Source organism: Proteus sp. GOKU (assembly GCF_015475555.1).
Classification (GTDB): Bacteria; Pseudomonadota; Gammaproteobacteria; order Enterobacterales; family Enterobacteriaceae; genus Proteus; species Proteus mirabilis_B.
This window is the reverse complement of record NZ_CP034105.1, coordinates 2,191,516-2,249,186: the sequence shown is the minus strand read 5'-3', so window position 1 is coordinate 2,249,186 and position 57,671 is coordinate 2,191,516. Positions and strand designations below refer to the sequence as shown.

The following is a 57,671-nucleotide window of genomic DNA, read 5'->3' as shown; positions in this document are numbered from 1 at the left end:
TAGGCTTAAATGCACAACTGGAAAAAGAACTTAAAACCTTACAAGAACGCGTTGCTTGTGAATGGAAAGAAACAGTTGATTCTCCAAAAGCATTAAAACGTTTTGCCCACTTTATTAATAATCCAATGCCTGATCCGACAGTGCAAACGGTAAAAGAACGATTTCAACATCGTCCCGCACGTTTACATGAACGTATTGATATCAAATTGGTCACTGAGGAGGCGCAATCATGAGTCAATGGATAGCGGTTTGCCAACTAGATGATATTACCCCGGGAACAGGTGTTTGTGCGCTGGTGGAACAAGATCACGTTGCCATATTTCGCCCTTATTCTGATGCGCGTTTATATGCGTTAAGTAATATCGATCCCTTTGCACATTCTAGTGTTTTATCACGAGGATTAATTGCTGAACATGAAAATGAGCTGTATATCGTCAGTCCGCTAAAAAAACAGCATTTTCGTTTAACGGATGGTTTCTGCCTTGAAGATGAGAATTTCTCGATCATGCATTTTGATGTCAAGGTTGAAGGTAACACGGTTAGCGTGCGTAGCCGTAATACGTCATCACAATAAATAGGGGAACGAATATGGATTACTTTCCAATATTCTGTCAGCTTAAAGATAAACCTTGTTTATTAGTGGGAGGCGGTGAGATTGCTGAACGTAAAGCGAGATTGCTTATGGAAGCGGGAGCCATTATTTCTGTTATCGCGCCTTCGTTTACAGGGCAGTTTATGCAATGGCACACTGAGCAAAAATTAAACTGTATCACAGGAATATTTAATGAGGTTCATTTATCTGGGAAATGGCTTGTTATTGCTGCAACAGATAGCGAACAAGTGAATCAACAGGTTTTTCAATCGGCAACAGAGAAACAGATATTTTGTAATGTGGTGGATTCACCAGAGCAAGCCAGTTTTATTATGCCTTCTGTTATCGATCGCTCTCCTATTGTGGTGGCGATTTCATCGGGCGGAAAAGCACCTGTACTCGCTCGTATTTTGCGAGAAAAAATTGAGCAGTTACTCCCTAATTATCTAGGTGCGTTAGCACAACTTGCTGGAAAGTTACGTGAGCAAATAAAACAACGTTTTTCATCTATGAATGCCAGACGTTATTTTTGGGAGCAATTTTTTGCAGATAAAACATTACAAGCCGAAATAGAAGCGCAAAGAGACGACGGTATTGAGCGACGTATTAGCGCACTGTTATCTGAAAATCAGCAACCTCAAGGCAGTGTTGTTTTAGTTGGCGCAGGGCCGGGTGATGCAGGGTTAATGACCATTAAAGGTTTACAGCAGTGCCAGCAAGCTGATGTAGTGGTTTACGATAGATTAGTGTCCGATGATGTTATGGCATTAGTTCGTAGAGATGCACAACGTATTTATGTTGGTAAGCAAGCGGGTTTTCACTGTGTTCCTCAAGATGAGATCAATCAAATCTTAATCAAAGAAGCTACCGCAGGAAAACGAGTAGTGAGATTAAAAGGGGGCGATCCCTTTATTTTTGGTCGAGGTAGTGAAGAGCTAGAAGCCTTGATTGAACATCACATTCCATTTTCTGTGATCCCCGGTATTACGGCAGCATCAGGTTGTACGACTTATGCTGGCATTCCTTTAACGCATCGAGATTATGCACAAAGTGTTCGCTTTATTACGGGGCATGGCAAAGGATTAAATGAAGCGCAGTGGCAATGTATTGCACAAAAAAATCAAACCTTGGTGTTTTATATGGGATTAAGTAAAGCTCCCTATATTCAGCAAATGCTACTTAGCCAAAACATGTGCGCGACGATGCCTGTCGCTATTATCGAAAAAGGGACGTTAACAACACAAAAAGTGATTGTTGGTCAATTACGTCAACTGGCAGAGATGGCAGAAACAATGGAAAGCCCGGCACTGATTATAGTGGGAGAGGTCGTTTCATTGAATGAAAAGCTACAATGGTTTCAATCAAAGTCGGCTTAATAGCTGAAAAAACTGAAGCTATCATTTAAAAATTAAAAACCTCTTTAATATTCGAGATGTATATTAAAGAGGTTTTTTATCTAACTCATAGAAATATAAATGAAATTTTTTTTATTTTTATTTCAATTAAACATCTAGATTAAATTTTAAAAATAAACAATAAAAATGAATATTTAATAATCTATAAATATTTTTAAATTAGAATTATTATTCAGTCTAAAGATGAATTTATTGTTATTTATAATTAATTTCAAAGAGAAACTCTTTACAAACGAAGCATCATAAAGTTCTGCAAGTTGGTTAAAACCCATCCTAATTATATTAATTTTGTGAGCTAAGTAGGTTTTCTATCTATAAAACTTGCATGATGTTAATTTAATGTTTATTTGTTGTTTTGCCTTTCTCGATATGTATTTTTTATTTTCTCAAGATAGAACGCTAGAGGGCTCAATAAAGTTAAGTGATAAGAATACCGCATTAATTGACAAAATTTACGATAAGTGTAAAAAAGAAAGGTGTTGTTATCATTTTTTATCTCGTTAATATCAGCAAATATCTAAGAGCCACAAATATTACAATCAAAATTTAACAACGATACCTAACGTTAATTGAGCGACCCCGCTATAAATTATTGTTTATTAGGAGAGGTACCCATGAAAAATAAAGTTACGTTAAAAACAGTGTTTCCACTCAGTATTATGTCACTTGTCTTAACCTCCTTTTTTTCTCATGCCGTCACTCTTCCAGAAGGTACTATTCTGGCAAAACAACAGAATATTGTAATTAATAACGGAACTGAGGTTTCATCTCTTGATCCGCATAAAGTAGAAGGCGCACCAGAAACTAATATTATTTTAAATTTATTAGAAGGGCTGACTTATGTTGGGCCGAATGGTGAAAGTATGCCGGGCGTTGCACAACGCTGGGAAACAGATGATAACAAGGTGTGGACATTCTATTTGCGAGAAGATGCAAAATGGAGTGATGGCTCTCCAGTTACTGCTGAAGATTTTGTTTATAGTTGGCGCCGAGTAGTAGATCCTAAAACGGGTTCACCTTATGCCAGTTATCTCGAATATGCTTATGTTGAAAATATTGCAGATATTCTTAGTGGTAAAAAATCCCCTGAAACATTAGGTGTGAAAGCAATAGATCCTCACACTTTGCAAGTCAATTTAACCAAACCAATTCCTTATTTAATCGATATGGTCAGTCACACACCGTTGAAGCCCGTTAAAAAAGAGATTGTTGAAAAATACGGTGTGAATTGGACTCGTCCTGAAAACTTTGTTGGCAATGGGGCTTATGTTATTGAAAATTGGGTTGTGAATGAAAAAGTGACTTTAAAGCGTAATCCACTTTATTGGGATAATAAAAATACCATTATTGAACAAGCCATATTTTTACCAATAAGCTCTGAAACCAGTGATGTTAATCGCTATCGCAGTGGTGAAATCGATATCACTAATAGCGCAATTCCTCCTGCTCTTTATAAAAAAATGAAGCAGGAACAACCAAAGAATTTACATGTCACACCGTATTTATGTACTTTCTATTATGAATTAAATAATAAAAAAGCCCCTTTTGATGATCCGCGAGTTCGAGAAGCAGTAAAACTGACTCTTGATAGACAAGTCATTGCTGAAAAAATAATGGGGCAAGGACAAATACCTGCTTATTCTTTTACACCTTCTTTTATTGGCAACGGTAATTTTAAAGCCCCTAAATGGGCTTATTGGACACAACAACAACGTAATGAAAGGGCGCGTGAATTATTAAAAGAAGCGGGATTCGATGGGCAAAATCCTCTGACTTTTACTTTGCTCTACAATACTTCAGAACAAAATAAACAGCAGGCAATTGCGGCAGCGTCAATGTGGAAAAAAAGTATTGGTGCAAATGTGACTTTGCAAAACCAAGAATGGAAAACTGCATTAGAAAATCGTAATCAAGGTAATTACCAAGTCGCAAGAGCAACGTGGTGCGCAGATTACAATGAACCTACCTCATTTTTAAATTCATTTCTTTCCACTAGCAGTCTAAATACCGTCTTTTATCAAAATAATGATTACGATGATGCATTAAATAATGCCTTAATCGCAGTAGATAAAGGGGCTCGTCACCAACTCTATCAACGCGCTGAAGCCTTGCTAGACAAGGACTCGGCGATAGTGCCTGTCTATTATCGTGTCAGTGTTAGATTAGTTAGTCCAAAAGTGGGCGGATTTACAGGTAAAGACCCCTTTGATTATACGGACTTAAAGCGCTATTTTATAAAGGCAGATAACTAAAACTGGTAAATTACCGATATTCTATAGTTATGTGCGATTTGAATCATTAAAAGTAACTTAAAAAGTAGTAAAACAATAAAAAGCTACACAAAAAGGCTAGCGGCATAAAAAATTATAATGCTATCAGGCAATTAAGCACTGATAGCAAATAAGCAAGATTGATTTATTTTTTGTAAAAACAATAAGTTGTGTAAACCGTTCTAAAACACAACTGAACATCACAGAATGGTTGTCTAACAACCAGCTCACTAACTGGGAGTATTTTATAAGATGAGTAATTTAACTAAAAAGAGTGCGTTGGCGATTGCAATAAGCGCAATCTTTGGATTATCAGCATTAACGGCTAATGCTGCTGTTGTTCCAGACGGGGTGAAATTAGCCGAAAAACAAGTGCTTGTACGTAATAACGGCTCTGAACCACAATCGCTTGATCCTCATAAAATCGAAGGCGTTCCTGAATCTGCATTAGCACGTGATCTTTTCGAAGGCGTGACAATTGTTGGCCCAGATGGTGAAATTTTACCGGGCTCTGCAACTAGCTGGGAAAATAAAGATTTCACCGTTTGGACATTCAAAATTCGTGAAGGTGCTAAATGGTCAAATGGTGAACCTGTTACGGCACAAGACTTCGTTTATAGCTGGCAACGTTTAGCTGATCCTAATACGGCATCTCCTTATGAAAGCTATCTGCAATATGCACATATCGTAAATATCGACGATATTATTGCGGGTAAGAAAAAAGCCACAGAGTTAGGTGTTAAGGCACTAGATAACAACACATTAGAAGTCACTTTATCTGAAGCTGTGCCTTATTTACCAAAATTATTAGCTCACTCCTCCATGTCGCCAGTTAACCAAAAAGTCATTGAAAAATTTGGCGAGAAATGGACACAACCTGCTAACTTCGTCGGCAACGGCGCTTATAATTTAAAAGACTGGACAGTTAACGAACGTATTGTCTTAGAGCGTAGCCCAACTTATTGGGATAACAAAAGTACCGTTATTGATAAAGTCACGTTCCTACCTATCTCATCAGAAGTCACCGACGTAAACCGCTATCGTGCGGGTGAAATCGACATGACATATAGCAATTTACCGATCGAACTTTTCCAAAAACTGAAAAAAGAGATCCCAGATGAATTGCGCATAAGCCCATATTTATGTACTTATTATTATGAAATTAATAATGAGAAAGCACCGTTTAATGATCCGCGTGTTCGTGAAGCACTTAAGCTTTCAATGGATAGAGATATCATCACTTATAAAGTGAAAAACCAAGGTGATATCCCAGCTTACGGCTTTACCCCTCCATTCACTGATGGCATTAAAGAGAGTAAACCAGAGTGGTTTGCGACTTGGACTCAAGAACAACGTAATGAAAAGGCACGCCAATTGTTAGAAGAGGCGGGCTATAACAAAGCCAATCCACTGAAATTTAAACTGCTGTACAACACTTCTGATCTTCACAAAAAAGTGGCCATTGCTGCCTCTTCAATTTGGAAGAAAAACTTAGGTGCAGATGTCTCTCTTGAAAACCAAGAGTGGAAAACGTTCTTAGATACACGTCACCAAGGAACTTATGATGTTGCACGTGCAGGTTGGTGTGCGGATTATAACGAACCTTCTTCATTCCTAAACATGATGTTGTCTTACAGCAGTAACAACACCGTTCACTATAAAAACACAGAATTTGACGCATTGATCAAAGAGTCTTTACGTGTGAAATCTGATGACGAACGTGCCGCTATTTATCAAAAAGCTGAAGGTGTGTTAGATAAAGATTCGGCGATTGTTCCACTTTACTACTATGTAAACACCCGTTTAGTTAAACCTTATGTGGGTGGTTATTCAGGTAAAGATCCATTAGATAATTTACATACTAAAGACTTGTACATTATTGCTAAGTAATCGGGCGAGACCTTGTCTTTTTTAAGGCAAGGTCTTTTTATCGTCACGCCTGAATAGGTTTGTGTTATAGGAACGGGCAATGCTCAAATTTATTTTTCGTCGCTTTTTAGAAGCGATACCGACTCTATTTATTCTAATAACGATTTCGTTTTTTATGATGCGTTTAGCACCCGGTAGCCCTTTTACAGGGGAAAGGAAACTTCCACCGGAGGTTATGGCAAATATTGAAGCGAAATATCACTTAAACGATCCCATTTATAAGCAATACTTCGATTATTTAATTCAATTGTCGAAAGGGGATTTAGGGCCTTCTTTTAAATATAAAGACTACAGTGTAAACACCTTAGTCGGTAAAGCATTCCCTGTTTCAGCTAAATTAGGGCTGTCGGCATTTATTTTTGCTGTCATTTTAGGTGTGGGGGCAGGCGTGATAGCCGCACTGAATCAAAACACCAAATGGGATTATACCGTCATGACTTTTGCCATGACGGGGGTTGTAATACCGAGTTTCGTTGTCGCACCACTGCTGGTTCTTATTTTCGCTATCTCACTCAGGTGGCTACCGGCGGGTGGTTGGAATGGCGGTGCGGTGCAATATATGTTGCTACCGATGATTGCGCTGTCACTTTCTTATATCGCCAGTATTTCGCGTATTACCCGTAGTTCAATGATTGAAGTTTTACACTCAAACTTTATCAGAACGGCAAAAGCGAAAGGCTTGCCGATGAAAAGAATTGTACTGCGTCATGCTTTAAAACCTGCGTTGCTACCTGTTATCTCTTATATGGGACCTGCATTCGTCGGTATTATTACGGGCTCAATGGTTATTGAAACCATCTTTGGATTGCCGGGTATCGGACAATTATTCGTTAATGGTGCTTTAAACCGTGATTACTCATTGGTATTAAGCTTAACCATTATCGTAGGTGCATTAACGATTTTCTTTAATGCGATTGTCGATATTTTATATGCTGTTATTGATCCGAAAATTCGTTATTAATAGACACTGGAGCGCGTTATGTTATCACTGAAGGAAAACAGCGAAGCTCTGGGGAATTTCTCGGAGCAGCTAGATATTGAAGGCCGTAGTTTATGGCAAGACGCTCGTCGTCGTTTTATGCACAATAAAGCGGCTATTACGAGCCTCGTATTACTTTTCTTTATTTTATTATTTGTTATTTTTGCCCCAATGTTATCGCCTTTTGTTTATGACGATACAGATTGGGAAATGATGTCAATGGCACCTGATTTTGCCTCTTCTCACTATTTTGGTACAGACTCATCTGGGCGCGATTTACTCGTCCGTGTTGCGATTGGTGGGCGTATTTCATTAATGGTCGGTATTGCTGCTGCCTTTGTTGCTGTTATTGTGGGTACGCTGTATGGCGCAATGGCAGGTTATATTGGTGGACGTGTTGACTCTGTGATGATGCGTTTGCTGGAAATCTTAAACTCATTCCCATTTATGTTCTTTGTTATCTTATTGGTGACATTTTTTGGTCAAAATATCTTACTGATTTTCGTTGCGATCGGAATGGTATCTTGGCTCGATATGGCGCGTATTGTAAGAGGACAAACCTTAAGTCTAAAACGTAAAGAGTTTATTGAAGCGGCATTAGTCTGTGGTGTGTCATCACGTAATATCGTACTAAGACATATCGTACCTAACGTATTAGGTGTGGTGGTGGTTTATGCCTCTTTATTAGTACCTAGTATGATTTTATTTGAATCCTTCTTAAGTTTCTTAGGTTTAGGAACACAAGAGCCATTAAGTAGTTGGGGCGCACTATTAAGTGATGGTGCAAACTCAATGGAAGTTTCTCCTTGGTTGTTACTTTTCCCGGCTTCGTTCTTAGTTGTCACACTGTTTTGCTTTAACTTTATCGGTGACGGCTTACGTGACGCATTAGACCCGAAAGATCGTTAAGGAGAACAAAATGACAAATTCAACAAGCAAGTCGTTATTAAGTGTTAAAGATCTCAGCGTGACTTTCGGTACCGCAGATGGTGATGTTACTGCCGTTAATAAACTCAACTTTGAATTATCAGCAGGTGAAACCTTAGGGATTGTTGGTGAATCGGGTTCAGGTAAATCACAAACCGCATTCGCGTTAATGGGATTATTGGCTAAAAATGGTCGTACAGCGGGTAGTGCTAATTTTAATGGTCGTGAGATCTTAAATCTTCGCCAAAGTGAATTTAATAAAATGCGCGCTGAAGAAATATCCATGATATTTCAAGATCCAATGACCTCATTAAACCCTTATATGAAAGTGGGTGCGCAGCTTATTGAAGTATTAATGCTTCATAAAGGCATGAGCAAAAATGATGCTTATGCGGAATCAGTGCGTATGTTAGATGCCGTAAAAATGCCTGAAGCCCATAAACGTATGAGCATGTATCCTCATGAGTTTTCCGGTGGTATGCGTCAACGCGTGATGATTGCAATGGCATTACTTTGCAAGCCAAAACTTTTAATTGCAGATGAACCCACAACGGCACTCGATGTGACGGTTCAAGCACAAATCATGACCTTACTCAATGAGCTTAAAAATGATTTAAACACCGCGATTATTATGATCACCCATGACTTGGGAGTGGTTGCGGGTATTTGTGATAAAGTATTGGTGATGTATGCAGGGCGTACTATGGAGTACGGTAAAGCGCGTGATATCTTCTATCAACCCTCACATCCATACTCCATCGGCTTGTTACAGGCTGTGCCTCGCTTAGATGGTGAAGATGAGCGACTCGCTACCATTCCGGGTAATCCGCCTAATTTATTACGTTTGCCAAAAGGCTGCCCATTCCAACCTCGTTGCCAATATGCAACAGAGCAATGCTTAACGAGTGAACCTCAATTAGAGCAATTTGCACAAGGGCGATTACGTGCCTGTTTTAAAGCGGTGGAGGAATTGGTATGACTCAAGCCATATTGCAAGATAGAAAAGTTATTCTTGAAGTGAATGACTTAAAAGTTTATTTCGATGTTCAAGATAATAAACAGTGGTTTTGGCAACCTAAAAAAAGCCTCAAAGCCGTTGATGGTGTCACACTACGTTTATATGAAGGTGAAACACTCGGTGTTGTTGGTGAATCTGGATGTGGTAAATCGACATTTGCACGAGCCATTATTGGATTAGTCAAAGCCTCTGGCGGTACAGTCACTTGGTTAGGTAATGATTTACTGGGAATGGGGAATAAGCAATGGCGCGATATTCGCCAAGATATCCAGATGATTTTCCAAGATCCGCTGGCTTCCTTAAACCCAAGAATGACGATTGGCGATATCATTGCCGAACCGCTTAAAACCTATCATCCTAAAATGAAACAGGCGCAAGTGGTTGAAAAAGTGAAAGCAATGATGATGCGAGTCGGATTATTGCCAAACTTAATTAACCGTTACCCACACGAATTCTCAGGTGGACAATGCCAACGTATCGGTATTGCTCGCGCGTTAATTCTAGAGCCTAAATTAGTGATTTGTGATGAACCTGTTTCAGCATTAGACGTATCAATTCAGGCTCAAGTAGTTAACTTGCTGAAAGATATTCAAAAAGAGATGGGATTATCTTTGATCTTTATTGCGCATGATCTGGCAGTGGTAAAACATATTTCAGATCGTGTATTGGTGATGTATTTAGGACACGCGGTGGAATTAGGGACTTATGATGAAGTTTATCATCATCCATTACACCCTTATACCAAAGCGCTGATGTCAGCAGTGCCTATTCCTGATCCCGATAAAGAGCGTAACAAGCATATTGATTTATTAGAGGGGGAATTACCTTCTCCGATTAATCCGCCATCAGGCTGTATATTCCGTACACGTTGTCCGATGGCTGATGAAGAATGTGCAAAAACACGTCCTTTATTAGAAGGAAGCTTCCGCCACGCAGTCTCTTGTTTAAAAGTGGATCCGCTTTAATGTAATCAATAAGTATTGATAAGAGAAGAAGTCCGTTTGAATAAATTCAAGCGGACTTCTTATTTTTAAGATTTAGAATATTGGGCATTTATTGTTATTTTTTCTTTAACGGGTTTTCGATGATATCTGGCATTTCTGGTAAATCTAATTCACCTTTTTCCATATAGATATCTGAGCCACTTAGCCAATCCGCATATTTTCTTAACTCATCCATCTTTTCTGGGCTTCTGCCGATTTCACAATAACCTATAGGTAAGTCATAAGTGACTACGCGACGAAGAAACAGTGAATTTCTTGGTAATGTACCATGGTCAGTAGGACGTTGGTTGTATTCGCGAATACGTTTTCTCATCTCTTCTAAGGTTTCATACTTTGTGGTTGCATTTTGATCTTGAGGATCTAATAGTCGATTATTCTTGAGTACTTTTCTCTCTTCGGGAGTGAGTTCTACCCAAATACGATGTTGATAAGAATAGAGATCTTTATAGAAGTAATATTCGGCATCTTTGGGCTCATAGCTCCTACTTTTGGGGTTATATATTAATTGTCCATAACCTTGACCTAAAGGTATCTCTTTTTTCTGTTTATCAGCATCTATATCAATTTCAGGGGCTGATTTCTCCTCTTTTTTTTCTATTACAGCAAAATCTTCATCAAAGGTTGCTAATTCGGCTGCTGTAATAGGGTGAGGTACTTCTGGAGCATTAATATTTAGTGAAATATTAGCTGAAGGCTCAGGCCATGCGAAGCCTTCTAATGTTTTGGTATTGCTGTCCCAAAAAATATTACCATCACTGAATCGTCTATTTGCATCAGTAAATATAGTTTTTGGATTAGGTTTTCCACCACAAGGCGTATTACGTGCTAACATTCTGATATAGGGTGGATGCTCAAGGGCAAATAATGGATGATGCTGTATTTGTCCTCTTTCTTTAATATTAGGAAGTGGGCACCAACCAATACTTTCTAACGGTGATGATCCCATTACACGATCGTGTGGATTACAATAAATATAGAACTGTCCGTGATTATCTCTTTCTTTAATAAATTCACCTTTAGTGAATTTTTCTTTATTAATTTCGATATTCTCTTTATTTTCTTTATTCTCGCTATCTCTAATACCAAGCTTATTCCCTTTATATATTATTACATCAGGAGTCCAACTTTTTTGATCTTCACTTTCCCCGACAACTAGACTTGAATATCCACAAGGCGATCCCTTTAATCGATTTTTATTCTTTGCGATTTTATCAATAATTTCTTTTAGGGTTGCTTCTCGATGTGCTTCATTAATGTTTTCATTGTAAACATAAGAGTAACTATTTAAGAAATTATCTTTTGTGGCATAAGGAGAGTTTAAAACAAAGAGGCTATCAGGGGCTTCAATCGCTGCGGCGGCTAACGCTATCATCGTGCCTTGGCTGTGTGAAATAACAGTAACAGTATCATAGGGGTTGTTTTCACGTATTTTCTTGACTAAATTGGCTAGCCGTTTTACAGCATGAGCATAATAGTGACGAGGAGGAGACTTTGTTAATAACCGATCTGATTCAGGGTTAAAGGCTTGTATATTAAAAGGGATAGGGGTAGGGATCACTGTCCATAACATGGCGAGATTACTAAAACCGTGTTTGCTCCATAAACTGACTAAATTATTACAGCCATTTTGAAATGGCCCTCCACCCCAGAAAAAAGGGCCTTTATGTTTAATATTTTCATGAATAAAAGCGCTTTTTTCACGAGAAGGTAGAGCATTATATTTTTCTATAAAATCTAATTTATCTATATCTTCTAATGTCGGGATCCCATCCTCTTCATCGCTATATTCAGGATTGAGCATTTCATTAACTAAGCGGTGATAGCTTTCTCCTTCTTTATTTTTTAGTGGAATACAGTATTGGCCTAAATCATCATCGGTTGCTCGATATCCCCAATAAAAACGGATCACGGGGGAATTACCTAACTTTTTTAATGTTCGAATAGGCTCTTCATAAATATAATGGCTATTATCATAATTTTTTTCATCTAAAATAAATTTGGGTTCATAATATTCATTTTGTTTTAATTGATAATCTGTATTAGTTAAATTTAACCGTTCATTAAGACCAGCACAAAGTTCTCGTTCTGCGTCGTTATACCACTCTCCTTCTGAATTTACCCCGTGAACAAAAATAATAATTCCTGGTAAATGGGGTTTAACATGGATTTCTCCACCAATATTGGCAGCGTGAGTGATAGAACGCCATTCTTGACTACCATCAATGCACTCTTTAGGCTTTAGCCAACGAGTTGGTTTATTGTTGCTCATCATTTTTCCGCCTGTGAAATAGGGTAAATAGAAGGGGCACTGCAATCAAAACGGGTTTGTCTTGATGGAGTTTTTAAGTTTTCAGGTGGTTTTTTTTCTTCTCCCCAACTACTATGGACATAATTAGAATCGGTAGGATCAAAATAAATGATACGCCACCAAGGCTCGGCTAATTCATCGTTAGTTTTCCGCCGACTGACCGTTGTTTTTCCTAAATAAAATCCCTCATCTGTGACAATGATATCGAAAAAAGAAGAGTAGTAACCGGGGTGATCAGTATGAATACCAAAACCCGCATTTGTGGGCCTAACGTTTTTTCCACCATCAAGAGTGACTAGGATCGCGTTAACACAACCCCATTTAGTGCCTGCGCATTGATCTGTTCTTCGACTCAGTACCGCAGGGAAAACTAAAGCATCATCGCGTTCAGTTGCCCAAATTAGGCGTCCTTGGTATAAACAAGCTGATCCGTATAATATTTCTTGATGGATATTGTTTTTTGTATTGTTGTAATAGGTGATCCCTTCTCGCCTTTCATTATATTTCTCCAAGGTAAAAAAGCGGTGGTCATCAATGCGGTAAATCACGGTGGGTGGGCCATAACTTTTAATTTCTTCATCAATTAAACGCTGTTGCTCGGCTCTATCCCGTTCCGCTTTAATCGCGGCTTTTTCTTTTAAGGACAAACAGCCGGTTAATAGGGTGGCACTCAAAATAAACAGTAAGGGAAATTTCAGTTGATGTAATAACATGGGTTATCCTTTTTGTGATACCGTTTTATTGAAAACAACAAAGTGAATAATTAAATAAAGCGATTAAACGTTAGCTGTTATCGTGAATGGCTTTATTGACTTTATTGGCTTTTTGCCTTCTTCTTTCTTAGAACGTTTGGTGGTGCTAATTAATGGGTTTGGTTTCGATTGCTCATCATTTTTCCGCCTGTGAAATAGGGTAAATAGAAGGGGCACTGCAATCAAAGCGGGTTTGTCCTGAGGGCGTTTTAAGTGCTGAAGAGGGAGATTCTTTATCCCCGACACTACTATGAACATAATTAGAATCTGTGGGATCAAAATAAAATTTTCTCCACCAAGGTTTAGCTAATTCATCATTAGCTTTTCGGCGACTGACAGCAGTTTCTCCTAAATAAAATCCCTCATCTGTGACAATGATATCGAAAAAAGAAGAGTAGTAACCGGGGTGATCAGTATTGCCACCAAATCCACCATTTGTGGGTCTAAAGTTTTTTCCACCATCAAGGGTAACAAGAATAACGTTAACGCAACCTGTTTTTGTTCCTGCGCAACGACTGGTCACACGACTCAATACCCCCGGAAAAGCAAAAGCATCATCGCGTTCGGTTGCCCAAATTAAGCGACCTTGATAACGGCAAGCCGAGGAGCGAATAATTTCTTGGTGTATTCCTTTTTGAGTATTGTTGTAATAAGTTGAACCACTGCGCCTTTCATTATATTTCTCCAAGGTAAAAAAGCGGTGGTCATCAATACGATAAATCACGGCGGGAGGGCCATAACTTTTAATTTCTTCGTCAATTAAACGCTGTTGCTCAGCTCTATCCTGTTCCGCTTTAATCGCGGCTTTTTCTTTTAAGGACAAACAGCCGGTTAATAGGGTGGCACTCAAAATAAACAGTAAGGGAAATTTCAGTTGATGTAATAACATGGGTTATCCTTTTTGTGATGCTGATTTAATAATATTGCTGTCCTTGTCTGTTGTAACCCTATTTCAGAAAGTGATAAAAAAGATATTACTTATTCATTTTTAAAGATAATAAAATTTATTTGTTGTCTTTAAACTGAAAGTTATATTTTTATTCAATAATTTTAGTTATAGCAAGCAAGATGCTAATTATCAATGTATTGATTTTATTCTTAAGGCGAAATTCACAAAAAATAAATTTTTATTCAAGTAATAATACGTAATCAAAATTAATATTATTAGTCTTTAATATATTGAACTAAAATACTAGAGATAGTAAATGTCATTGTTTTCATTTTAAATAATAAATTAAAGATGGTATTAATTATTTATAACGTAATGGAATATTATTTGGAAATTAAAAATAAATAAAACCGGTACTATTTTATAGTGATATTATTATCAGACTAAACCTACCCCTTAGCGCTAAGGGCTTTTAATGTCGCAATATCAGGTTGATTTTTTTCATCTCGAAATAACTTTGTGGATTGTATCACTGCGTCATATTTTCAGTGTGATAGTTTATTGTTGACCATCCATTAGCATTCTGTTTATTTTTCGGGGAAATTATGAAAAAAAGTGCAATATCTATCCTAGTCAGCACTGGTGTATTACTGTCATCAATGGCAGTAGCAAACACCACAGGCTCAGAAATCCTTGCTGTACAATCAGGCGGTACACCCAATAAGGTGTATCAAAATAATAAACCGACACTGAAAGTAGCTACCTATAATATTGGTAAAAATGAAGTTTCAGCGGATGTTACCAATTTTGATAAGCTTAACCAAGCCATCAAAAATATTGATGCCGATGTTATTGTTGTCACTGAAGTTGATAATAAAACAGCACGTAGTAAAAATATTAACCAGCTTGAAGAATTAGCTAAAGCCAATAATATGCAGTTTGCTTTTGGTAAAGCGCTCGATTTTGATGGTGGGCAATATGGTGTTGGTATTTTATCAAAATACAAAATTGATAAATCACAGGTCGTTAATCTGCCTTCAGGTAATGCAGAACAACGTATTGTTTTATTATCACAAATTACTAAACCGGGGTTTGATTCACCAATTATTATTATGGGAACACACCTTGATTGGCAAAAAGATCCCACTATTCGTATCGGTCAAGTAAGACATATTCTAGATGCTGCAATTGGTGATACAGAAACAGGCTTTGATAATATTTCAACATCAATAAAAATATTGGCGGGTGATTTTAACTCCACTGCCAATGAACAACCAATCCAAGAAATTAACTATTTTTGGAACCCTGTTGAAAAACTAAATAGTGATAAACGGACATGGCCAGCAATTAATCCAGCCATCGATATCGACCATATCTTTACGTTTAAAGGACAGGTTTGGGATATCAAAAATATGACCATCCCACAAGATTCAGCAACATTTAAATGGTCGGATGCAAGTGATCATCTTCCTGTTATTGCTGAGTTAGAATTACAAGAACAGTAATAAATAACGATAAATAAAAACGCCCTTGATATTATTTTCAAGGGCGTTTTTAATCAATCAATAAAATAAGCAACCAATAAAATAAGCGTTAAATCAGATTAAATCCAACCTTTAGCTCTAAAGGCTTTTAATGTAATGACGAAAGCGCTCATCTCTTCTGGTGTGCCTAAAGTTAAACGGCTCCAACCAAAAGCAGGCGGGAATTCACGACCCACCATAATATTCGCCTCTTTCATTCTATTTTGATAGGTTTTTACATCGCCTTTAACTTTATGAAAAATAAAGTTTGCATGAGATGGTGCATATTCAATATTGAGCTCTTTTAATGCATCCACCACTATTTGGCGTGAAACATCAATCGACTTACGGCTATATTCTACATAAGGTGCATCTTTTAGCGAAGCAAGTGCGGCGACGGCACCAGCAGTATTGGTGTTATCAATAGAAACAAAAGTATCAATTTGTGCAATCACTTCGGGTACGGCAACGCCATAACCCACACGTAGTCCTGCTAAAGCATAAATTTTAGAGAAAGTACGAGTTACAATCAGGTTTTTATAACCCTCAGCTACTAACGTAATAGCACTGACAAATTTAGGGGTAGAAACAAACTCGGCATAAGCTTCATCAATAATAAAAAAGACATTCTCTTTTGCTGATTTCACCCAATTTGATAAATCGGCACTAGGGGTTAACATTGCGGTTGGGTTATTCGGATTGCACAAATACACCATGCTAATACCATCAAACTCTTGAGCTTTTTTCTGCATAGTTGCTAAATCGAAAGCGAGAGTATTATCAACAGGCACTTTAACGATTTTTACACCTAAAGGTTCTGCATAAAGTTCGGCATAGTTAAATGTCGGATCAGGAACAATAAGTTGAACTACTTTACCTTCTTTTTGTGCTTTATTTGCCACAAATTGCACGGCTGCTTGAATTGTTTCAGATGAGCCGTTGCCCAAGGTGATATGTTTATCTGAAAGTTTAAATTCTTTCCCTAATTCGCTAATTAATTCGCTACGCGCATCATCTGGATATCTAAATGCATTGGGTAAAGCATCGATAATCGCTTTTTTAGCGTTAGGCGACATACCTAATGAGTTTTCATTGAAATTAAGCAGTAACGGATTTTCTGCATTAAATACCAATTTATTTTTTAATACTTCATTGGCATAAGCAGAACTTACAAAAGAACTTAATGATAATCCGCCAATAACAAGGCTTGATGATGTTAAAAATGACCGACGATTCATGTTATGTTTCCCAAGTAAAATTATTCTATGTTTTATTAGTTCTCATAGATTACTAAAAAAAAGATAGAAGTAAATAAATATGATAAAAAAATAATTATTTATTCATCTTGTTTTTATGGGAGCAAACAGATAACCGAGTATTTTTGAGATAAAAATAGGATTATTCCCGTGATCTTTCAGTCTCTATTGCGCATTTTTCCGCTTCAGCAATGATCCAGTTTTTAAACTTATCCTGTTTTGAGTCGGGCATGATCTCACTTGGAGAAAGCAAGTAGTAGCTTGAGTTATCTTTAACAAAACCATGTGTGGCGATAAGTTGTTGATCTTTTAATTCATCTTGTACCATAAGAAAAGAGGCAATGGTCGTACCTAATCCCGCAAGAGTAGCCTGAATAGCAAGATAAAAATGCTCATATTGACTGGTATGAGTATAAGTAGATTGTATACCTGAATATTGATACCAATCTTGCCAAGCTTGGGGGCGAGAGAGCGTTGTTAATTGCTTATTTGAATGATGAATATTATTCGGCTTTACAACAGCACCAATTCGCTCATCACATATTTTTGTTGCATAAATATTCTTATGCCATAAAAAATCATCTCGTCGAAATGCTAAATCGACACCTTCTTTATTGAAATCAATAGCGCCACCAGCGGCAACTAAATGCAACGTTATTTCAGGATATAAAGTATAAAAGTGAGATAAGCGTGGAATAAGCCATTTCATCGCAATAGTGGGCTCACAGGAAACCACTAACACCGGATTATTTAAAGGGGAACGTAGATGCGAGACGGTTTCTTCTAATTGTTCAAAAATTGAAGACGTTGTTTTATATAAATATCGACCCGCCTCATTTAAATAAACCGCGCGATTACGTCGTTCAAATAAAGGAATACCTAATTCATCTTCTAATAACCGTATTTGTCGACTAACGGCACTGTGGGTGACATGGAGTTGTTCTGCTGCACTCACAAAACTACCTGTTTGAGCGGCACTATTAAAAAAGCGCAATGATGTTAAAGAAGGTGTTTTCATAAAGATAAGCGATAAAGTTGAGTTGTAAAAATAGATGATGAAAAGTCACAGATATACTGCAAGATAAATCGCTTTTTATTTTTAGTCAAGACAGCAAAATAGGGTTATTGGCGGTGAGTTAAATAGGTTTTCATTAAAAGAAGAACATATTTTATGTCACTTTTTATTACTTATTATTGATTCAAAAGTGAGAGTGAGAAGAACAATGAGTGAACTAATTGCTGTGGCGATGATTACAATATTGGCAGTTATTAGCCCAGGACCGGATTTTGCTATGGTGACAAAAAATAGTTATTCCTACGGTGTAAGAGTAGGGTTAATGACAGCAATTGGTATTGCGATTGGAGTACAAGTACATGTTTTTTACACTGTATTTGGTATCTCTTTTATTATTATGGGATCACCAACGCTCTTTTTTATTATGAAATTATTAGGTGTTGGATATTTAATTTATCTAGGGGTTAAATCGTTAACGAATAAAACACAACTGACCATTGAGAATGCGGTCAATTCAGCACCCAATATGTTCCAAGCATTAAGGGTTGGTTTTTTTACTAATGCTTTAAATCCTAAAACGATGTTGTTTGTTATTGCACTTTATACGCAAGTTGCCAACTTAAGTAACCCACTTTGGATAAACCTTTCTTATGGAATGTTTATCTCAATCGCCCATTGGATATGGTTTAGTTGTGTTGCACTTTTTTTCTCCACTCCGCTTTTACGAGCTAAAATACTTTCTCATCAGCAAGTCGCCGATAAGATTATTGGAGTGTTATTAATTCTTTTAGGTGTGGGATTGCTGTTTATTTCAGTAAAATAGAAAATTAATCGCATAAAAAGGAGATCAAATAATGATCTCCTTTTTTATTTTAAGTGAGGATTTAATTTGACTCAGGGAACGTTAATGTTGCCCCAGGTGCTTCACGACTAAGATGAATAAAATTTAGATGCTTTTCATATTGATCTAAAATATCTGTAATTACTTGCTCTTTGGTGTAATCCATTAAGTCATTTCCTTGGGAGCCTTCCCATAAATAAGTCTCTAAACGGTAATAATCTGATTTACCTCGACGAGCACGATAGGTAAATGCAGGCACTGAATATTTCTGTGGCCAAATTTGATAAACAAAGTTCTGCTCTTGGTCAAGATCGACCACAAGCTCTAAATGATGTAAGCGTTCATTATCTTCAATTGGGTAATAATTAAATTCGACTTTAGCTCCACGCAGTAAAAGCTCTTTAGCAACATCTTGCATTGCTGGCATACAGGTTAAATCTAACATGCGTTGTGTATAGGTCGTTCCCGGGAAATTCATAACCCGCCCTAAACGCTGTTTCCAATTCATCGTAGTATTACCATAAAGTGGTGCTGGCGCATTGGTATTTAGCGAACTAACACGTCTAAAATCTTCGACTTTTAATGATTTATAAAGCCCTGCCATAATAAAGAAAATAACAAAGCTAAAGGGTAATCCCATTATTATAGTTGTGTTTTGTAAGGCAGAAATACCATCCGCCATTAACATACCTAACGTTAATAAACCAATAGCAATAGACCAGAAAATGCGAAGCCAATTGGGTGCGTCGTTATTAACATGGCTTAATTGAGAGGTGAAATTGCCTAATACTAATGAGCCAGAGTCGGCAGAAGTAACATAAAATAGTAATCCCGTAATTGTGGCGACAGAAGCCGTTAAACCAAAACCTGGATAGAGTTCTAATAATGAATAAAATCCTTTTTCGGGCGCTTCCAATACTGTTTGTGCGAGTTCTTTATTGCCATGGATCACTTCATATAAAGCACTATTACCAAAAATAGATAACCATAGCAGCGTAAAAACAAAAGGAATAATTAAGGTGCCTATGACAAATTGTCGGATTGTTCGTCCTCTTGAAATACGTGCTAAAAAGAGTCCAACAAAAGGCGACCATGCAACCCACCAAGCCCAGAAAAAGAGCGTCCAGCTATTCATCCAATCTGTTGGTTTATCAAATGCAAAGCTATTTAAAGTCATACCTAAAAAGCGATTAGTATAATCACCGACATTTAATACCAGTGCATTTAATAAAAACTCAGTATCACCTGCAAATAAGATAAATAAAATAAGCCCCAATGCGAGAAGTACGTTGAGTTCAGATAAGATCCTGATCCCTTTATTAACACCTGATGTTGCCGAAATAACGGCCATAATTACAGATAATAGAATTAACCCACCTTGAACACCCAATCCTTGGGGCAAATCAAAAAGAACTTTTAAACCATAATTAAGTTGGACAACACCAATACCTAATGTTGTTGCAATACCAAAAATAGTTCCCAATACGGCAGCAATATCAACTGTATGACCAATTGGACCATAAATACGATTTCCAAAGATGGGATAAAGTGCAGAGCGTATGGTTAAGGGTAAATTATAACGATAGCTAAAATAGCCCAGAGCAATACCAATAAGTGCATACATAGACCAGCCCGTCAGGCCATAGTGGAATAAAGTCCACACCATCGACTGACGGGCTGCTTCTATTGTTTCACCTTCACCTGTTGGCGGTAACATATATTGAGTAATGGGCTCCGCCACGGAGAAAAACATCAAATCAATACCAATACCGGCTGCAAATAACATTGCAGACCAGCTTAAAACACTAAATTCGGGTTTTGATTGCTCAGGTCCTAATTTGATATTTCCAAAACGAGATGTAGCAACAAAAATAACAAAAACAATGTATAACGTTGCCGCTAATAGATAGTACCAACCAAAGGTTTTTGATACCCATCCCAGTGTTGCCACAATCCATTTATTTGCTGTTTCTGTCATCAAAATAGTGAAAAAAGAGAACGCCAAAATTAGCGTTGCTGAAGCGAAAAAAACAACAGAGTTTAGCTTGTCTTTCTGCGGTTTTTTTGTGCTGTTAAGAGTTGTCATCAGAAATTCCAAAAATTTATTTATCTAAAAGTTAAAAGTTGCATTCTTTGTTAACTAATTGAATTAGTTGCAAAGATTCAAATTTTCACAACGTCCTCCCATATCGATATGTAAATTAATTGTGATAAACAATAGTTAATATTGATTGAATGTTCAATTAAAAAAACGTTTAATAAAAGCGTCCAATGTATTTTTTAGGTCTTTAAATCATGCCGAAGATAGGAATGCAGTCGATACGTAAACAGCAATTAATCCAAGCGACATTAGCAGTTATTAATGAGGTTGGAATGCAAGAGGCGAGCATCGCATTGATAGCTCGAAAAGCGGGTGTATCTAACGGCATTATTAGTCACTACTTTCGTGATAAAAATGGATTATTGGAAGCCGCTATGCGTCATATCCAGTATCAATTGGGTTTTGCGGTGGCGATACGGCTAAGAATGTTAAGTGATGCAACACCTAAACAACGCATCCAAGCCATTGTTGAAGGTAACTTTGATACCTCTCAAACAAGTGAAGCGGCAATGAAAACATGGCTAGCTTTTTGGGCAAGTAGTATGCATCAGCCTAATTTAAATCGTTTACAAAAGGTTAATGATAGAAGGCTTTATTCCAATTTAAGTTACGAGTTTGGGCGCGTTCTTACTAAAGATCAAGCACGTATGGCAGCAAAAGGTTTAGCCGCATTAATTGATGGTTTATGGCTACGAAGTGCATTAAGTAATGCTCCATTTTCTCTTGAAGAGGCCAAAATCATTACTAATGAATATATCGATATGCAACTGACAAATCGGAGTCAAATAAAGACTTAATAAACTAATAATAAAGGAGAAACTATGCCAAACCCACCGTTACATAAACTCTATATTCATGGTGGATATGTTGATTGCGCACAACCTGAGTGTGAACAATTTGAAGCGATTAATCCAGCTAATGGTGAAGTGATCGCACATTTACAGTCTGCAAGTGAAGAAGATATCAATTGGGCTGTAGAGAGCGCAAAACAAGGGCAAAAAATTTGGCGTGCGATGACGGCGATGGAACGCTCTCGAATTTTGCGACGTGCTGTTGATATTTTGCGTGAACGCAATGATGAATTGGCTCATTTAGAAACCTTAGATACAGGCAAACCGCTATCTGAAACACGTTATGTCGATATTGTAACGGGTGCTGATGTTTTAGAGTATTACGCTGGCCTTATTCCAGCACTTGAAGGAGAGCAAATTCCGCTTAGAGAAACCGCTTTTGCTTACACTCGCCGTGAGCCATTGGGAGTTGTTGCTGGTATCGGCGCTTGGAATTACCCCATTCAAATAGCGTTGTGGAAATCTGCACCTGCACTTGCTGCAGGTAATGCCATGATCTTTAAACCAAGTGAGATGACTTCATTAACAGCATTAAAACTTGCTGAAATATACACAGAGGCAGGATTGCCAAAGGGTGTTTTTAACGTTGTTACAGGAAAAGCGAATGTGGGGCAATGGTTAACACAGCATCCTGATATCGCGAAGGTTTCTTTTACTGGTGGAATTGAAACGGGTAAAAAGGTGATGGCAAATGCTTCTGCTTCAAGTTTAAAAGAAGTAACCATGGAGCTTGGTGGAAAATCACCTTTAATTATTTTTGATGATGCAGATTTAGATACTGCTGCTGATATTGCGATGATGGCAAATTTTTATAGTTCAGGGCAGGTGTGTACCAATGGTACTCGTGTCTTTATTCCTGAAAGATTAAAACCTGCATTTGAAGCAAAAATTACAGAGCGCGTATCACGCATTAGGATCGGTTCTCCTCTTGAAATGGACACCAATTTTGGCCCACTGGTCAGTTTTCCCCATCTTGAAAAAGTCTTGAATTATATTGAGTTGGGCAAAGCGCAAGGGGCAAAATTACTTTGTGGTGGCTATCGCTTAGACGACGATAATTTTGCTCAAGGCGCTTATGTTGCACCTACCGTTTTCACTGATTGCACCGATGATATGAATATCACACAAGATGAAATATTTGGCCCTGTGATGAGTATTCTTAGTTATCAAACTGAAGATGAAGTGATTTTACGCGCAAATAATAGCGTTTATGGTTTGGCTGCAGGTCTTGTCACCAAAGATCTCACAACAGCTCACCGTGTAATTCACCAATTAGAAGCAGGAATTTGTTGGATTAATACATGGGGTGAATCTCCAGCAGAAATGCCAGTTGGCGGCTATAAACATTCTGGTGTAGGGCGTGAAAATGGGCTTGTGACATTACAAAATTACACTCAAATAAAATCCATTCAAATTGAACTTGGGGAGTTTTCATCCGTTTTTTAATCCATTCTTTTTTTGATGACTGAAACAGAGGAGATAACAATGGTCTATGACTACATTATTATCGGTGCTGGTTCAGCCGGTAACGTTCTTGCTACCCGCTTGACAGAAGATCCTGAAGTTACTGTGCTGCTCCTTGAAGCTGGAGGTCCGGACTACAGGTTCGATTTTCGAACACAAATGCCAGCGGCATTAGCTTATCCGTTACAAGGTAGGCGATATAATTGGGCTTATGAAACAGAGCCTGAACCCTATATGAATAACCGACGCATGGAATGTGGTCGAGGAAAAGGACTTGGTGGTTCATCGCTAATTAATGGCATGTGTTATATCCGTGGTAATGCGATGGACTTTGATGGCTGGGCTAAATTGCCGGGGCTTGAAGAGTGGGATTATTTAAGCTGCCTACCATATTTTCGTAAAGCAGAAACGCGCGATATTGGTGCTGATGATTATCATGGTGATAAAGGTCCCGTGAGTGTGACAACACCGAAAAAAGGCAATAATATTTTATTTCAAGCAATGATTGAGGCAGGTGTTCAAGCAGGATACCCAAGAACGATTGATCTTAACGGCTATCAACAAGAAGGCTTTGGCCCAATGGATAGAACTGTGACACCCAAAGGCCGCCGTGCAAGTACAGCAAGAGGCTATCTTGATCAAGCTAAAGCGCGAAAAAACTTAACGATTGAGACACATGCAACGACGGATATCATTGAGTTTGATGGTAAAAAAGCAATTGGTGTTCGCTATTTTTCAGGGGAAAACACCACGCCTCATCATGCCAAAGTCAATCGAGAAGTGTTGTTGTGTGCTGGTGCAATTGCTTCACCTCAAATTTTACAACGTTCTGGTATTGGTCCTGAAAAGGTATTAGACGAATTTAATATTCTACCGGTGCATGTATTACCAGGTGTTGGGGAAAACCTGCAAGATCATTTAGAAATGTATTTACAGTATGAATGTAAAAAGCCAGTTTCACTCTATCCTGCTTTAAAGTGGTATAACCAACCTAAGATTGGTGCGCAATGGCTATTCCAAGGAACAGGAATAGGTGCAAGTAATCAATTTGAAGCTGGTGGATTTATTCGTTCAAGCGAAAAATATGCGTGGCCAAACATTCAATTCCACTTTTTGCCAGTCGCTATTAACTATAACGGAAGCAATGCCGTAGAAATTCATGGCTTTCAAGCACACGTAGGCTCTATGCGTTCGCCGAGCCGAGGACGTGTAAAACTAACATCTACAGATCCTCATCAACATCCAAGTATCTTGTTTAATTACATGTCCACAGAACAAGATTGGGAAGAGTTTCGCTCAGCTATCCGTATTACACGAGAAATAATGGCACAACCAGCATTAGATGATTATCGTGGTGAAGAAATTAGTCCAGGTAAACATATTCAAAGTGATGAAGAGCTTGATGCTTTTGTTAGAGAACGTGCTGAAACAGCATTTCATCCTTGTGGCACGTGTAAAATGGGAACGGATGAAATGGCAGTTGTCGATGGAGAAGGTCGAGTACACGGCATAGAAAACTTAAGAGTTATTGATGCATCTATCATGCCGCTAATAATCACTGGGAATTTGAATGCGACTACAATTATGATTGCAGAAAAATTAGCTGATAAGGTGAGAGGAATTAAATCTTTACCTAAAAGTCATGCTAAATATTATGTTGCAGGTGATCGGCCTGTAAGAAAAACGAATCTAAGCATATAAATTATGATAGGCAAAAGAGGAGTGTAAATTCCTTTTTTGTCTTTTTATCATTATTTCCTCTTCGTTGATATTAAAATTATATAAAATAATTTAACAATTTCTTGTGTAAAATAAGGAAAAATACGGATATTTAAATTTTCATAAATATTTCTAAATGAAATTCCTTTATAAAACTCACGCAAAATAATTAGCTAAATTCAAGTAATACAACGATTTCTCTCCTATTTATGTGATGAATATCAATTCTTAAAAAATGAAGTGTTCCATTAATTATCGTAAACAGACAACGAAAACGTTTGCATAATATTTTTATGTAGATAGAATTCGTCAGATTTTTTTGGCCTGGTGAAATTAATAGGGGGTTAAAGTGTCTCAGGACAACAATTATAGTCAGGGCCCAGTGCCCATATCCGCAAGAAAGGGTGGATTGGCGTTAACCTTTGTGATGTTGGGATTAACGTTTTTTTCAGCCAGTATGTGGACTGGCGGCGCTCTTGGTACTGGTCTTTCCTTTAATGATTTCTTCCTCGCAGTTCTAATTGGTAATCTTCTTCTTGGTATCTACACCGCATTTCTTGGTTTTATTGGTTCAAAAACAGGTCTTACTACTCATCTCCTCGCGCGTTACTCTTTCGGTATTAAAGGTTCTTGGCTTCCCTCATTTTTACTCGGTGGTACTCAGGTTGGTTGGTTTGGTGTGGGTGTGGCAATGTTTGCCATCCCGGTAGGAAAAGCCACTGGTATTGATATTAATCTCCTCATCGCCGTTTCCGGCATTTTAATGACCATCACTGTATTCTTCGGCATTTCCGCTCTTACTGTTCTCTCTATCATTGCTGTTCCTGCTATCGCAATCCTTGGAAGTTACTCTGTTTATCTTGCTATACATGATATGGGCGGGCTTTCAACGCTAATGGATGTTAAACCGACTCAGCCATTAGATTTTAATTTAGCGCTGGCGATGGTTGTCGGATCGTTTATTAGTGCGGGAACACTTACGGCTGATTTCGTACGCTTCGGACGAAATCCTAAAGTAGCGGTGGTGGTTGCCATTATCGCCTTCTTCTTAGGCAATACACTGATGTTTGTCTTTGGTGCAGCGGGGGCCGCTTCACTGGGAATGGCAGATATTTCTGATGTGATGATTGCGCAAGGATTATTACTTCCAGCGATTGTCGTATTAGGCTTAAATATTTGGACAACTAATGATAATGCGTTATATGCCTCTGGATTAGGTTTTGCCAATATTACGGGCTTATCAAGTAAAAAGCTTTCAGTGATAAATGGCATTGTCGGTACACTGTGTGCATTATGGCTCTATAATAACTTTGTAGGTTGGTTAACCTTTTTATCTGCTGCAATTCCACCTATTGGTGGCGTTATTATTGCAGATTATCTGATGAATAAAGCGCGTTATAACACTTTCAATGTTGAAAAAATGCAATCAGTTAACTGGGTTGCGTTACTGGCAGTTGCAATTGGTATTATGGCAGGACACTGGTTACCGGGTATTGTACCTGTCAATGCAGTATTAGGTGGTGCAATTAGCTACGCCGTGTTAAATCCAATATTAAATCGTCGTACAGCTCGACAAGCGGAGATAAGTCATGCTGGGTAAGAATATCGAACAAATTAATCATGCTCGTCTAGTTGGAAAAGAAGGTTTGTGGCGCATTACGCTTAAAAACAACAAAATTGAAGCGATAGAGCCGCAACCTGAAAATAATTTTCATCCTGAAGCATTAGATGCGCAAGGTGGTTTAGTTCACGCTCCTTTTGTTGAACCTCATATTCATTTAGATACAACACAAACAGCAGGGCAACCGAATTGGAATCAATCGGGAACATTATTTGAAGGTATTGAGCGTTGGGCTGAAAGAAAAGCACTGTTAACTCATGATGATGTTAAACAACGCGCATGGCAAACGCTTCAATGGCAAATTGCTAATGGTATTCAACATGTTAGAACCCATGTGGATGTTTCAGATGCTTCGCTAACAGCATTAAAAGCAATGCTGGAAGTAAAAGAAGAAATTAAACCTTGGGTTGATTTACAAATTGTTGCTTTTCCACAAGAAGGTATTTTGTCTTACCCTAATGGTGAAGCATTATTAGAAGAAGCATTAAAATTAGGTGCTGATGTTGTAGGTGCTATTCCACACTTTGAATTTACGCGTGAATATGGTGTTGAATCACTGCATAAAACCTTTGCATTAGCACAAAAATATGATCGTTTAATTGATGTTCATTGTGATGAAATCGATGATGAACAATCTCGTTTTGTTGAAACGGTTGCCGCTTTAGCACATAAAGAAAATATGGGCTCACGAGTGACAGCTAGTCATACAACCGCAATGCATTCTTATAATGGTGCTTATACTTCACGTTTATTCCGACTATTAAGAATGTCTGGCATTAACTTTGTGGCGAATCCTTTAGTTAATATTCACTTGCAAGGTCGTTTTGATACCTATCCAAAACGTCGTGGTATTACTCGCGTCAAAGAGATGCTAGAAAGTAACATTAATGTCTGTTTTGGTCATGATGATGTCTTTGATCCTTGGTATCCATTAGGCACAGCAAATATGCTTCAAGTTTTACATATGGGATTGCATGTTTGCCAATTAATGGGCTATGGTCAAATAGATAACGGATTACAGTTAATTAGCCACAACAGCGCAAAAACACTCGCTTTAACGGATTATGGTGTTGAAGTAGGAAATAGTGCAAACTTTATTATTCTGCCAGCCGATAACGGATTTGATGCTTTACGTCGCCAAGTACCTGTGCGTTATTCTATCCGCCAAGGTAACGTTATTGCACAAACAGAGCCGGCAAAAACAGAAATTATGTTAGATAAGCCAACTCGAATTACTTACAAGTAATTTTTAATTTATCTTAATAATGGATCAGTAAATAATAACTGATCCATTATCACCAAATTTTTTATCGCCAAATATAATCCGAAAATGCAAGCATAATCACAGGAGTGGCGATCACATCCGCCACAAGTGTGAGTGGGGTAATGATAATATTATTCGCTAAATTACCCGGTTTAAATGAGCCTCTCTTTTCATAAGTATACAGTTCAACTTTATAATTTTCGTTTAATTTGTCTTTCAATGTTGCAGGCATTTCCATAACATCTTTCTGAAATACGTATCCTTTGATAGGTATTGTTTTTACCCATGAACTGTCATCAGAATTACGTGTTTCTTTAAATCCTAAATTTTTTAATACTTCTGTTTGCTTGTCAGTTAATGTGAATTTTTTACTGATGTAAACATAGTAATTTTCTTTAAATTCAATGACGTTATCATTTTTTTGGGTAAGTTCTAATCTAATGATACCTTCAGAATTATCAAATGCTTTCAATGGGATTGTTTTAATGATTTCATTTAATTGCATTAACTCATCAGCACCTTGAGTTAGTATATAAATATAGTTTTCACCTAAGAACCCATACCCAGATCCTGGCAATTGAATAGGTGCTAGGTTTTCATTATTTTGATTATATTTAATTCTGAGATTTTTATACTCAAAAGCACCTACTATATTATCATTTACACTGGCCTTTTTTTTGTATTCTGAATCCACGACAGGATTACTATACCAAATAGCACCTGTTACACATCCAGTTGTACTTAAAATTAATAAGCTTAAAAAGAAGAATGCTATTTTTTTCATTTTTTATTCTCGAGTTAAATTTATTCAATCATAACAGATTAAACTAGTTAGTTATTTAACACCATGGTTGGTGTGTTCATTATTCTCTTATTATATTAAACATTCAGTATAATATTTTGTTTTTCCGTTTTTAAATAATATAACTTAATTATTAAGGATAATTGCGTATAGAGACAAAGGACATCTTTTATTATTAAGTTTAGAATTTTATTTTTATCATGTATTATACACATTGTTAGACCCTCTCCGTATTACTGCGGCTGCTATCCCTTTAATCTGAGAGGTTTTTATGTCTACACAAAGAGATCGTGGTTGGCGCCAATGTGTTAACCGCAAAAATAAACATCAAGAAATGGGTTGTTCACGAGTGATGTTTAAACCAGAAAAAAAATGGTCTAATTTATATACTCGATCACTTAAAATGACCAGAGCTGCACAACTAGGAATTGAATATCCAAGAATTTCTCGTAGTCAGCGTCGATTAAATGCGTTATCTGATAGTGAGTAATGATGAATATCTTATTTATTTGCAGTAAGAATCAATGGCGAAGCCCAACCGCAGAACTGTTGTTTGCAGATAGAGAAGGCATTAATACACTTTCGGCGGGTACGCGCAAAGATGCGCAATGTGTGGTTGATAACGAATTACTAAAATGGGCTGATTTAGTGCTAGTCATGGAATCTAAACATTTAAATCGATTATCTGCACATTTTCCTGCGACCATGCGCTATAAAAAAGCACATGTATTGGGAATACCTGATAATTATCGCTTTAACGATCCGGCATTAATTGAACTCCTTGAACAGAAAGTTCAGCCTTATTTACCTATGGAAGCAAAGCTTTTAGCTAAATAATGCTTTTGATCTTGATAAAAAAACGCTCAGCTTAAAATAAGACTGGGCGTTTTTTATATTTAAATATTTTATGCAGGTATAAAAAGAGCAGGTTAGCTTTTTACTATTGGTTATTTTTTCTGATAAGTGCTGCAAGTTGTGCAAGCTCTTCATCACTTGCTCGTTCAAAATCGTGAGATGAAAGATAACCCGGATATTTATCAAAGAAAATCTTCTGCTTATTTTCAATCGGTGCCCATTTGGTCATATCACCAGTACCATGCATTGGGCTAAGTTTACTATGAACATGATCAACCCCAAATCCTTCAAAAAACATTCCTGAACGCGAAACATCAGGAAATGTTTTATCTAAGATTTTTGCCACTTTTTTTGTCGCAATAACTAATAAAGCTAAGGCTTCATCACTGAGATCAAAGGCATAACTTGGATAGTGTTTTTTGGGAATAACAACCGTAAAGCCTTTGGTATTCGGAAATATAGAAAGAAAAGCAAGGTGGTGTTCGTCTTCCCAAATTTTATGGCAAGGGGCTTTTCCAGCAACGATTTGACAGAAAATACAGTTATCCATATTAACCTCCAAAGGGGGCAGGGATCTCCTCCTGAGTTGCAAAAAGCGAGGGTGGAGGAGGATGTCAAAGTACTTATTATACTTCAAGTTGCAGCGTTGTTAGCTGCATCTTGAAGTATTCAGAGTATAAGGTGGTTAAAGTAGGTTTCTTTCAGCTAAATCAAGTGCGAAGTAAGATAGAATTAAATCTGCACCAGCACGTTTAATTGAACCTAAAGTCTCCATTACTACACGATCTTCATCGATTGCACCGGCTAATGCTGCAAATTTAATTTGAGCATATTCACCACTGATTTGATAAGCCGCTAAAGGTAATAAAGTACGTTCACGTACATCGCGAATAATATCTAAATAAGCACCAGCCGGTTTAATCATCAGCATATCAGCGCCTTCTTGCTCATCAATTAATGATTCGCGGATCGCTTCACGGCGGTTCATTGGATTCATTTGATAAGTTTTACGATCACCAATTAAGCGAGAGCCTGCTGCATCACGGAAAGGACCATATAAGGCAGAAGCAAATTTAGTCGAATAAGAAACAATACCGGTATCGCTAAATCCTGCTTTATCAAGTGCAGCACGAATAGCGGCGACTTGACCGTCCATTGCCGCAGATGGTGCGATAAAATCCGCGCCAGCTTGTGCCGCAGCAACAGCTTGAAGACCTAAATTATAGATAGTTTCATCATTATCAACATGTTCGCCATGTAAAACACCACAGTGACCATGTGATGTGTATTCACAAAAACAGGTATCAGACATGACTATCATTTCTGGTACTGCATCTTTACAAATACGAGACATGCGAGAAACTAAGCCATCACTTTTCCAAGCATCACTCCCTGTTTCATCAAGGTGATGCGATACCCCAAAAGTCATGACAGTTTTAATGCCTGCTTTTGCAATACGTTCAATTTCATAAGCAAGACGTTTTTCAGGAATACGAACGACACCCGGCATACTTTTAATAGGTTGGTAATCATCAAGCCCTTCTTCTACAAATATAGGTAGAGCGAGATCATTTTTAGTTAACGTTGTTTCTTGAAAGAGCGCGCGCAGGTTTTCGGACTGGCGTAGTCTTCTTAAACGCTGGATGGATTGTTCGTTGCTCACAATATCTCCTTTTTATGGCCAGTACTAACAAGTATTTACCGAGGTATTATAAACCTTAATACCAATAGATAGATACTCTATAATTGATACTCGTCATACTTCAAGGTGTAGCGTTGTTGACCACACTTTGAATTATTTAGAGTATAGAGAGTTAGTTATAGAGAAAAAAGCTAAAGGAAAGAAGAACAAATGATGGAGAGGGGAAATAAAAAAGAGCAGGATAATTTCTACTCTTTAAATTGATTGTTACTCATTTTTTAATGAGAAGATTATTTTTTTTGCTCTTCTAATGCAGCAACCATTTGAATTTTGCAAGCTGCAACAATTTGAGTTAAACCGTCTTGGAATTCTGCGCGTGAGCCAATTTCAGATTTAGCTTCACGTAAAGAATTAACAACTTCAATAGCGCCTTCTTGGAATTGTGCTTCAGTTGCTTCTAATTTTGCAAAATCAAATTTCTTTGCATTTAGAGAGGCCATTGCATCTTTAGCAATTTTCTCTGCTGGCTCTTTTGTGTCATAAGCTTTAATTGAGATATCTTTAAAAGTATCACAGTAATCATCAGCCATTTTTGTTGGGTTAGCAAAAGCAACAGCAGGTAATAATAGCAGAGATAAGAGAAGTGGTTTCATTTTAGCCTCATGTTTATTTTTTAGTACGTACTTATTGAGTGTAACATATAAACAGGAGTGACGATAAATCAGAATAAGTGTAAAAATATAAATAGTTAATATTTTTAATTCAATGGGTTTTAACCAGTATTGTTATAATTGTGTTTAGGGACAATAAGCTAGCATTTTTTGACTGAATAAAAGTTCACAAATAACAACAACTGAAACAACTCAAAATATAATAATATTAGGATTTATCTTTATTTACATCCCGTAAGATAGTTTTTTATTTGTGTTAAAAATAACAAAAAATGCGTTTTAAATATAAAAGTGAGAATAAAAAAGAGTCAAGTAACTATCTGTTAACATTAAGGTAATTTTAATATACCGTGTTGAATAGGTTGATTTCTAATCGTGTTAGTTATGACAAGAAGATTTTTAATTCTGCTATTTAATTCAAATAACATTAAAAACATTAAACAAAAAGAAGGTTTGATAGCAATTCTTAGATAAAATTATCAAAAAGAAAGTAAACTCATTATCATTTAGGTGATATGAAAATAATTCAAATAGGAAAATCTAGGATGGGTAAAAGAGAAAAAAATCCCCTCTACAAGGATAGAGGGGTAGCTAAATGAATAAAGAATGGTTTATTTCGAGATTGAGTATATAGGAAGTTTGAAACTAAATTTTGTTTATTTGTGCAGCACAAAAAGTTTAGAAAATAGAATAAAAATATGTGCAAGTACTTAACTCGAAAATAAACATATTATTGGCGATAGGCTGTCTTAATTTGGCTAATTGTATTACGGAATGTCTCTGCTTGTTTTTCGTCATCAACTTCTGCAATTGCACGTTCAATATTTAAAATAACACGCCCAGCATCTGCTTGACCTAATGCTTTTAACATATAGGTGACTAGTGTTTTTAAACAAGCCACTTCTTCTGCTAATGTTTCCACATCTGCTTGTGTTTTAAACTTCTCGTTCATTATCTACGTTCCTTTGTCTTTAATTTATAAATCATATCAAGCTAGGCCATTAGAATAGCAAAGTCTCAGCAAGGTATGAATAGTGATAATGAAAGCATTTTATCATATTGAAATTGTGAGCATGATAAAGAGACAAAATAACCAGTGATCCCATTTATTTGTTGAAATCACGCTATACTTTGAACGTTATGTTTTGAACGTTATGTTTTGAACGTTAATACAAACAGAATGTGATACGGCAATCATTGCCCGCAATAAGAGAAAATGCAGAAAAAGGAGGGAAGGAAACTAATATGAATGAAGAACAACTATTACACGCGATCACTCATTATCCCGCACTTTATCAGCGTAAATCAGGAAATACACATAAAGGAACATTTGGCACATTAGGCATTGTAGGTAGCGCAGAAGGAATGAGCGGCGCGATTGTATTAGCCGGTAAAAGTGCATTGAAAGCAGGATGTGGAAAGGTATTTCTTGGTTTTGCTCAACCACAACTTCCCATTCCTTTTATTGATAGTGCGCCAGAGCTTATGCTCAAAGCAGCACTGACATTGATAAATCAACAAGATATTTCTGCTTGGGCGATTGGATGTGGATTAGGATTATCTGCAAACTCTAAAGAGATCTTATCAGCAGCTTTAGCGCAACGTAATGAAAATATACCCTATGTTTTTGATGCGGATGCATTAGTGTTAATGGCTAAGCTACAATCAAAACTCTCACTTAATCAGCAATGTGTATTAACACCACACCCTAAAGAAGCGTCTATTTTGCTTAATTGCACGCTAAATGATATTCAAAATAATAGAGAAGAAGCGGCGAAAGAGATTGCGAAGCTTTACCATTGTTGGGCAATAATCAAAGGTCAAAATACCGTGATTACTTCTCCAAATGGGGAAATAACAATTAATACAACCGGCAATAGTGGATTATCAACCGCAGGGAGTGGTGATGTGCTAACTGGTGTTATGGGCAGTTTTTTAGCGCAAGGAATGGCAATGTCTGATGCGGTGAAAAGTGCGGTTTGGATACATGGAATGGCGGCGGATATCTTAGTCGAAAAAGGTATTGGGCCAATAGGATTAACTGCATCAGAATTGATTGATACGATCCGAAATATTCGCAATCAAATATGGGCATTGACACAGCAACATAATGCAAACTATTTTGAATGATCACTTTTATTTTTTAGCTTAACGTATTAATAATTAAAGTATTAATAATTAAAGTAGGTTTATATTAAGATTAGGTTGTTTTTAGTTAATTCACTCACAGTAATCTTTGGGTTATTGCGATAGGATTAAGGCAAATGGAGAGTTGAGAGGAGTTATTATGTATAAAACGATTTTAGTGCCTATTGATATTGTAGAAGAAGAGTTAACCAGTAAAGCGGTACGACATGCGGTATATTTAGCAAAAGAAACGGGAGCTAATTTACATTTAATTCATGTTCTTCCTATCTCTTCAGCAATCATTAATGCATATTCATTGGGTTATCCAGAAATTAAAGATAAAGCGACAGTGAAAGCAGAGAATGATATGCAAATGTTGGTAGATTCGGTGGATTTGCCTGCTGAAAAGGTCGCTTATACGGTTACTTTTGGCTCACCTCGTGATGAAATTTTAGTCACAGCAAAAGATATTCATGCAGACTTAATTGTCATTGGTTCACGTAGACCTAATATCAGCACTCATTTATTAGGTTCAACGGCTGCGGGTGTTGTTCGCTATGCTGAAATTTCAGTGTTAGTTGTTCGTTAATATATTACTAATATGCTATGAGCATCCCTCATAGCATATTTTTTATTTTTTTGCGTAGCTTATCTTATTTATTCAATAAGCCGTTTATCGAATAAACAGTCTAGAAAGTGGATAAGAATGGAAAAATTTACCAAAGAACTTTTAAGGCTCGATCATTTTATTCTACGCATCTTACGCTATTATGTAATAGGCTCTATTTTCTTTTTCTTAGGATTATTACCCGGCGTATTAGGGTTTTATTTAATTGAAGGACATAGCTTTATGGAATCTTCATTAAATGCAATCTCTATGTTAAGTGGTCAACCGGTAGAGCCAGCACCTGCAACCCCAACAGGGCGCTTTTTTATTGCAATTTATGGTTTATTTCTTCAGTGTGTTTTTATTTTATCAATTGGGCTTGTAGTCACACCTTTTATTCATCGACAATTGCATAAATGGCATCTTGAGGAAGATTAAATAAGCAAGCTGTGGGTTTAACGCTACAATAATAAACAGACAATAATCTGATAATGAGGAGTTGCTATGTACAAGACAATTCTAGTACCTGTTGATATTTCAGAAGATGAGTTAACGACTAAAGCCTTACAACACGCTGTTTATATTGCTAAATTAGAAGGTGCAAAACTGCATCTTTTCCATGCCATTCCTGATATTTCACGTTTCTCTATTAGTTATAGCTATCATTATGACATGCTCAGTTCTTTTGCAAACAAAGCACTTGAGCGTGTACAAGAACAACTGCAAGAATTAGCTGATGGCATTGATTTGCCAAATGAACAAGTTGAATTTTCAGCCGTATTTGGTTCTGCAAGAGATAAAGTTTTAGAACTCGCTGAAAAAATTAATGCTGATTTGATTGTAATAGGTTCTCGTCGTCCAAGTATTTCAACACACCTCTTGGGTTCAAATGCATCAGGTATTGTTGCTTATGCTAAGCAATCTGTTTTAGTTGTTCGCTAAAATTTTTATAAAAGTTAGAAAATAGTATGCAACCCCTAGATCTCGATTTAGGGGTTTTTTATTTTTAAATTTAAATTGCCATTTTAAATTGATATGTGAGTGCGATTGCTTATTAATGCGGTTTTATTTTAAATACTCGGATCTTTATTGATTGAGAATGATAGTCATTCTAAAGTAGGGCGATTGTTATTAATTAGAGATGAGTATTATGTTGAATAATAAAAATTTTACCGTTATGGATGTTGAGCAATTTCCTGTTGTTACGATGAAAATATTTCCAGAAACACTGGAAGATGCCAATAACTGGACTGCTGAAATGGATATTGTGCTAAACGAAAAAAGAAAATTTGTTCTGGTTTACCCTTCCATCAATAAAAAGGACAAAGAGCATAAAAAAGAAGATATGGAGGGGATGAAAGCGGTTAGACGCTGGCTTAAAGAGGGAAAAGCGCTTCTTAGTGAATATTGTGCTGGTATGGTAATGACAGCCGATCCACAAAAAAATGATAAAGAACAACTGGTACAACTCTCTTCTGTTATTTCTGCGGTTTATGGTGTTCCTGTATATGTTGCAGAAACTCTGGGTGAGTCGTATATTCAAGCTAATGAATTGGTGAAGTAATTAAATCTTATTAATTTCTTTAATTAAGAAGATTTATAAAGCACTTGTATGAGTGCTTTTTTATTAAAACAGTGATAGCTATTTGATGATGCGAGCTAAAAAAAGGATCGGATATTTAATCATTGTACTGTACTTTCTATAACAATATTTATGACCATCCATCTATAACATTGATCTGCCTACAGCCTTAAATATTTTATTTGTTCATAATAGTATTGAAAGATAATAGAGCGAGAAACGAGCTATGCTGATAAACTTTATATTAGCAATGGCTCGTTTTTGATTAAAACTAAGGCATAGTATGGATAATGAGATAATGGCGGATTGCACTGCCATTTCACAAGATAAACAGCGTGAAATTACCAAGTTATGTATTCAAACTGCGTTGTTGCTATTGCAACATGGCGCAGAAAGTATGCTGGTTGAGCAGCTTTCAACCCGTCTAGGTTTAGCTTTAGGTGTACATCAAGTCGAAAGTGCAATTTCTGCTAATGCAGTAGTATTAACCACGATTGTTAATGGGCATTGCCAAACATCAACACGTAAGATTGTCGATCGCGGTATTAATATGCATGTTGTCACTGAAGTTCAGCATATTGTTATTTTGGTCGAACATCACCTTGCAGATATTCACGAAGCAAGAAAACGCTTTGAGCATATAAAACCGTTACGTTATCCACGTTGGGCAATTATTTTTATGGTTGCCTTATCTTGCGGCTGTTTCTCTAAATTAAATGGTGGCAATTGGGATGGCTTTTTAGTTTCAGCCATTGGTGGTGGTCTTGGTATGTTTGTTCGCCAAGCATTAACACATCGCCAAATGAACCCATTAATTAATTTCTGTATTACTGCATTTGTGGCAACTTCAGTCTCAGGTCTATTATTAAAGCTCTCTTATTTTCAAGCTACGGCGACTATTTCAATGGCTGCCAGCGTCTTATTATTGGTTCCTGGATTTCCTTTAATTAATGCGGTTGCTGATATGTTTAAAGGGCACGTTAATACAGGCTTAGCGCGTTGGGCAATGGCAACAATGTTAACTTTAGCCACCTGTTTAGGGGTTATTTTAGCAATGGCAGTATGGGGGTTAAGAGATTGGGCATAATAACGATATTTCTCACCCTAATTGAAGATATGATCTTAGCCGCTATTCCTGCGGTGGGTTTTGCGATGGTATTTAATGTACCATCAAGGGCATTAAAATATTGCGCACTATTAGGCGCAATAGGGCACGGCTCTCGTACCGTTTTAGTGATGAGCGGAATGAATATTGAATGGGCAAGTTTTTGTGCCGCCATTTTAGTAGGTTGCATTGGTATTCAATGGTCACGCTGGTGGCTAGCTCATCCTAAAGTCTTTACTGTTGCTGCGGTTATTCCGATGTTCCCCGGAATAAATGCATATATAGCGATGATCTCTGTGGTGAAGTTAACGCAAATTGGCTATAGCGCGGAAATTTTTGAAGCTTTAGTTACTAATTTCCTTAAAGCTTCATTTATTGTCGGTGCGCTCTCTATCGGGCTATCCTTGCCGGGATTATGGTTATATCGCAAGCGTCCGAGTGTATAATGACTCACATCGCGTGTTGTAATGAATTTAATGTAATATCCAGTTCATTTTTGTCAGAAATAATAATTTGAATTCGTAATTTATTCTCAGATTCTAAACTAGCATGCGCTTTAACATCTTCGTTATTCGCATGCTTTTTTGTTATCTCGACTAATTCGTCCATCAAATTCAGCATATTCTCATTCATTTTTAAATTTCTCCAAATCATTGATGGACTAAACCATAGCAAATCCCTTTTGTGTTAATGTCGAGAATAACGGCTTTTTCTATCACCATTCACGCTTATTGTTTTATTTTTTATACAAAAAATAGCAAGAAAGATTGCCCAAAATAAATAAAAAAAAGGTAAGATTAGGCTAAATAAAAATAAGATTATCAGTTGGTTATTAAAGATAATTCTTATTGGGTTTAATAAAATAAAGAGTAAGGCAGATACCACTTTGAGAAAAATATTACACTATACCGCGGTTGTGTTGGGTTTGTTTTTTATTACGCTAAATGTTCAAGCGCAGGCCCCTGAGAATTTTACAAAAGCGAAAGAGATAGCAAAAGAACGTATTTATTATGATCAAAATCAAAAGTCACAAGGCACTATTTATTGTGGTTGTGATTGGGAATGGGTAGGTAAATCTGGTGGGCGTGTTAATTTAGCCAGTTGTGGTTATAAAGTTAGAACCCAACAAACAAGAGCAGAACGTATTGAGTGGGAGCATATCGTTCCTGCATGGGTTTTTGGTCATCAACGTCAATGTTGGCAAAATGGGGGCAGAACGAATTGTGTGAAAAACGATCCTGTATTTGGAAAAATTGAAGCCGATCTACACAATTTAGCGCCATCTATTGGTGAAGTTAACGGGGATCGTAGTAATTTTAGTTTTGGGCAATTACCAGCACAAGCACCTTATCAATATGGTCAATGCCATAGCCGTGTTGACTTCGCGTCACGTACTTTTGAACCTCGTAATGAAGTTAAGGGACAAGTAGCAAGGGTTTATTTCTATTTACATGATCGCTATAACCTCTCTATGTCACGTCAACAACAACAGTTATTAATGGCTTGGGATAATGCTTATCCACCAACAGCGTGGGAAAAAGAGCGTGATAACCGTATTGCTCGCATTGTTGGATATCATAATCCGTTTGTGACGGGTGAAGTGAAGTGGCAATTAGGACATAAAAATAGTGGTGCCGGATTATCTGCAACAAATAATGCGCCAGTCACTAAAGCTAAAACTGAAACGCCTAAACAAGTAAATACATCACAATCTGAAGATATTAAAGGTAATGTTAATAGCAAGATCTACCATTTTGCACATTGTTCTGGTTATAAAACAATGTCAGATAAAAATGCGGTTTTGTTTAAAACAGAGAGTGAGGCAATTAAGGCAGGTTACCGTTTAGCTAATAATTGTAAACAGCCTTAATCGTAATTATTTAGGTCACATCCAGCGACGAACGTGGCGACAATATTGTTGCCACGCTTGCGGAAATAATTCACTTAAGATTTTCTCTTCACGTACTATCGTATAGCGATCAGTAATAAAGTAAAACGCGATTGCTGCCCCTAAAAATCCCCAATTACCAAAAATAAAAAATAACCCGATACTGATATCTAAAAAACCAAGATACATAGGATTACGGCTTATTTTATAAGGACCACTTGTCACTAATTGTCGAGGTGTGTGATTAGGATTAGGAGACGTTTTTTGTTTAATAAAAAAGGAGAGGCAATAAAAAAGCCAGATCCCAGAAGTCGTAATAGTGAGTAAACCGAGATAAAAAAAGAATCCCATTTTGAGAGAGCCAGAATGAAGTTCAAAACCAATAAATGGAATGAGGTTAAGTAGTAACCAATAAATAAAAGGTAATCGTAAGAAATTCATTTACTCCCCCTGAAATAACACTTATTGTTATTTTTATGTTAAGTCCATCTCGTTATAAATCATCTTAGTATTGAAAATATTTTTATTTTGTCATTATACTGTCATAAAGCTTCGCTAATTTTCACTCTAACTCCATGATGGGGAATATGAATGATAGAAGCAATGGAAATATCTCGTTACTCACAGAAAACCGGCAACAACCGTTCATTGATGTTTAATGTTCAGGATTGTGACCGGTTTTTTTGTTTTCTGCGACTAAATAGAGTCTGAAGGGGACTCACTGGTAAGTGAATGGAATAAAAACAGAGATGTCGATGACTTTTTGAAGACTAACAAGGGTAAATACCACTATGAGTAGACAAAAAGCAGCAACACGTTTACGCCGAGAAAATAAACGCACCTCACGCAAAGAACAACGCAATGGGGCACATCGAGATAATGTTATGGTTTTACCAGGATTTGGGGATATTGATACCATTGGTATGGCGAGAGAAAAGCGTGATGAACGTGTGTTATCTCCTCGCAACGAAGCACAGCGCCAATATATGAATGCAATTAAGCATCAGAATCTTATTTTTGCCACAGGAGAAGCTGGTTGTGGTAAAACCTTTCTTAGTGCCGCAATGGCTGCCGATGCTTTAATTAATAAAGAAATAGAACGTATTATTGTTACTCGACCAGTGTTGCAGGCAGATGAAGATCTCGGTTTCTTACCTGGCGATATTGCCGAAAAATTCGCACCATATTTTCGCCCTGTCTATGATGTCTTAGTGAAACGCTTAGGTGCTTCATTTTTACAATATTGTTTACGACCGGAAATCGGTAAAGTTGAAATTGCACCTTTCGCTTATATGCGAGGGCGTACTTTTGAAAATGCATTTGTTATTTTAGATGAAGCGCAGAATGTTACGGTAAATCAAATGAAATTATTTCTAACCAGAATGGGCGAAAATGTCACCGTTGTGGTTAATGGTGATATTACCCAGTGCGATTTACCCGCTAGTGTACCGTCTGGATTAGCGGATGCACTTATTCGATTTGAAGCTAATAATCGAGTAGGCGTGATTAAGTTTATGCAAGAAGATTGTGTACGCTCTACATTATGTCAGCATGTGTTAGCTGCTTATAATGATTAAATAGAGTATGGGAATTATTGTATAAAATTAAAAAGGTCACATATTAATGTGGCCTTTATCTTTATTTGTTTTTAATTTTTATAATTAAGCTGTTTTTTTAATTCTATTTTATATGATTTATCTTTTTATTAATTATGGGGAATTTGATTTGAATGAAAAATTTCAAAGTAAATTAATTAACTTGAGAGTATTCTTTTTTTGATTGGTCATTAATAGGTTAATTGTTATTGTTCTTTTGTTTATAATATTTTAATTAAATAGTGATATTAAAATATAAACACATTCATATATTAATTAATGAACGCCATTTAATTGAATTTGACTTAAATCACGAATTTTAAAAAATAGATAAATTTATTTGTTGGTTTTTAAAGTTATGACTAATATCAAATTGACTAGGGTTTTTTGTTACCTCTAGTTAATGATGGCAATAATAGAATCTTATTTTTGCTAATTAAATATTTATCTATTTTGGAGTTATATATGTTTAAAAATAAACTCCCACTGTCATTATTATCAGTGGCTATATTGTCGTCGTCGGCATTTGCCGCAACCAACAGCGCAGGGGGGATCATTTCTTTCTCTGGTGCTATTAGTGATACCACCTGTACAATTAATGGGGGAAATAGTGCGGACTTTTCTATTCTATTAGATCCTATTACCGTAACGGATGCTGGAACAACGGCAAATACTGTTATTGCCAAAAATCAAAAAGAGTTTGCTTTGACATTCTCTGATTGTGCTCCTGCATCTACTCCAAGTGGAAGTAATTTAAAGATACATTTCTCATCTGCAAATACTATTTCAACAAGTGGATTATATTTGGTTAATGATACTTCGAATGAAAATGATCCATTAGTTGCAAAAAACGTCGGCTTTAGTTTATCAACACCTGCTGCACCAACCGTTGCTATACCACTAAATGCCACCTTTGATACAGGTATTAAAGGCGATAAAACAGCGCCAGATTCAGATACTCTACGCTTAATTGCCAGTTACTATAAAACAAATGCAACAGCGGCTAAAACAGGGCCAGTACACTCTAACGTTATTTATACAGTATCTTATTTATAATATAAAAAGCCAGACTCAATGGGTCTGGCTTTTTTGGGGTGGTTATAATGAAAAAATTAATATTCCTTTTAATTATCTTGATATTACCCTCGACTGTATTAGCCAATATCATTATCAATGGTACTCGCGTTATTTATTATGAAAGCGTTGATAGTGTTAATATCCAATTGACGAATAATGGTGATTTAGCTTCTTTGGTACAAAGTTGGATAGATGATGGAGATGTGAATTCGACACCAGAAAATGCAAATTCACCTTTTTATTTATATCCACCAATTGTCAAAATAGCAGGAAGACAAGGGCAAACTCTAAGAATAAAAAATTCCGATGAAAAACAGATAAGTAATGTTGAAAAAGTCTATTATTTAAATGTATTAGATATTCCTGAAAATGCACAAGCACTAAAAGGAAAAAGCTATTTACAATTGGCGATGAAAACAAGAATTAAAGTTTTCTATCGTCCTACCGCATTAACAGATGATCCTGAATTAGTGAATGAAAAAATAACTTATCAATTAAATGGTAATAAGGTTTTAGTTAAAAATAACTCACAATATCATTTCACTATAGCTTCTATTTCTACTGAAGAAATGCCACGTATTACTCTTGCTGATTCTGAAATGATCCCACCGTTATCTTCTCGTGAGTTACCATTAATTAATAAATTAAAAAATAATTCTGTTGTTGTTGTTTATGTTGATGATTTTGGTGTTTATAAATCACAAAATATTAAACTCTAATCGAGATAACATCGTGAATAATCCAAGATATCTCTCAATCCTCATTTTTTTAGGAATACAAAATTATACTCAAAATCTGTATGCAGAGGAATTTGATACATCTTTACTTGTTGGAAATTCAAAGAATGGAGATATTTCACGATTTTATATTGACGACAAAATTCCTGAAGGAAAACAACTTGTCGATGTTTATGTCAATCAAGTATGGAAAGGACAATTTGAAATAAATGTAATAGGTGAACACGCAGAGATTAGTTTTGAAACCGTGGATGTAAATAAACTTGGTTTAAATTTATCTCTATCTGCGAAACAAAAAATTGCACAGCAAAAAACAATACTATCAAATGAATTGGCAAAAGGTGTGACGTCGGCATTAGATATTAATAAATTAAGGCTTGATATTAATGCTCCTCAGATTTCAGTGAAACAATCAGAGGTAGGGTATGTTGATCCAAGTTATTGGCAACAAGGTATTTCAGCTCTGATTTTATCTTATAATTTAAACTACTATAACTATAAAGAAAAAAAAGGAAGTAAAAGCAATAACGAGAGTTTTTTTGCCAATATTAATTCAGGTGTGAATTTAGGCGCATGGCAGTTTAGAGATGAATCTAACTACTCTTATTATTCTCACGGCAAAAGCCAATGGAAAAACAATACGCGCTATGTTTATAAGGCATTTAGCCAAATAACTTCAGGATTAACAATTGGCGATTTTTATACGCCAATGGCGCTTTTTACCAGTATTCCATTTAGAGGGGCGTCACTGGCAACAGAAATGGGTATGCTCCCTAATTCGAGTCAAGGATTCGCGCCCATTATTCGTGGTGTTGCACAGACGAATGCGCTAGTGAGTGTTTATCAAAATGAAAATCTAGTTTTTCAAGAAAATGTGCCTCCGGGTGAATTTTCCTTTCGAGATATTCAACCTACTGCGGGAGGTGGTGATCTCTTAGTGGTTATTCAAGAAGCAGATGGGAGAAGGGGATCTTTCACTGTCCCGTTTTCAGCTGTTCCTGATATGTTAAAAGAAGATGTTTATCGTTATAACGTAACGTTAGGTGAATCACGAGTTAGTAATACAAATTATCGGCCTAAATTTGCACAAGGTGAGTTTCATTATGGTCTTAATAATTTAGTTACTGTTTATGCGGGCGGTATTGTCAGTGAAGATTATTACTCCGCATTGATAGGTAGTGGTTGGAATTTTAAATTTGGGGCAATTTCAGCAGATATAACACATGCAACGGCAGATTTACAGACAGGTAAAAAAACAGGGCAAAGTTTTCGGCTTGCTTATAGTAAATATATGGATGCGACATTAACCAATTTAACATTGGCTGCTTATCGTTATTCTACTCGTGATTATTATAGTTTTGTAGATTCAATTTACGCTCATGACAACTATAAAGCTTGGAAAGACTATCAAAATGATATTGCTCAACAGCAAAATAATAATAATGCAGTATCTGATCTTGATTTATCAACGTTTGATGCACTACGAGGTTCTAGAGCAAAAAATACGTTTACCATAAATCTTAATCAATATTTGGGTGGTCAGCGTGGTGTTGTTTTTCTTTCAGGGACACATCGAAACTATTGGAATACAGATGAGAGTAATCGCGAGTATCAGTTAGGCTATTCAAATAATTATAAAGATATTGCGTATAATCTTTCTGTTTCAAAGTTAAGAAATTACGATAATAAAGAAGAGACTCGTTATTATTTTAATATTAGTGTGCCGATTTCATTTTTTGATAAAAGAGCTAATATTAATACTTCAATTTATGCGGCTGATTCACGTTACCAGCAATCTACAATTAGTATGAGTGGAACAGCAGGTAAAGATGACCTAGTTAATTATACTTTAACAGGTTCAAATCAAACGGGTGGAAATAATTTAGTCGGCGCAAATGTGAGTTATCGTCATCCATATAGCACATTATCTGCATCTTATACGGAAGCAAATAATTATCGCCAGGGAGGATTAGGCGCTAGAGGAACAGTTGTTGCCGTACCTAATCATATTGTTTTTTCAGGTAATACAGGGAATACCTATACTCTTATCGAAGCACCTATGGCCAATAATATGATGGTTAATGGAAATAAAGCCACATTAACCAATAATCAAGGGATAGTATTAGTGCCTAATAGTATCCCATATCGTACAAATAATTATACTTTAACAAATACAGAAATGCCTTCAAATGCTGAGCTTGTTGGAAATACAACCCAGGTTACTCCGTATTTAGGCGCAGTTAATTACCTCACATTAACAACGGATAAACGTAAGACATTTATTATTAAAGCATCTTTAGAAAATAATGAAAGTTTACCTTTCGGTACAGAAGTTTTAAATAATAAAAAAGAAAGTATTGGTTATGTCGGACAATCAAGTGTGCTTTATTTAAAAAGTGATGAGTTACCTTCTTCAATCTTTATAAAATTAAATAAAGCTGAAAAAATGGAATGTGTTGTGGAGCATTTAATAAATACGATGGATAAAAATAGTAATATTTGTCGATAAAGGAAAGCGCTATGAAATCACCAGCTTTTATATTTATAATTTTATTAGGTGCGATAAGCCAACAGGCAATTGCTAACTGTAAACCTGAGGACACTATTACGGCACCCAATATTAACTTTGATTTATCTGCAGATTTAAATGCAGCTTCAACAACTGTAACAAAAACGAGTAGAACAATATTTCCGGGTACCTTTAAATGTAATGCAAGAGGGGTATTATTTCCTAATACTGTGGGTATTGCCTCACCTTTTAATGATGGTCGAACGGGAACAATTGGTTTTAATGGTGGGAAGCAGTTTGTCTCTATTACATTAACAGCATTAGAAAAAGATAATGTAACGAATATTTCAGCGGGAACACACCCTGCATCAGATTTAGATACTAATTTCACCTTAAAATTTACGTTATTGAGTAGTAAACCCTCGACCAATTATAAAGAGGTGAGTGGAAGTACAGCGGTTGTTAACCCTGTTATTTTAGCGTCAGATGCATCGAGTGTTGGGTTAGTTCAGTGGTTACTTAATATTGTTATTAAACTTGTGCAATTCTTATTAACGTGGCAATGGCCAGTTGATCAAAATGATATTTTCTTACAACCAATGCTAATTACTTATAATCCTGTAATGACAACCTGTAATTTTTCTAATGCGGGTTTAGTTGTTTCATTGCCATTAATCAGTGTAAAAGATGCAAAAACGGCAGATAAAGCAGGATACACACCTTTTACATTAAATTTTACGTGCCAAGACTTTTTAAGTGGCTCAAAAACGTCTAGAAATATTAAGATGTTTTTATCAAGCCAAAATTTATTGGCGACAGATAAAACTATATTAACTAATACAACAGCGCAAGGTGCAGGAGGGATCGGGTTCCGTGTAGTAAAAAGCGATAATATCAATAGCCCCGTTATTTTTTCTGACAATATTAATTCTCAAGGCAGTGCGACCAGTATTTTCAGTGTTAATCAAGGTGGCAACTTATCCTCTGCATTTTCGATAAATATGGGGGCTTATTATTATCCTTATAATGTTAATTCAGTTACTCAAGGGCAAATAACAAGCACAGCGACATTAGTAATGTCTTATGACTAAAGAGTGTATCTAATGAAAAAAATAATAAATGTTAGTTTTATTTTATTATTTATGCTTATAACATCCATAGCAAAGGCAAGTGTGGTACTTGAGCGTACACGTCTAATTTTTCCCATGGACAAATCAATACTGTCATTGCAAATTTTTAATCGCAGTGAACAACCAACATTAGTTCAATCTTGGATAGATGATGGTGATATTTCATCAACCCCTGAGACGACAACGGCGCCTTTTATTGTAATTCCTCCTATAATGAAAGTTTCTTCTAATGGAGGAGCGCAATTAAGAATACAACAATTAGACAATAAGTTGCCTCAAGATAGAGAGTCTATTTTTTATCTTAATGTGCTTGATATTCCGCCTAAACCCAACAGTGGTGAAAATACAAACACGTTGCAATTAGCATTACAAACTCGTATTAAGCTTTTTTATCGCCCTAAACAACTCGAGTTAACAAGTAGCGCTATTTTTAACCAGATTGAGATTACAAAGGAACAGCAGAATTTAGAGATTAGTAATCCTTCAGCTTATTTTTTTACGATTTCCAAAATATATACACAAGAGAATAAAGAGCAATCTTTAATTCATACCACAATGATAGCGCCGTTTTCAAAACAGAAAATCGAATATAAAGGACGAGTTGATACCAATCAAGTCATTACCGTCATCTATATAGATGATGATGGAAATTATCAGCAAGATAAGAAGAATATACATTGATTACATTTTTATAATAAAAAAGGCTGCATATTATTGAAGTATTTAATATGCAGCCTGTACAGCCAACACTTGATCTTTACTTTATTACTTAGCTTATGTCTTCGTTATCCATAACATGATGACGTTCAGCGTGATAGCCTTCTTCGTCATAACCAAAACGCCAATAAGGAATGGCATAAATCAAACTACGATCGTAACCGTTATCACGGCGAATATGGCGTCTTAATGCACGAATAATTTTGTCCTCACCTGCGATCCAGAATGCTACATCTTCAGCGGGCAATTCCCATGACATAAATTCATTAATTAAGTTTTGAGTTTGTTCTTCAACTGAGCCAACCAACCAGATTATCTCTAAACCGCTAGGATGTTTAATTTCTTGGCGATGCGTTTCGTCTTCTACTCGTATAATGACTTTCCCTTGAACATTAGGCTGCATAGTTTCAATTAAAGCCATTAAAGCAGGTAATGAACTTGGATCGGCTGCCATATAGTAATGTGAAGCAGGTACTAATAAAGGATCAGGACCACCCGGATTAGTGATCCCAATATAGTCGCCTTGCTTAGCATTTAGCGCGAAATGAATGGCAGGGCCTGCATCATCATGTACGGCAAATTCAATATCTATCTCTTTTTGCTCAGGACGAATAGCACGAACACTATAAGTACGTACAATCGATCTTGGTTCACCTTCAGGCCATTTAGGGCCTTTTTCAGAAAAACCCGGTACGGTTGGTTTAACTTGGCCTTCTAAAGGTAAGAATATTTTTAAATGTGCACCCGCAGTATCTGCTGGGTAAGTATCTAAATCATCACTCGTAAAGGTGATACAGCGCATTCCCGGTGTAACATCAGTAATACGTTTTACTTGAACTAGGCGAGGAGGGGCTGGTTTATAAATATTTTTTTCTTGAGGTGTTTTTTGGTTACTCACGTTTTTTTACCTGACTCATTTAATTGTTTTATCGACGTAGATATTATCATTTTCAATTAATAATGATAGTCATTATCAACATTAATATTGATTTAGTAAAGGAATGCGTATTTTTTACTTATAGAGTGTGATTAGGTTCAAACTCACAATAAAGAAAAAACTTAAAGATCAACGCAATAAGCATGGTGTAATAACTTGATAGTATTAATTAGAAAAGCTAGAGGTAAATAAAAACACTAAAGTACAATGTAGGCGGGGGGGATGTATTGGCATTATTCTATTTAAAGAGAGGAACGATTTTAGATGGTTACAACAATGATAGGAAAATCAATTAATACAGTGAGCAAACTAAATAGTTATACACTCACTGTATTGTCATATTAATTCAGCAATAGATTAAGCTTTAGGATCTGGGCCGAATCTGTTGTCACCTTTAGTACCTTCAAGGCACATAAAGACAAAAACAATTAATCCACCAACAGCAGGAATAAATGCAAGTAAGAACATCCAACCTGATTTATCTTGGTCGTGGAAACGACGAATAGTTACAGCAAGGCTAGGTACGATAATCGCTAAAGAATAAATACCGATAATAATACCTACAATCGAACCTAATGAACTCGTTTCACCAGTGTTCATATCTATTGATGACATTAAAATAGCATATAGAACAGTAATAATAATGGTATTTACCAGAGTAAACATCCAATATTCTTTTCTGCGAGCACGGCCTGAAAAGTTAGCGTAATTATTTTTAATGACTTCCAAATACCAATTCATGACTTCATCCTTAATTTAGTAGCAACAATACGTAAGCCTAGTGTAAGTGATCTTTCTTAGCAATTAAGATAATTCTAAATTATCAAAATATGTATTTTGAACAGACATTGTCCATTACCCACACGTTTAATAGGGGGGGATTTAATTTTTGAATTAATCATATGGGTATATCTAAATGACTCTTTTAGCGTGTCTTTATAGAATAATACAGATATGAATCCTCTAGGCGGCGATATCATAATTACTTTGGAAGCCTAATTCAACATTCATTCTATCTTATTTCTAGAGAAGATGGCTTTTTATAGGATTGTTTGTATCTTTATTTATCGTAATAAATGCATAAAAAAGATTTTATCTCTTACCATTAATCAAAAATGATGTATTTGTAGTTATTTTAGCAAAGAGTTTGATTTAAATTTAGTTAATCATAGAAAAATGAAAATATTTACTTTTTTGCTTCCTTTTCCATTTTCTTTTATCGCAAAATAATTTATATAAATTAGCCATTAAAAGAGCATCTGATAACAATAGGCTAAGGTGTAATAATACTAAACAATAACCCATTATTTTAAATAAAGATAAAAGGGCTGAAGATAACTTCAGCCCTTTCTTTACTTTTTATTTTATAGCTTACCGTATTCGGTGCTAGTTAATTATATTGCTGTATGTACTTCGCCTTTACTTGACTTTCATTCCGGCTAACGTCATTAAAAAACGAAAGAGAGAAGAAACTGCGAATAAGGCTAAAACACTACAAAACCAAATAGTAATCAACCATCCCCATCTTTTTAATAACGAGGGTTTGCTTTGTATTTGTGGATCAGTGATAACCTTCTTCATAATTTGTTTTTCCTCTGAAAACGTAATAACTCCAGAATGTGTACACAAGAATAATTGGAATAATAAACAGTGCGCCAACTAGCATAAACCCTTGGCTTTCTGGCGGTGCGGATGCCTCTACAAAACTAATTGCAGGTGGAATAATGTTAGGCCAAATACTGATCCCTAATCCTGCAAAACCTAAGAAAATTAAAGCCAGTGCGCCAAAGAAAGGCAGGTAATGCCCCTGTTTTTTCACTGAACGTAAAATTAACCAAACGCTATACAACACTAAAAGAGGAACAGGTAAAAAGAAGAACAGGTTTGGTAATGTGAACCAACGTTCAGCAATTGTAGGTTGTGCTAATGGTGTCCATGCACTAACTGCTGCAATGACTGCAAGCATAACAAGTGTAAGAGGTTTTGCGACCTTATATAGACTCTGCTGTAAATGACCTTCGGTTTTCATAATTAGCCAGCCACATCCTAATAACGAATAGGCGATAACTAATCCAAATCCACAAAAGAGTGCAAAAGGGGATAACCAATCAAAATAGCTACCCGCAAAGGCGCGATTAACAACAGGCAAACCTTGAACAACGCTACCAACGACAACGCCTTGCATAAAGGTGGCTAAGATAGAGCCAAAGATAAATGATTTATCCCAAAAACCTTTGTGGTTGTCATCGGCTTTAAAACGAAATTCAAACGCGACACCACGAAAAATTAAGGCGACAAGCATTAATGTTAGAGGCATTGCTAAAGCATCAAGAATAACCGCGTAAGCCAATGGGAAAGCACCAAATAATGCAGCTCCTCCTAGGACTAACCATGTTTCGTTGCCGTCCCATACAGGGGCAACAGTATTCATCATTAAGTCACGATCTTGGTCACTTTTAATAAATGGATAAAGCATACCGATACCCAGATCGAAACCATCCATGACAATATACATTAACGTACTAAATACAATAATGACGAACCAAATAACTGGTAAATCAATTCCCATGATGAACCTCCGGTGTACCTTTACGGATCAGTTTTAACATATAGGCATATCCAACACCGAATACAGAGCTATAAACAACTAAGAAGATGAGCAAGCTTATACTCATATGCATTTCGCCGTGTGCAGATACGGCATCTCGAGTTCGTTGTATGCCATAAACAACCCAAGGTTGACGTCCTACTTCTGTTGTAAACCAACCAGCAAGAATAGCGATCAGTCCTGAAGGAGCCATCAAAAAAGTTAAGCGTAAGAAAGTCTTAGATTCATAAAGTTTCTTTTTATATCGTAGCCATGTTCCCCAAACACCCACTAAAATCATTAACATGCCAAGGCCAACCATAATGCGGAAAGACCAGAAGACGATAAGTGAGTTAGGTCGGTCTTCTTTAGGAAACTCTTTTAATGCTGGAACTTGTTTTTCTAAGCTATGAGTTAAGATCATGCTGCCAAGATAAGGAATTTCTATCTTATATTTTGTTTCTTCAGCATCCATATCTGGCATACCAAAGAGAATTAACGGCGTTGCTTCTCCGGGTTCATTTTCCCAATGACCTTCGATCGCGGCAATTTTAGCGGGTTGATGTTTTAAGGTGTTTAAACCATGGACATCACCAATGAGTGCTTGAATTGGTGCTAAAATTAAAATCATCCATAAAGACATTGAAAGCATCTTTTTCATCGCGGATGTTTTATTGCCTTTGAGCAGATGCCATGAGGCAGATGCGGCAATAAAGAAGGCAGATGCAAGGAAAGCGGCAACACCCATATGAGCAAGGCGATAAGGGAATGATGGATTGAAAATAACCGCGATCCAATCTACGGGAACGACTTGGTTATTTATAATTTCAAACCCTTGTGGTGTTTGCATCCAGCTATTTGAAGCCAAGATCCAAAATGTAGACATTAATGTACCTAATGCCACCATACAGGTTGCAAAAAAGTGGAGTTTTTCACCTACTTTATTCCAACCAAATAGCATTACACCTAAGAAACCGGCTTCTAAGAAGAAAGCAGTAAGAACTTCATAAGTGAGTAAAGGGCCTGTAATTGAGCCCGCAAAATCAGAGAAAAAGCTCCAGTTGGTTCCGAATTGATAGGCCATAACCAAACCGGAGACAACGCCCATAGCAAAGTTAACAGCGAATATTTTTGACCAAAAATGGAATAGCGCTAAATAATCCTTATTGCGAGTTTTTAACCATAAACCTTCCAAGACGGCTAAAAAGCTAGCCAGTCCGATAGTAATTGCAGGGAAGATAATATGAAAAGAAACTGTGAACGCAAACTGGATACGCGCCAAATCAAAGGCACTTAACCCAAGCATAAAAACCTCGTTATATTGATATAAAAATGTAAATAGCAGGTAAATCGTGTGGATTAGTAGACCATATGACAGTAAGCTATAATAGTGACAATAAGTTTAAAAATGACTATAACAGTTTTGAGGTAAACAGTTTTATATGACTCGATATGAACAGCTTGCAGCGCAAATACGCCAACAAATTGAAGATAATATCTGGCAATCTGGCGACCGTTTACCTTCATTGCGGGATACGGTGAAACAATCAGGTTTAAGTTTAATGACTGTTTTACAATCGTATCAGTTATTAGAAAGCCAAGGATGGATAACTGCGCGACCACAATCAGGTTATTACGTTGCACATCGTAATACCCGTTTTGGTCAAGTAACAGCCAGCAAAGGGCTACACATGAGTGAGAATGTTGAAATAAGCACTTCTATTTTCAATGTCCTTCAAGCGTGTAAAGATCCTGAAATTATTCCTTTTGGTTCCGCTTTCCCCGATCCCAGTTTATTTATTCAGCCTAAATTAAGTAGTGCGTTGGCTTCTGCCGCAAGACATTTAGCGCCCCAAAGTTCGGTGATCAATTTACCTCCGGGAAATGAAAAGTTACGCCGTAACATTGCACAACGCTATGCATTACAAGGAATTCATGTCTCCCCAGATGAAATTGTGATTACTGCTGGTGCAATGGAATCATTAAGTTTTAGTTTGCAAGCAGTCACCGAACCGGGTGATTGGGTTGTGATTGAGTCACCTGCATTTTATGGCGCATTACAAGCTATTGAACGTTTGCGATTAAAAGCGATTGCCATTAGAACAGATCCTGTAACAGGAATTTGTTTAGATGAACTCGAAAAAGTGGTTGAGCAATACGATATTAAAGCCTGCTGGTTGATGAGCCATTGTCAAAACCCATTAGGTGGAACAATGCCCGATGAGAATAAAATAAGGCTGGTGGACATATTAGCGAAGAAACAGATAACGCTAATCGAAGACGATGTCTATGGCGAACTCTATAACAGCCAGAAAGCACCGATGCCAGTAAAAGGTTTTGATAAAACAAATAGCGTTTTACATTGTGCTTCTTTTTCCAAATGTCTTGCACCGGGATTTCGAGTGGGTTGGGTCGCAGCAGGAAAACATGCAACAAAAATACAGCAGTTGCAAATGATGAGTACAGTTTCTGCCAGTATGCCAACACAGCAAGCCATTGCCGATTATTTATCACAAGGTGGTTATGATACGCATCTTCGCCGATTAAGATTATTGTTAGAACAAAGGCGTTATCGGATGCTACAAGCGATACAAACGCATTTACCTGAAGATGTAAAAGTGAATATTCCATCAGGAGGATATTTTCTCTGGTTAGAGTTTGAATCAACATTTGATGCCAATAAACTCTATCACTTTGCATTAGAAAGAGGTGTCAGTATTGCACCGGGTTCAATGTTTTCCACCAGCTCTCAATTTAATCATGCATTTCGTTTAAACTCTTCTTTTCAATGGAATAGTCGTACTGAAAAAGGAATGGAAATTATTGGTGAGGGATGCAGAAAATTACGACGTAAATAGCTGACGTCAGCGCACATTTTTAAAAGTTAGCTATTGATTTATTGACGGTAATCTCCAATGATTAATCCTTAACCTCATTATCAGACTGATAGCCAGATATTGCAGGAGGATACAATGAAGCTACGTTGTTTTGATCAACAAGAGTTACCGTTTATATCGTGGAATAATCAAAAAGGTACAACGCAAGAAATTGTGTGTTGGCCGGTTAATAATGATTTTTCATGGCGAGCGTGTTTAACCTCCATCGAAGAGAATAGCTCATTAGGACAATTTCCTGACATTGATCGGCAAATGGTGCTATTAGAAGGTAATGGCATCAATTTAAATAGCCCCGGTTTTCTTAGTCATTCCGTTACAGACTCTTATCAGCCTTTTGATTTTTCAGGTGATATCCATGTTCAATCTGAACTTATTAAAGGCAGCGTAAAATGCTTAAATATTATGGTGCGTCGGACGTGCTGGAAAGCAGAAACGACCTTAGTAACACGGCCACTTATTTTGCCTAGTTCTCATGCAGGATTAATTTATGTCACTCAAGGTGAATGGACTTTAATGGGCGCAACTTGTCAGAGTTTATCAAAAGGACAGGGAGCGTGGTGGTTGCCTGATATTCGAGAAGGTGAAATAAGACCGTTAACCGCAAATTGCCAATTATTATGGGCAGATATTCGACCACTTAAATAGAGGCATTTTTGTGGTCAAATACTGACTAGAATAATAAATAGTGCTTAGGATTAAGGCTAATTTAAAGCCAAATTAATAGCCGCAAAAGTGAGTAATCCACCTGCAATGCCATCGTTATAGCGGCGACGTTTTTCACTTAAACCGCCTTTTAAGCCAATATAAGCAAAAAAGGTGCCTAGCAGACCATAAATAATTAAGCAAGTCGTGATAAATATCCCAGATAACAGCAATGATTGTGTTGCTACATCATTATGATTATCAATAAAGTTTGGTAAAATAGCGAGATAAACGAGTAGTCCTTTAGGATTAAGAAAACTGGTTAAAAAACCTTTACGAAATAGATGTGAGGTTTTTGAGGCATCTAGGGCTAATTGACCTTTTTTGCAGGCAGATATCAACATCTTGACTGCAAGATAACTGATATAGAACACACCAACCCATTTGAGTAAATGAAATAAAATGGGTGATGCTGATACTAAGGCGGCAAGCCCTAACGCACTCAGTAATGCATGGGTTAAATAGCCTGATATAACGCCAGTATTGGCAATCCATGCTGATTTCATACCGCCTGATAGCCCTTGGGATGAGATAAAAAGAATATCGGGCCCAGGTGTGCAGATAAGCGGTAAAACAGTCAGTGCGAATAATAATAAAGTGTTAAATTCCATCTTTTCACCTGATAGAGATAGTTTAAGAGAAATATCGTTTTTGCTGTGAAATTTAGCGGAAAGATTATATGATGTTTTCGAAAAAATCGGGTTGCTTTGTTGCTAACAAAAAGAATTAATTGGCAATAAAATTCCACAAATAGAATTAAGGTTAATCTTTGATGTCAATAAAATTAGATAAGATAGATAAACATATTTTGCAGGTGCTTCAGCGTGATGGCAAAATCCAGAACATTGAGCTGGCAAAAGAGGTTGGACTCTCACCTTCTCCTTGTCTTCGTCGTGTGCGTTTACTCGAAGAATCTGGTGTGATCACTCGTTATGTTGCTGTATTAGATGGCAGTAAGGTTGATGCAGGATTATCTTTATTTGCAAGAATTTGGTTTAGAGCGCAAGATGCTGAAACTATTGAAGAATTTGTAAAAGCTATCAAGGTATTACCTGAAGTGGTTGAATGTCATTTAATGGCTGGCGAATGTGATGCTCTTATTCGCATCGTTACTAAAGATTTAGCAACGTATCGTCGTTTTCATGCCGATTATTTAACACAAATTCCAAGCATCCAAAGTATAAAAACAGAAGTACCAATGGAAACGGTAAAAGTGAGTTTTGCTTTACCACTTTAATTTTCTAAACATTTAGGTTTAGTTAATTTTAAATCATCACACGATATTTTTAATAGAGAAAGCCTCTAGTTAATTTGAACTGTCCAATAAACTGGGGTCAGTTCAAATTTAACGGAGGCTTTTTTATTACACTCTAATTGTTTATCTGTATGTTATTTCACTGATATTATTTTGTGTATGGATGTAATAATAGAGCCAATTAATAGCTCTATTATTATATTTAATTTCTTATCTAGATTATCAATAAAGAAATTTATTTTGTTCGAGATGGATTAGATAATTTTCTTGTTACTATTTCGGCAGCTTGAGCAACAATGTCTTTACGGTATTTTGCATCTTGTTCTTGTTGTGTGAAATAAACGACTAGAATTAATGGTGCATGGTTTTCAGGCCAAATAACGGCAATATCGTTAGTTGTACCATAATCACCACTACCGGTTTTATCCCCAACAACCCAGTGTTTTGGTAAACCCGCTTTAATACTGTTATCACCCGTTGTATTACCTTTTAACCAAGTAACAAGTTGTTGACGCTGAGATTGACCTAGTGCATCGCCTAATGTCAGTGCTTGAAGACTTTTAGCCATCGCAATTGGAGAAGTAGTATCACGAGGATCACCATGAATTGCTGTATTTAATTCAGGCTCTTTACGATCAAGGCGATAAGTGACATCATTAATTGAACGTGCAAATTGAGTGACTTTGGCTGGACCGCCTAAATAATCTAATATCTTATTCATTGCTGTATTATCGCTATATTGCAATGTAGCCGCACTTAATTCAGCCAGTGTCATTCCTGTTGTTAAATGTTTTTCTGTAATAGGGCTGTAAGCAACTAAGTCAGATTTTTTAATCGTAATATTCTTATCTAATAATCCGGCTTGTTTTTCACTCGCTTTTAAAACGGCTGCAACCGCCATAACCTTACTTGTACTTGCCATCGCAAAGCGTTCTTCACCACGGTATGTTATTTGTGAGTTATCTTCGGTGTTGATTAATGCCACGCCTAAACGACCTTGGCTATATTTTTCCAGCGTATTTAATTGCTCTTCAATTGTATTATTGTTGTCAGCCCATAGCATTGGAGATGCTAATAGAGATATTAATGAAACTGCGATCGCTGCTGTTTGGCGAAATGTTGTTTTAAACATGGTCATTGTTGCTCATATTAAGTTAATAAAGAAAATCTCAATATAAATAGACAGTTATTGGGTAGATATAGAGCCGTTTATTTATAGGGTGCAATATCCTATTTAATTGATTTATTGACAATCGATAATAAATCACCTTAGCTTATAGAAAATCTAATGGTTAAGAATATTATGCGAACACATCTCCCCCTAAATGCACTGCGTGCATTTGAAGCTTCAGCAAGACATCTTAATTTCACCAAAGCGGCATTAGAGCTGTATGTCACTCAAGGTGCTGTTAGCCAACAAGTGAGAATGTTAGAAGAGCGGCTTGGCGTTATTCTTTTTAAGCGCTTACCTCGAGGTTTAGAAATGACGGATGATGCTCAAATCTTATTTTCTGTATTAACAACGGCTTTTAGTGATATTGAGCGTGTATTTAAACAATTTGAACGCGGTGAATATCGCGATGTTGTTTCGATTGCAGCTGTCGGTACATTTGCGGTGGGGTGGTTATTACCTAGGTTGACCGAATTTAGGCAGTTATATCCAAGAATAGAAGTGAATTTAAGAACAAATAATAATGTGGTTAATTTGGCTACTGAAGGATTAGATTTTGCTATTCGATTTGGTGAAGGTTTATGGCCATTAACTCATAACAAAGCATTATTTTCTGCACCATTAACGGTATTGTGTTCATCGGGTACGGCGAAACGTTTACAACATCCAACTGATCTAATAAATGAAAACTTGTATCGCTCTTATCGAGAAGATGAGTGGTTACAATGGTTTGAAAAAGCAAATATGTCGCCTATAAAAATAACGGGCTCTATTTTTGACTCTTCACGCTTAATGATTGAAAGTGCTATTTATGAAGGAGGAGTTGCATTAGCACCAGCAAAAATGTTTTCAAGAGAAATTGAAAATGGTCAGTTAGTGCAACCCTTTAAAATAGAAGTTGAAATGGGAAAATATTGGCTAACATACTTAAAATCAAAGCCAATGACAGCATCAATGGAAATATTTCAGCAATGGTTAATGAGTGAAGCGCTAAAAGAATGCAGTGAGTGATATAAAAATAAATAGCACTGATTAATTTCAATGCTATTTGTTATTTTTACTCGAAGTATATTTTTTCAATTACAAAGAAAAATGCTCTTTTACTATTTCTCTGCCTATTTCAATAGACGCAGTTGCCGCAGGTGACGGAGCATTACAAACATGCAGTGAACGTTTACCTTTTACAAAATGGAAATCATCTACTAATTTCCCTTTACGAGTTAATGCTTGGGCTCGAACACCAGCAGGACCCGGATGAATATCTGCTTCACGTAAATCAGGAATGAGTTTTTGTGCATTCGCAGTAAATAATTTACGGGAATATGAACGACGAAGCTCTG

57 protein-coding genes (2 of these 57 only partly in view) are annotated in these 57,671 nt (G+C 36.6%); 36 read left to right on the top strand and 21 right to left on the bottom strand.

The genetic code is table 11. The annotated features are described in order from the left end of the window. From nirB to oppF, 9 genes are all read left to right on the top strand, one after another. Positions 1–233: the 3' end of a nitrite reductase large subunit NirB gene (gene nirB, locus EHE21_RS10485; RefSeq protein ID WP_194950634.1), read on the top strand. The gene continues 2,314 nt to the left of window position 1, outside the view; only the last 233 of its 2,547 coding nucleotides appear in the window; the start codon falls outside the window, past its left edge; its stop codon occupies positions 231–233. Next, the gene (gene nirD / locus EHE21_RS10480; RefSeq protein ID WP_194950633.1) at positions 230–574 is read left to right on the top strand and encodes a nitrite reductase small subunit NirD; all 345 of its coding nucleotides are present in this window, start codon (positions 230–232) and stop codon (positions 572–574) included. Before nirB ends, nirD begins: the two co-directional genes overlap by 4 nt. 14 nt (positions 575–588) lie before the next feature. Further along, positions 589–1,968, top strand: a complete 1,380-nt coding sequence (cysG, locus tag EHE21_RS10475) for a siroheme synthase CysG (RefSeq protein WP_194950632.1) — start codon at positions 589–591, stop codon at positions 1,966–1,968. Between the two features lie 653 nt (positions 1,969–2,621). Next, entirely contained in the window at positions 2,622–4,259 is a 1,638-nt protein-coding gene (locus tag EHE21_RS10470; RefSeq protein WP_194950631.1) for an ABC transporter substrate-binding protein, read from the top strand. A 270-nt stretch (positions 4,260–4,529) separates the two neighbouring features. Continuing rightward, positions 4,530–6,167, top strand: coding sequence for an oligopeptide ABC transporter substrate-binding protein OppA (gene oppA / locus EHE21_RS10465; RefSeq protein WP_194950630.1), 1,638 nt, complete (start codon positions 4,530–4,532; stop codon positions 6,165–6,167). Positions 6,168–6,246: 79 nt separating this feature from the next. Further along, the gene (oppB, locus tag EHE21_RS10460) at positions 6,247–7,167 is read left to right on the top strand and encodes an oligopeptide ABC transporter permease OppB (protein WP_069368989.1); all 921 of its coding nucleotides are present in this window, start codon (positions 6,247–6,249) and stop codon (positions 7,165–7,167) included. Between the two features lie 18 nt (positions 7,168–7,185). Continuing rightward, positions 7,186–8,094 (top strand): oligopeptide ABC transporter permease OppC, encoded by a 909-nt coding sequence (gene oppC / locus EHE21_RS10455; RefSeq protein WP_023581989.1) that lies wholly within the window; start codon positions 7,186–7,188, stop codon positions 8,092–8,094. A gap of 10 nt (positions 8,095–8,104) precedes the next feature. Continuing rightward, a complete protein-coding gene (locus tag EHE21_RS10450) occupies positions 8,105–9,091 on the top strand; it encodes an ABC transporter ATP-binding protein (RefSeq protein WP_088495381.1) in 987 nt (328 codons plus the stop codon). Then, positions 9,088–10,095 (top strand): murein tripeptide/oligopeptide ABC transporter ATP binding protein OppF, encoded by a 1,008-nt coding sequence (gene oppF, locus EHE21_RS10445; protein ID WP_194950629.1) that lies wholly within the window; start codon positions 9,088–9,090, stop codon positions 10,093–10,095. The genes EHE21_RS10450 and oppF overlap by 4 nt, the downstream gene beginning before the upstream one ends. Positions 10,096–10,189: 94 nt before the next feature. Here the strand turns inward: oppF and EHE21_RS10440 are convergent, their stop codons facing one another. The 3 genes from EHE21_RS10440 to EHE21_RS10430 form a co-directional block, all read right to left on the bottom strand. Then, positions 10,190–12,406, bottom strand: a complete 2,217-nt coding sequence (locus tag EHE21_RS10440) for a hypothetical protein (RefSeq protein WP_194950628.1) — start codon at positions 12,404–12,406, stop codon at positions 10,190–10,192. Next, on the bottom strand, positions 12,403–13,155 hold the full coding sequence (locus EHE21_RS10435) for a hypothetical protein (protein ID WP_194950627.1): 753 nt from the start codon (positions 13,153–13,155) through the stop codon (positions 12,403–12,405). The genes EHE21_RS10440 and EHE21_RS10435 overlap by 4 nt, the downstream gene beginning before the upstream one ends. 175 nt (positions 13,156–13,330) lie before the next feature. Continuing rightward, the gene (locus tag EHE21_RS10430; protein ID WP_194950626.1) at positions 13,331–14,083 is read right to left on the bottom strand and encodes a hypothetical protein; all 753 of its coding nucleotides are present in this window, start codon (positions 14,081–14,083) and stop codon (positions 13,331–13,333) included. 605 nt (positions 14,084–14,688) lie between these two features. On the opposite strand from EHE21_RS10430, the gene EHE21_RS10425 reads away from it, so the two are divergent. Further along, entirely contained in the window at positions 14,689–15,588 is a 900-nt protein-coding gene (locus tag EHE21_RS10425) for an endonuclease/exonuclease/phosphatase family protein (protein WP_194950625.1), read from the top strand. A gap of 98 nt (positions 15,589–15,686) precedes the next feature. On the opposite strand, the gene EHE21_RS10420 is transcribed toward EHE21_RS10425, so the two are convergent. Then, positions 15,687–16,844: a pyridoxal phosphate-dependent aminotransferase gene (locus EHE21_RS10420; RefSeq protein ID WP_194950624.1), complete on the bottom strand. Its 1,158-nt coding sequence runs from the start codon at positions 16,842–16,844 to the stop codon at positions 15,687–15,689. A gap of 160 nt (positions 16,845–17,004) precedes the next feature. Beyond that, positions 17,005–17,880 (bottom strand): LysR family transcriptional regulator, encoded by an 876-nt coding sequence (locus EHE21_RS10415; RefSeq protein ID WP_194950623.1) that lies wholly within the window; start codon positions 17,878–17,880, stop codon positions 17,005–17,007. Positions 17,881–18,085: 205 nt separating this feature from the next. On the opposite strand from EHE21_RS10415, the gene EHE21_RS10410 reads away from it, so the two are divergent. Then, positions 18,086–18,700, top strand: coding sequence for a LysE family translocator (locus EHE21_RS10410; RefSeq protein ID WP_194950622.1), 615 nt, complete (start codon positions 18,086–18,088; stop codon positions 18,698–18,700). 61 nt (positions 18,701–18,761) lie between these two features. Here EHE21_RS10410 and EHE21_RS10405 read toward each other — a convergent pair whose 3' ends face one another. Then, a complete protein-coding gene (locus EHE21_RS10405; RefSeq protein ID WP_088495385.1) occupies positions 18,762–20,804 on the bottom strand; it encodes a choline transporter in 2,043 nt (680 codons plus the stop codon). Positions 20,805–21,013: 209 nt separating this feature from the next. Between EHE21_RS10405 and betI the strand changes: the two genes are divergently transcribed. The 5 genes from betI (at position 21,014) to EHE21_RS10380 (ending at position 27,720) form a co-directional block, all read left to right on the top strand. Then, entirely contained in the window at positions 21,014–21,616 is a 603-nt protein-coding gene (gene betI, locus EHE21_RS10400) for a transcriptional regulator BetI (protein WP_194950621.1), read from the top strand. A 24-nt stretch (positions 21,617–21,640) separates the two neighbouring features. Next, positions 21,641–23,116 (top strand): betaine-aldehyde dehydrogenase, encoded by a 1,476-nt coding sequence (gene betB, locus EHE21_RS10395; protein WP_088495387.1) that lies wholly within the window; start codon positions 21,641–21,643, stop codon positions 23,114–23,116. Between the two features lie 39 nt (positions 23,117–23,155). Beyond that, positions 23,156–24,835 (top strand): choline dehydrogenase, encoded by a 1,680-nt coding sequence (gene betA, locus EHE21_RS10390; RefSeq protein ID WP_194950620.1) that lies wholly within the window; start codon positions 23,156–23,158, stop codon positions 24,833–24,835. A gap of 367 nt (positions 24,836–25,202) precedes the next feature. After that, positions 25,203–26,453 carry a cytosine permease gene (gene codB, locus EHE21_RS10385; RefSeq protein WP_194950619.1) on the top strand — a complete coding sequence of 417 codons (1,251 nt, stop codon included), beginning with the start codon at positions 25,203–25,205 and terminating at the stop codon, positions 26,451–26,453. Continuing rightward, positions 26,443–27,720 carry a cytosine deaminase gene (locus EHE21_RS10380; protein ID WP_194950618.1) on the top strand — a complete coding sequence of 426 codons (1,278 nt, stop codon included), beginning with the start codon at positions 26,443–26,445 and terminating at the stop codon, positions 27,718–27,720. The genes codB and EHE21_RS10380 overlap by 11 nt, the downstream gene beginning before the upstream one ends. A 61-nt stretch (positions 27,721–27,781) precedes the next feature. Here the strand turns inward: EHE21_RS10380 and EHE21_RS10375 are convergent, their stop codons facing one another. Further along, positions 27,782–28,522, bottom strand: a complete 741-nt coding sequence (locus EHE21_RS10375) for a hypothetical protein (RefSeq protein ID WP_194950617.1) — start codon at positions 28,520–28,522, stop codon at positions 27,782–27,784. A 289-nt stretch (positions 28,523–28,811) separates the two neighbouring features. Between EHE21_RS10375 and EHE21_RS10370 the strand changes: the two genes are divergently transcribed. Both EHE21_RS10370 and EHE21_RS10365 read left to right on the top strand, forming a co-directional pair. Continuing rightward, positions 28,812–29,030: a hypothetical protein gene (locus EHE21_RS10370; protein WP_036912865.1), complete on the top strand. Its 219-nt coding sequence runs from the start codon at positions 28,812–28,814 to the stop codon at positions 29,028–29,030. 2 nt (positions 29,031–29,032) lie between these two features. Further along, positions 29,033–29,377 (top strand): low molecular weight protein tyrosine phosphatase family protein, encoded by a 345-nt coding sequence (locus tag EHE21_RS10365; protein WP_194952633.1) that lies wholly within the window; start codon positions 29,033–29,035, stop codon positions 29,375–29,377. Between the two features lie 103 nt (positions 29,378–29,480). On the opposite strand, the gene EHE21_RS10360 is transcribed toward EHE21_RS10365, so the two are convergent. From EHE21_RS10360 to EHE21_RS10345, 4 genes are all read right to left on the bottom strand, one after another. After that, a complete protein-coding gene (locus tag EHE21_RS10360; RefSeq protein WP_109393889.1) occupies positions 29,481–29,945 on the bottom strand; it encodes an HIT family protein in 465 nt (154 codons plus the stop codon). Between the two features lie 135 nt (positions 29,946–30,080). Continuing rightward, complete coding sequence (gene hemB / locus EHE21_RS10355; protein WP_194950616.1) at positions 30,081–31,058, bottom strand: porphobilinogen synthase; 978 nt, start codon at positions 31,056–31,058, stop codon at positions 30,081–30,083. 269 nt (positions 31,059–31,327) lie between these two features. After that, a complete protein-coding gene (locus tag EHE21_RS10350) occupies positions 31,328–31,690 on the bottom strand; it encodes a hypothetical protein (protein ID WP_088495394.1) in 363 nt (120 codons plus the stop codon). A gap of 748 nt (positions 31,691–32,438) precedes the next feature. Further along, positions 32,439–32,660: a DUF2594 family protein gene (locus EHE21_RS10345; protein ID WP_006536484.1), complete on the bottom strand. Its 222-nt coding sequence runs from the start codon at positions 32,658–32,660 to the stop codon at positions 32,439–32,441. A gap of 293 nt (positions 32,661–32,953) precedes the next feature. On the opposite strand from EHE21_RS10345, the gene EHE21_RS10340 reads away from it, so the two are divergent. The 7 genes from EHE21_RS10340 (at position 32,954) to EHE21_RS10310 (ending at position 37,575) form a co-directional block, all read left to right on the top strand. After that, on the top strand, positions 32,954–33,838 hold the full coding sequence (locus EHE21_RS10340) for an NAD(P)H-hydrate dehydratase (RefSeq protein ID WP_194950615.1): 885 nt from the start codon (positions 32,954–32,956) through the stop codon (positions 33,836–33,838). A 157-nt stretch (positions 33,839–33,995) separates the two neighbouring features. After that, positions 33,996–34,424, top strand: coding sequence for a universal stress protein (locus EHE21_RS10335; RefSeq protein ID WP_075674297.1), 429 nt, complete (start codon positions 33,996–33,998; stop codon positions 34,422–34,424). A 117-nt stretch (positions 34,425–34,541) separates the two neighbouring features. Continuing rightward, entirely contained in the window at positions 34,542–34,880 is a 339-nt protein-coding gene (locus EHE21_RS10330) for a hypothetical protein (protein ID WP_088495396.1), read from the top strand. A 66-nt stretch (positions 34,881–34,946) separates the two neighbouring features. After that, positions 34,947–35,384 (top strand): universal stress protein, encoded by a 438-nt coding sequence (locus EHE21_RS10325; protein ID WP_075674295.1) that lies wholly within the window; start codon positions 34,947–34,949, stop codon positions 35,382–35,384. Positions 35,385–35,592: 208 nt separating this feature from the next. After that, the gene (locus EHE21_RS10320) at positions 35,593–36,006 is read left to right on the top strand and encodes a hypothetical protein (RefSeq protein WP_194950614.1); all 414 of its coding nucleotides are present in this window, start codon (positions 35,593–35,595) and stop codon (positions 36,004–36,006) included. A 301-nt stretch (positions 36,007–36,307) separates the two neighbouring features. Further along, complete coding sequence (locus EHE21_RS10315; protein WP_194950613.1) at positions 36,308–37,111, top strand: threonine/serine ThrE exporter family protein; 804 nt, start codon at positions 36,308–36,310, stop codon at positions 37,109–37,111. Beyond that, positions 37,102–37,575 carry a threonine/serine exporter gene (locus EHE21_RS10310; RefSeq protein ID WP_194950612.1) on the top strand — a complete coding sequence of 158 codons (474 nt, stop codon included), beginning with the start codon at positions 37,102–37,104 and terminating at the stop codon, positions 37,573–37,575. The genes EHE21_RS10315 and EHE21_RS10310 overlap by 10 nt, the downstream gene beginning before the upstream one ends. Positions 37,576–37,579: 4 nt before the next feature. Here the strand turns inward: EHE21_RS10310 and EHE21_RS10305 are convergent, their stop codons facing one another. After that, positions 37,580–37,762: a hypothetical protein gene (locus EHE21_RS10305; RefSeq protein WP_036912881.1), complete on the bottom strand. Its 183-nt coding sequence runs from the start codon at positions 37,760–37,762 to the stop codon at positions 37,580–37,582. A 253-nt stretch (positions 37,763–38,015) separates the two neighbouring features. On the opposite strand from EHE21_RS10305, the gene EHE21_RS10300 reads away from it, so the two are divergent. Then, on the top strand, positions 38,016–38,999 hold the full coding sequence (locus EHE21_RS10300) for an endonuclease (protein WP_228766664.1): 984 nt from the start codon (positions 38,016–38,018) through the stop codon (positions 38,997–38,999). Between the two features lie 15 nt (positions 39,000–39,014). Here EHE21_RS10300 and EHE21_RS10295 read toward each other — a convergent pair whose 3' ends face one another. Next, positions 39,015–39,458 (bottom strand): methyltransferase family protein, encoded by a 444-nt coding sequence (locus tag EHE21_RS10295; RefSeq protein WP_088495402.1) that lies wholly within the window; start codon positions 39,456–39,458, stop codon positions 39,015–39,017. A gap of 350 nt (positions 39,459–39,808) precedes the next feature. Here EHE21_RS10295 and phoH point away from each other — a divergent pair, with 350 nt between their 5' ends. The 6 genes from phoH (at position 39,809) to EHE21_RS10265 (ending at position 46,746) form a co-directional block, all read left to right on the top strand. Continuing rightward, on the top strand, positions 39,809–40,594 hold the full coding sequence (gene phoH, locus EHE21_RS10290) for a phosphate starvation-inducible protein PhoH (protein WP_088495403.1): 786 nt from the start codon (positions 39,809–39,811) through the stop codon (positions 40,592–40,594). A gap of 483 nt (positions 40,595–41,077) precedes the next feature. Then, positions 41,078–41,668 (top strand): fimbrial protein, encoded by a 591-nt coding sequence (locus EHE21_RS10285; protein WP_075670953.1) that lies wholly within the window; start codon positions 41,078–41,080, stop codon positions 41,666–41,668. 47 nt (positions 41,669–41,715) lie between these two features. Further along, complete coding sequence (locus EHE21_RS10280; protein ID WP_194950611.1) at positions 41,716–42,408, top strand: molecular chaperone; 693 nt, start codon at positions 41,716–41,718, stop codon at positions 42,406–42,408. Positions 42,409–42,421: 13 nt separating this feature from the next. Then, positions 42,422–44,935: a fimbria/pilus outer membrane usher protein gene (locus EHE21_RS10275; protein WP_228766663.1), complete on the top strand. Its 2,514-nt coding sequence runs from the start codon at positions 42,422–42,424 to the stop codon at positions 44,933–44,935. Between the two features lie 11 nt (positions 44,936–44,946). Further along, on the top strand, positions 44,947–46,026 hold the full coding sequence (locus EHE21_RS10270; RefSeq protein WP_194950610.1) for a fimbrial protein: 1,080 nt from the start codon (positions 44,947–44,949) through the stop codon (positions 46,024–46,026). A gap of 12 nt (positions 46,027–46,038) precedes the next feature. Continuing rightward, entirely contained in the window at positions 46,039–46,746 is a 708-nt protein-coding gene (locus tag EHE21_RS10265; RefSeq protein WP_194950609.1) for a molecular chaperone, read from the top strand. 88 nt (positions 46,747–46,834) lie between these two features. Here EHE21_RS10265 and EHE21_RS10260 read toward each other — a convergent pair whose 3' ends face one another. The 5 genes from EHE21_RS10260 to EHE21_RS10240 form a co-directional block, all read right to left on the bottom strand. Then, positions 46,835–47,680 (bottom strand): siderophore-interacting protein, encoded by an 846-nt coding sequence (locus EHE21_RS10260; RefSeq protein ID WP_194950608.1) that lies wholly within the window; start codon positions 47,678–47,680, stop codon positions 46,835–46,837. 396 nt (positions 47,681–48,076) lie between these two features. After that, positions 48,077–48,460: a DUF805 domain-containing protein gene (locus EHE21_RS10255; protein WP_088495407.1), complete on the bottom strand. Its 384-nt coding sequence runs from the start codon at positions 48,458–48,460 to the stop codon at positions 48,077–48,079. 678 nt (positions 48,461–49,138) lie between these two features. Continuing rightward, a complete protein-coding gene (locus EHE21_RS10250; protein ID WP_088495408.1) occupies positions 49,139–49,300 on the bottom strand; it encodes a DUF2474 domain-containing protein in 162 nt (53 codons plus the stop codon). Continuing rightward, positions 49,281–50,288, bottom strand: a complete 1,008-nt coding sequence (gene cydB, locus EHE21_RS10245) for a cytochrome d ubiquinol oxidase subunit II (RefSeq protein ID WP_088495409.1) — start codon at positions 50,286–50,288, stop codon at positions 49,281–49,283. The genes EHE21_RS10250 and cydB overlap by 20 nt, the downstream gene beginning before the upstream one ends. Then, positions 50,278–51,612, bottom strand: a complete 1,335-nt coding sequence (locus EHE21_RS10240; RefSeq protein WP_194950607.1) for a cytochrome ubiquinol oxidase subunit I — start codon at positions 51,610–51,612, stop codon at positions 50,278–50,280. The genes cydB and EHE21_RS10240 overlap by 11 nt, the downstream gene beginning before the upstream one ends. Positions 51,613–51,748: 136 nt before the next feature. On the opposite strand from EHE21_RS10240, the gene EHE21_RS10235 reads away from it, so the two are divergent. Then, a complete protein-coding gene (locus EHE21_RS10235; RefSeq protein ID WP_088495411.1) occupies positions 51,749–53,164 on the top strand; it encodes a PLP-dependent aminotransferase family protein in 1,416 nt (471 codons plus the stop codon). 114 nt (positions 53,165–53,278) lie between these two features. Next, complete coding sequence (locus EHE21_RS10230) at positions 53,279–53,848, top strand: HutD family protein (RefSeq protein WP_088495412.1); 570 nt, start codon at positions 53,279–53,281, stop codon at positions 53,846–53,848. A 56-nt stretch (positions 53,849–53,904) separates the two neighbouring features. Here EHE21_RS10230 and EHE21_RS10225 read toward each other — a convergent pair whose 3' ends face one another. Continuing rightward, positions 53,905–54,516 (bottom strand): LysE family translocator, encoded by a 612-nt coding sequence (locus EHE21_RS10225; RefSeq protein WP_165123369.1) that lies wholly within the window; start codon positions 54,514–54,516, stop codon positions 53,905–53,907. Positions 54,517–54,677: 161 nt separating this feature from the next. Here EHE21_RS10225 and EHE21_RS10220 point away from each other — a divergent pair, with 161 nt between their 5' ends. Next, positions 54,678–55,142 (top strand): Lrp/AsnC family transcriptional regulator, encoded by a 465-nt coding sequence (locus tag EHE21_RS10220; protein WP_023582027.1) that lies wholly within the window; start codon positions 54,678–54,680, stop codon positions 55,140–55,142. 253 nt (positions 55,143–55,395) lie between these two features. Here the strand turns inward: EHE21_RS10220 and bla are convergent, their stop codons facing one another. Continuing rightward, positions 55,396–56,292: a class A beta-lactamase gene (bla, locus tag EHE21_RS10215; RefSeq protein WP_194952620.1), complete on the bottom strand. Its 897-nt coding sequence runs from the start codon at positions 56,290–56,292 to the stop codon at positions 55,396–55,398. Positions 56,293–56,463: 171 nt separating this feature from the next. Between bla and EHE21_RS10210 the strand changes: the two genes are divergently transcribed. After that, positions 56,464–57,342: a LysR substrate-binding domain-containing protein gene (locus tag EHE21_RS10210; RefSeq protein WP_201161580.1), complete on the top strand. Its 879-nt coding sequence runs from the start codon at positions 56,464–56,466 to the stop codon at positions 57,340–57,342. 69 nt (positions 57,343–57,411) lie between these two features. Here the strand turns inward: EHE21_RS10210 and lhgO are convergent, their stop codons facing one another. After that, positions 57,412–57,671, bottom strand: the final stretch of a protein-coding gene (gene lhgO, locus EHE21_RS10205) for an L-2-hydroxyglutarate oxidase (RefSeq protein ID WP_194950605.1). It continues 943 nt past the right edge of the window; 260 of the gene's 1,203 nt are visible here — the last part of the coding sequence; its start codon lies off the right edge, out of view; it ends in the stop codon at positions 57,412–57,414.

Coding starts and splice junctions, on each gene's coding strand:
- EHE21_RS10360 (WP_109393889.1), bottom strand. CDS start 29,945: ATGGATAACTGTATTTTCTGTCAAATCGTTGCTGGAAAAGCCCCTTGC.
- EHE21_RS10320 (WP_194950614.1), top strand. CDS start 35,593: ATGTTGAATAATAAAAATTTTACCGTTATGGATGTTGAGCAATTTCCT.
- EHE21_RS10230 (WP_088495412.1), top strand. CDS start 53,279: ATGAAGCTACGTTGTTTTGATCAACAAGAGTTACCGTTTATATCGTGG.
- nirD (WP_194950633.1), top strand. CDS start 230: ATGAGTCAATGGATAGCGGTTTGCCAACTAGATGATATTACCCCGGGA.
- oppA (WP_194950630.1), top strand. CDS start 4,530: ATGAGTAATTTAACTAAAAAGAGTGCGTTGGCGATTGCAATAAGCGCA.
- betA (WP_194950620.1), top strand. CDS start 23,156: ATGGTCTATGACTACATTATTATCGGTGCTGGTTCAGCCGGTAACGTT.
- EHE21_RS10270 (WP_194950610.1), top strand. CDS start 44,947: ATGAAATCACCAGCTTTTATATTTATAATTTTATTAGGTGCGATAAGC.
- EHE21_RS10315 (WP_194950613.1), top strand. CDS start 36,308: ATGGATAATGAGATAATGGCGGATTGCACTGCCATTTCACAAGATAAA.
- EHE21_RS10280 (WP_194950611.1), top strand. CDS start 41,716: ATGAAAAAATTAATATTCCTTTTAATTATCTTGATATTACCCTCGACT.
- EHE21_RS10325 (WP_075674295.1), top strand. CDS start 34,947: ATGTACAAGACAATTCTAGTACCTGTTGATATTTCAGAAGATGAGTTA.
- EHE21_RS10250 (WP_088495408.1), bottom strand. CDS start 49,300: ATGAAGAAGGTTATCACTGATCCACAAATACAAAGCAAACCCTCGTTA.
- EHE21_RS10240 (WP_194950607.1), bottom strand. CDS start 51,612: ATGCTTGGGTTAAGTGCCTTTGATTTGGCGCGTATCCAGTTTGCGTTC.
- EHE21_RS10305 (WP_036912881.1), bottom strand. CDS start 37,762: ATGAATGAGAATATGCTGAATTTGATGGACGAATTAGTCGAGATAACA.
- EHE21_RS10220 (WP_023582027.1), top strand. CDS start 54,678: ATGTCAATAAAATTAGATAAGATAGATAAACATATTTTGCAGGTGCTT.
- EHE21_RS10415 (WP_194950623.1), bottom strand. CDS start 17,880: ATGAAAACACCTTCTTTAACATCATTGCGCTTTTTTAATAGTGCCGCT.
- betI (WP_194950621.1), top strand. CDS start 21,014: ATGCCGAAGATAGGAATGCAGTCGATACGTAAACAGCAATTAATCCAA.
- EHE21_RS10255 (WP_088495407.1), bottom strand. CDS start 48,460: ATGAATTGGTATTTGGAAGTCATTAAAAATAATTACGCTAACTTTTCA.
- EHE21_RS10210 (WP_201161580.1), top strand. CDS start 56,464: ATGCGAACACATCTCCCCCTAAATGCACTGCGTGCATTTGAAGCTTCA.
- EHE21_RS10285 (WP_075670953.1), top strand. CDS start 41,078: ATGTTTAAAAATAAACTCCCACTGTCATTATTATCAGTGGCTATATTG.
- oppF (WP_194950629.1), top strand. CDS start 9,088: ATGACTCAAGCCATATTGCAAGATAGAAAAGTTATTCTTGAAGTGAAT.
- EHE21_RS10380 (WP_194950618.1), top strand. CDS start 26,443: ATGCTGGGTAAGAATATCGAACAAATTAATCATGCTCGTCTAGTTGGA.
- EHE21_RS10295 (WP_088495402.1), bottom strand. CDS start 39,458: ATGAATTTCTTACGATTACCTTTTATTTATTGGTTACTACTTAACCTC.
- bla (WP_194952620.1), bottom strand. CDS start 56,292: ATGTTTAAAACAACATTTCGCCAAACAGCAGCGATCGCAGTTTCATTA.
- EHE21_RS10410 (WP_194950622.1), top strand. CDS start 18,086: ATGAGTGAACTAATTGCTGTGGCGATGATTACAATATTGGCAGTTATT.
- EHE21_RS10340 (WP_194950615.1), top strand. CDS start 32,954: ATGAATGAAGAACAACTATTACACGCGATCACTCATTATCCCGCACTT.
- EHE21_RS10430 (WP_194950626.1), bottom strand. CDS start 14,083: ATGTTATTACATCAACTGAAATTTCCCTTACTGTTTATTTTGAGTGCC.
- EHE21_RS10365 (WP_194952633.1), top strand. CDS start 29,033: ATGAATATCTTATTTATTTGCAGTAAGAATCAATGGCGAAGCCCAACC.
- EHE21_RS10405 (WP_088495385.1), bottom strand. CDS start 20,804: ATGACAACTCTTAACAGCACAAAAAAACCGCAGAAAGACAAGCTAAAC.
- EHE21_RS10235 (WP_088495411.1), top strand. CDS start 51,749: ATGACTCGATATGAACAGCTTGCAGCGCAAATACGCCAACAAATTGAA.
- EHE21_RS10440 (WP_194950628.1), bottom strand. CDS start 12,406: ATGATGAGCAACAATAAACCAACTCGTTGGCTAAAGCCTAAAGAGTGC.
- EHE21_RS10225 (WP_165123369.1), bottom strand. CDS start 54,516: ATGGAATTTAACACTTTATTATTATTCGCACTGACTGTTTTACCGCTT.
- EHE21_RS10425 (WP_194950625.1), top strand. CDS start 14,689: ATGAAAAAAAGTGCAATATCTATCCTAGTCAGCACTGGTGTATTACTG.
- EHE21_RS10470 (WP_194950631.1), top strand. CDS start 2,622: ATGAAAAATAAAGTTACGTTAAAAACAGTGTTTCCACTCAGTATTATG.
- EHE21_RS10350 (WP_088495394.1), bottom strand. CDS start 31,690: ATGAAACCACTTCTCTTATCTCTGCTATTATTACCTGCTGTTGCTTTT.
- betB (WP_088495387.1), top strand. CDS start 21,641: ATGCCAAACCCACCGTTACATAAACTCTATATTCATGGTGGATATGTT.
- cysG (WP_194950632.1), top strand. CDS start 589: ATGGATTACTTTCCAATATTCTGTCAGCTTAAAGATAAACCTTGTTTA.
- EHE21_RS10375 (WP_194950617.1), bottom strand. CDS start 28,522: ATGAAAAAAATAGCATTCTTCTTTTTAAGCTTATTAATTTTAAGTACA.
- phoH (WP_088495403.1), top strand. CDS start 39,809: ATGAGTAGACAAAAAGCAGCAACACGTTTACGCCGAGAAAATAAACGC.
- EHE21_RS10335 (WP_075674297.1), top strand. CDS start 33,996: ATGTATAAAACGATTTTAGTGCCTATTGATATTGTAGAAGAAGAGTTA.
- EHE21_RS10345 (WP_006536484.1), bottom strand. CDS start 32,660: ATGAACGAGAAGTTTAAAACACAAGCAGATGTGGAAACATTAGCAGAA.
- oppB (WP_069368989.1), top strand. CDS start 6,247: ATGCTCAAATTTATTTTTCGTCGCTTTTTAGAAGCGATACCGACTCTA.
- EHE21_RS10330 (WP_088495396.1), top strand. CDS start 34,542: ATGGAAAAATTTACCAAAGAACTTTTAAGGCTCGATCATTTTATTCTA.
- EHE21_RS10265 (WP_194950609.1), top strand. CDS start 46,039: ATGAAAAAAATAATAAATGTTAGTTTTATTTTATTATTTATGCTTATA.
- EHE21_RS10370 (WP_036912865.1), top strand. CDS start 28,812: ATGTCTACACAAAGAGATCGTGGTTGGCGCCAATGTGTTAACCGCAAA.
- EHE21_RS10420 (WP_194950624.1), bottom strand. CDS start 16,844: ATGAATCGTCGGTCATTTTTAACATCATCAAGCCTTGTTATTGGCGGA.
- cydB (WP_088495409.1), bottom strand. CDS start 50,288: ATGGGAATTGATTTACCAGTTATTTGGTTCGTCATTATTGTATTTAGT.
- oppC (WP_023581989.1), top strand. CDS start 7,186: ATGTTATCACTGAAGGAAAACAGCGAAGCTCTGGGGAATTTCTCGGAG.
- EHE21_RS10435 (WP_194950627.1), bottom strand. CDS start 13,155: ATGTTATTACATCAACTGAAATTTCCCTTACTGTTTATTTTGAGTGCC.
- EHE21_RS10450 (WP_088495381.1), top strand. CDS start 8,105: ATGACAAATTCAACAAGCAAGTCGTTATTAAGTGTTAAAGATCTCAGC.